Here is a 57,671-nt window from a genome sequence, read left to right on the forward strand (position 1 = left end):
ACGACAGGCCCTAGCTGTCCGCGTGCGGCCGCCCGCCCAGGTGCCGGGCGAGGAAGGCGTCGGCGGCGCGGTACATGTCGATGGTGTTCTCCGGGTTCACGAAGCCGTGTCCTTCGTCGCTCTTGACCATGTACTCGACCGGTACGCCCCGCGCGCGCAGCGCGGCGACGATCTTGTCGGACTCGGCCTGCACGACGCGGACGTCGTTGGCTCCCTGGATCACCATCAGCGGCGTACGGATCTGGTCCACCCGGCTGATCGGCGAGCGCGCCAGCAGCTCGGCCCGCTGCTCCGGGTCGTCCGGATCGCCCGCGTACAGGTGCCAGTTGGTGGCCAGATGGGGCTTCACGAAATCCGGCACGGTGCCGAGGAAGGTCACCAGGTCGGAGATGCCGAAGCAGTCGACGGCCGCGGCGAAGACGTCAGGGGTGAACGTGACGCCGACCAGCGCGGCGTAACCGCCGTACGAGCCGCCGAAGACGGCGACCCGGGACCGGTCCGCGTACCCCTTGTCCACGGCCCAGTCGACCGCGTCGATCAGGTCGTCGTGCATCTTGCCCGCCAACTCCCCGATGCCGGCCTTGAGATGGGCCTTGCCGTAACCGGTCGAGCCGCGGAAGTTGACCTGGAGCACCGCGTAGCCGCGGTTGGCCAGGAGCTGGACCAGGGGGTTGAAGCCCCAGGCGTCGCGGGACCAGGGGCCGCCGTGCACCAGCAGGACCATCGGCGGTGCGGACGACTCCGCGCCGGCCGGCAGGGTCAGGTACGAGGGGAGGTCGAGGCCGTCGCGCGCCGGGATCGTGACCGGCGTCATGGGGGCGAGGGCTTCGTGGTCCAGGTACGGGTACGGCCGGAACAGCAGCCGGCTCTCGCCCGTGTCGTGGTCGTAGTGGTAAGCGACCCCGGGGTCGCGGTCGTTGGTGAAGCTGACGATCCAGTGCCGCCCGCTCCTGTCGGACGAGACACCGGCCAGGTCGCCGTCGGAGAGCTTGCCCAGATGCGCCAGCACCTCGGCGAAGTGCGGGTCGAGGGGGTGGATCACCTGCCGCTCGCCGAGGTAGCGGGCGCCGAGCAGTTCGCCGGTGCGCCGGTCGCGGATCAGCGGCGAGGGGAGGCCGGGGAAGACGGCGGAGCGGGTGTCGAGGTCGAAGTCGGGGTGGCTGTCGACCTCGGTCTCCTCGCCGGTGGCCAGCTCGACCCGGACCAGCCTGGTCCTGTCGGTGCCCCGGCAGGAGCCGATCCACACGCCGGTGCCGTCCGGGGTGAGCTGGATCGGGTGGATGCCGAGCGGGTAGTCGGAGCCGTCGTACTCCAGGACGGGGGACAGGCTGCCGGTCTCGGCGTCCCAGCGGGAGAACTCGATATTGCCCTCGTCGGTGGTGGCATGGGCGAACAGCTCGCCGCCGGGCGCGCACAGCCAGCCGGCGACCATGCCGGGGTTCTGCACGAGCATCGTCAACTCGCCGGTGGCGATGTCGAGTTCGTACAGGTCGAACTCGGCGGGATTGCGGCGGTTCAGATTCAGGATCGCCTTGCCGGGACGCGAGAGCGGCAGTTCGAGCCCGGTGACCTTGCTCCCGGGAAAGGGGGTGAGGTCGACCGCTTCGGCTCCGGGGCTCTCCAGGTCGACCCGGAACAGGTGCCAGTTCTCGTCGCCGTCGCCGTCCTGCTCGTACAGCAGCCAGCGCGGATCGTCCGTCCAGTGGTACGACGACACGCTGCGGTGGTCGTCGGCGGTGACGCAGCGCGCCTCGCCGTCCGGCTCGACGCTCCGCACCCAGACGTTCAGCCGCTCCCGCCACGGCGCCAGGTAGGCGATCCGGGTGCCGTCGGGCGAGATCGAGGCGCCGGCGCGCTCGGGTGAGTCGAAGAGTTCCTCGACGGTGAGGTGCGGGGTGGTGTGCGATGTCGTGGACATAGAAATCTCCTGTCCGCTATCTCGGGCACCAAACGTCAGGATGTCACTAAGTGACAGACGGGCATCTCTGGAAGGGAAACAGAAGGCGTATGACCACTCCCGCGCAGTCGGCCACCCCCGCGCCGCAGCACACTCCCGGGCCGCAGCCCACCCTCGCGCCGCGGCACACCCCCGAGCGGACAGCCCGCCGCACGGCGGATCTCACCGGCGGGCTCAAGGCCGCCGACCTGGCGGACTTCTACCGCGACCTGCACCGGAACCCGGAGCTGTCCGGGCAGGAGTTCCGCACCGCGGGCAAGCTCGCAGCCGCCCTGCGCACCGCCGGGTACGAGGTGACCGAGGGCGTGGGCGGCACCGGCGTGGTGGGGGTGCTGCGGCGCGGCGAAGGGCCGGTCGTCTGGCTGCGCGCTGACATGGATGCGCTGCCCGTCGGCGAGGAGACCGGTCTCGACTACGCCTCGCGGGTGCCCGGAGTCATGCACGCGTGCGGCCACGATCTGCATGTGACCTGGCTGATGGGCGCGGCGCTGGCACTGGCCGCCGGGCGGGACGTCTGGGCGGGCACGGTCGTGGTCGTCGGCCAGCCGGCCGAGGAGGGCGGCGCGGGTGCGGCGGCGATGGTGGCGGACGGGGTGCACAGCCGCTTCCCGCGCCCGGACGTTCTGCTCGGCCAGCACGCGGCGCCGGGGCCCGTCGGCCTCTACTCCCACACGCCGGGACTGACGATGTCGGCGGCCGACGACCTCGACCTGGTCGTGTACGGCGTCGGCGGCCACGGCTCACGCCCCGAGGCCGCCGTGGATCCCGTCGTCACGGCCGCGCATGTGGTCACCCGGCTCCAGACGGTGATCTCCCGGGAAATCGCGGCCCGGCACTCGGCCGTTCTCACCGTCGGCCAGTTCCACGCGGGTGAGCGGTCCAACATCATCCCCGGGGAGGCCAGGCTCGGCCTCAACCTGCGCAGCCAGGACCCGGCCGTGCGCGAGCAGATGCTCGCCGCCATCAGCCGTATCGCCGAGGGCGAGTGCGCCGCGGCGGGCTGCCCGAAGGCGCCCGAGATCACGGTCGTCTCCAGCTACCCCACGACGGTCAACGACGCCGCCCTCGACACCGAGATCGCCGCCGTGCACCGCGCGGTGTTCGGTGACGGCACCGTGCTCGACGCGGGGCCCGCCATGGGCAGCGAGGACTTCTCCCTGCTCGCCCCGGCGGGAGTCCCGTACGACTACTGGTACGTCACCTCGACGCCCCTGCCCGCGTGGGACAGCGCGCCGGGCACGGACCTCATGGAGAAGTTCGCCAACGTCCCGGCCAACCACAGCCCGCTGTTCGCCCCCGACCTGTCCGTGCTCGTCCCGGGCGTTCAGACGCTGGTGTCGGCCGCCTTGGCCAAGCTGGCCTGAGCGCCGTCCGCCCCGGCGTCTGCCGTGCCGTCCGTCTCCGCCGCACCCGAGGGGCCCGAGGTGGCGATGGCGAGCGTCACCTCCGTGCCCTTCTCGATCGTGCGGCTGACGGTGCACTCCTTGGCGACCGCACCGCGTATCGCCGCGGCCACCCGCTCGCGCGCGGCCTCGTCCAGCGACGAGAGGTCGACGTCCAGGGCGACATGCAGGGTGTCGTACTCATGGCTGCCGGGGCGCCGGTCGCTGTCCGCCGTCGCCGTGAAGGGCGCGTCCTCGCCCGAGCGCCGCACCACCAGCTCCTCGACCGTCACCGCCGCGCACGCTGCGGCCGACAACTGGAGCAGCTCGCCCGGGGTGAAGGAGCCCTCCCCGCCGACGCGGCCGACCCGCACCTCGGCGCCGCGTTCGTTCCGCCCGACGAACTGGTGGGTACCGGTCCGCTCGATCCTCAGCTCTGCCATCGCTCATCCCTGCTGTCGTCGTTCGTCACGGGGAGTAACGTGTGGCGGCAGCCTCTTGTTCCCGCTTCCCGTCGCGGGCCGCGCCCCGGACGAGGTTTCGCACGACTGCCATACGCCCGTAACGCCCCTCCGTTGACCGTCCCCACCCGCGCTGCGAGCATCGGTCGGCATGACCACTGCCACGGGACCCACTGCCACGGGACTACGGATCAGCAAGGCCGCCGGGCACATCGGCGCCGAGATAGCCGGCGTCGATCTGGCCGATGACCTGTCACCCACCGTCATCGCGGAGATCCGCGCCGCCGTACTGGCGCACAAGGTCGTCTTCTTCCGCGACCAGCGGCTGGACGCCGCGTCGCAGGAGGCGTTCGCCCGCAGATTCGGCTCACCGACAGCGGCGCACCCGACCGTACCGGCCCTCGACGGCAGCCCCGCCGTGCTCGATCTGGACTACGGGCGCACCACGGGCCGCGCCAACCAGTGGCACACCGACGTCACCTTCGTCAGGTCCCCGCCGCTCGGCTCGATCCTGCGGGCCGTCACCATCCCGCCCTACGGCGGCGACACGGTATGGGCCAACACCGTACGGGCCTACGCGACGCTCCCCGCCGAACTGCGGGCGCTCGCCGACCGGTTGTGGGCCGTGCACTCCAACGCGTACGACTACGTCTCCGAGGCGCGCGAGGGCGACGACTCGGCGTCGGAGCGCGAGTACCGCGAGGTGTTCACCTCCACCGAGTACGTCACCGAGCACCCGGTGGTGCGGGTCCACCCGGAGACGGGTGAACGGGCCCTGGTGCTGGGCGGGTTCGTCCGCCGCTTCGTCGGCTGGACGGGCGAGGACTCCCGCGACCTGCTGCGGGTCCTGCAGAACCATGTCACCGAGCTGGAGAACACCGTGCGCTGGCGCTGGGCCCCCGGCGACGTGATCTTCTGGGACAACCGCGCGACCCAGCACTACGCGATAGCCGACTACGGCGACCAGCCGCGCCGGGTGCAGCGGATCACCCTGGTCGGCGATGTGCCGGTGTCGGTGTCGGGGGAGCGCAGCCGCTCGGTGACCGGGGACGACAGCGCGTACAACTCGGCGCTCGGCCGCCCCACCGACGCGGCGGGCGCGGGCGCCACCTGATCAGGGGACCGCCCGGTGGGCCGTACGCCCCTACGGCTCACCGGGCGGTCACCCGACGCGTCACGGCTTGCGCGCGACCCCCGCGTAACCGGAGACCATCGCGTCCAGCTCGTCGGCGGAGAAGCCGGCGAACGGGTCGGCGGGCGGCGCCGGCACCTCGTCGTCAGGGCCTTCCGCCGCGCCCCGTTCGGAGGACTGCTCGGAGGACTGCCCGGCCGGCTGCTCGGCGGGCGCCGGGTCGGGCCGCCAGCGGTGCACGACCTGCAGCCCCGGCTCCAGCATCTCCAGACCGTCGAAGAACCGCAGAATCTCCGCGCGGTCGCGGATCTGCCCCGATATCCCCGACGCCTTGTACGTCGCGAGCACCCGCGCCCACTCCTCCGGCGCGAACGCGTTCGTCGCGTGGGAGAGCACCAGATGGCTGCCGGACGGCATCGCGTCCATGAGCGTCCGCACGATCTCGTACGCGCCCTCGCCGTCCTCGACGAAGTGCAGCACGGCGAGCAGCATGACGGCGACCGGCCGGTCGAAGTCGATGACCTCGGCCAGCGCGGCGGATTCCAGGATCGTCTCGGGCTTCTTGACGTTGCCCTCGATATAGGTGGTCCTGCCCTGCGGGGTGCTGACCAGCAGCGCCTGCGCGTGCGCGAGGACGATCGGGTCGTTGTCCGCGTACGCCACCCGGGCCGCCGGGTTGATCCCCTGCGCCACCTGGTGGGTGTTGGGGGACGTCGGTATGCCCGTGCCGATGTCGAGGAACTGGTCGACGCCCGCGTGCACCAGGTCCCGTACGGCGCGGGTCAGGAACCGCCGGTTGGCCAGCGCGCCGTAGCGCAGGTTCGGGAAGGCGGCCAGGACCTGCTCGGCGGCGGCCCGGTCGACCGGGTAGTTGTCCTTGCCGCCGAGGTAGTAGTCGTACATGCGCGCCGACTGCGGCTTGCTGGTGTCGACCTGCGGCTTGGGGGGACGTCTGCGGACGCCCGCCGGCCCGGCGGCCTCGGGCTCGTGGTCAGTCATTGTGGCGGTTCCTTCGGTGGGACCGGCGGGGCCGGCGGTCCGGGCAACATGGCTGTCGGCGGTGCGACGCGAAGCGGTGGAGCGGCCAGGACCGCTCGGCGAGCAAATCACTTCATGCGCAGCCTAGTTGCTGTCCCCGCCGGCGCCGCCCCGGCGCTGCCCCCCCGGCACCCGCGCCTTCCGCTTCGGCGGCCGGCCCGTCGATCACCCGCACGCCGCTCTGCCGCCACATGGCCGCCGCCCTGCCGCGCACCCGGTTGGTCGGGCCGGGTGCGCGGCGGTCACGGATCGCCGGTCGGGCGCGGGTCGGTCACCGGCGGTTCCCCCCCGTCCGCCGGGCAACTGCCCCCCGCGCAGTTGCCCGACTCCGCCGCACACCCCCGTTCGGTCCCCCGAAGGTGCGGCGACGACTCACGCCACACTGCCAGGCTCGGGACCGGACGTCGTTGACCAGGAGTCCACTCCTTCTTGATGCTCAGGCCACACGCCGCGACGTGCCGCTTGACCTGGGCGGCAGTGCGGCCCAATGTCGGGGCCATGACCTTTTCCGAGGAGCAGCAGCCCTGGCAGTGGGACGAGGCGACCTGGCGCGGCCATGTCGGGGCCGTAAGGGCCGGGCGCTCCCTGCTGCCCGCCGCGTGGCCCGGCGGGGCGCGGGCGGCCGTCGCGCTCTCCTTCGACTCCGACCACGAGACGATTCCGCTGCGCGACGGCGAGACCCGGCCGGGCAAGCTCTCCCAGGGGGAGTACGGCTCCCGGGTGGCAACCCCGCGCATCCTGCGGCTGCTGGCGGCGCGCGGTCTGCCCGCGACGTTCTTCATGCCGGCCGTGTCCGCGCTGCTGCACCCCGAGGAGGTACGGGCGTACGTGGACGCCGGGCACGAGGTGGCGCTGCACGGCTGGATCCACGAACGCAACATGACCCTCGCGCCCGCCGACGAGCGCGAACTTGCGCTGCGCGCGGCCGACACCCTGGAGGCGCTGAGCGGCACCCGGCCGGTCGGACTGCGCACGCCGTCCTGGGACTTCTCCGACCACACCCTCGCCATCTCCCGCGAGCTGGGTCTGCTGTACGACTCCTCGCTGATGGCCGACGACGACCCGTACGAGATCCTCGCGGCCGGCGAGCCCACCGGCATGGTGGAGATCCCGGTGGAGTGGATCAGGGACGACGCGCCGTACTTCACCATGGACCGGCACACCTCGTCCCGGCCGTACACACCGCCGCGCGGCGTACTGACCATCTGGCGGGACGAATTCGATCAGGCGATCGAGGAGGGTGGCGTTTTCCAGCTCACCCTGCACCCGCATGTCATCGGCCACCGCTCCCGGATCACCATCCTGCGTGAACTCCTCGACCACATCGCCGAGTTCGACGTCTGGTACGCCACGCACGCCGAGTTGGCGCAGTACGTCAGCAAGGACGGGCAAAACGGACGCAAAGGATAATGCGTGGCGTCTTGACCCAAGTCCTCCACGAGACCAGGATGATGTTCCGCCAACCCGGTGTAATGGGCATGCACTACACGGGTGCGCGCCCTGTCCGCCGGGGACATCGCGGAGAGGATCCACTGTGGCAACTGCCGAATCGAACGCCGCCGTACCAGCCGCCCCCCAGCCTGCCGCATCCGCCGCCTCCGGTATCGCCGATCCGGGCGCTCTCGGTCTCGCCGCCTTTGCGATGACCACGTTCGTGCTCAGCTTCTTCAACGCGGGGCTGATCAACGCGTCCGTGGAGAACGTCGTCCTGCCGCTCGCGTTCTTCTACGGCGGCATCATCCAACTCCTGGCCGGCATGTGGGAGTTCCGGCGCGGCAACACCTTCGCCGCCACGGCCTTCGCTTCCTTCGGCGGCTTCTGGCTGGCGTTCGCCGGATACAGCTCGCAGGTGGCGCCGCGCCTCGACCCGGCCCACGCCTACCAGGCCACCGGGCTCTTCCTGCTGGCCTGGGCGATCTTCACCGGCTACATGTGCCTCGCCGCGCTGCGTACCAGCGTCGCCGTGCTCGCCGTGTTCGTCACCCTGACCGTCACCTTCGTGCTGCTGTGCATCGGCGCCTTCGACCAGTCGACCACGGTCACCAAGGCGGGCGGCTGGGTCGGCCTGGTGACCGCGGTGGTCGCCTGGTACGCCTCGGCGGCGACGGTCACCAACAACACCTGGAAGCGCGAGCTGCTGCCGACCGGGCCGCTGGCCAGGTGACCCGCCCGGCGCCGGTCACCTGACCGGCCGATCGTCCCGTACGGCCCGTCCCTCACGGGGGCGGGCCGTCGGCGGTTCGCCTCCCGGTTCCCGCGCGGGGCGGGGCGTAGCCTTCTCGGCGCTGTGACCGAACGAATCGTCAACGGGAGTGCGCGATGACGGAGTACCGCCCCTTCGGCCGAACCGGCGTCAAGGTCAGCCCGCTGTGTCTGGGCACCATGATGTTCGGCGGCCGGGGCAATCCGGACCACGACGACAGCGTCCGCATCATCCACCGCGCACTCGACGCGGGCATCAACTTCGTCGACACCGCCGACGTCTACTCGGCAGGCGAGTCGGAGACCATCCTGGGCAAGGCCCTCGCCGGCGGGCGCAGGGACGATGTCGTCCTGGCGACCAAGTTCCACGGCGGCATGGGGGACGACCCCAACCACCAGGGCAACTCCCGGCGTTGGATCGTCCGCGAGGTCGAGAACAGCCTGCGCAGGCTCGGCACCGACTGGATCGACCTCTACCAGGTGCACCGGCCGAGCGAGGACACCGACTTCGACGAGACGCTCGGCGCGCTCTCCGACCTGGTGCACCAGGGCAAGATCCGCTACATCGGCACCTCGACCTACCCGCCGTCGCAGATCGTCGAGGGCCAGTGGATCGCCGAGCGGCGCGGGTACGAGCGCGTGGTCAGCGAGCAGCCGCCGTACTCCGTCCTGGCCCGCGGCATCGAGCGCGAGATGCTGCCGGTGGCACGGAAGTACGGTCTCGCGGTGATCCCGTGGAGCCCGCTGGCCGGCGGCTGGCTCTCCGGCCGCTACCGCAAGGGCGCCGAGCAGCCCGCGTCGAGCCGCGCCGGCCAGGGCGTGCGGTTCGAGATCAACGCGCCGCAGAACGCGGCGAAGCTCGAAGCGGCCGACGCGCTCGCCCGGTTGGCGGAGGAGGCGGGCATCACGCTCGTCCAACTCGCCCTCGCCTTCGTGCTGGAGCACCCGGCGATCACCTCCGCCATCATCGGCCCGCGCACCATGGAGCAGTTGGAGACCCAACTCGGCGCCGACGACGTCAAGCTGAGCCAGGACGTGCTCGACCGGATCGACGAGATCGCCCCGCCCGGCACCAACTTCACGGACAGGGACGCCGGTTACACCCCGCCGTCGCTGAGCGACCCGGCGCTGCGGCGCAGGAGCGCCGTCCGGTAACGCGAGCGGTAGATGTAATGGGCAGGGAAAGGTGTGGTCCGGAGCGTTGACATCGCGTCACGCCGAGGGCCACGCTCTCCATCGGTACGGATTGGCAACGTTGTCATCCTGGTATATCCCGGCTGCACAACGTTGTATTCCGCTGATCAGTGACGTCTTGACTCGCTGCTCGCTGTGGAGGCAACCGATGGCAGAACCCCGCACCGGACGCGCACCCGCGCCCCGAATCCCCGGCCGCAGCCGTGGCGACAGCCGCAGACAGGGCCGATTCCGCAGACATCTGGCCGCGGTCGCGGTGCTCGGCCTGGCGCTCGTGCCGCTCCAGGCCGTCGGCCAGGCGTCGGCGGCGACCGGACCCGCGCTGGTCGACGACCCCGCCTCGCTGGTCAACCCGCTCATCGGCACCTCCGGCGCCGTGGACACCTTCCCCGGCCCCGACATGCCGGCCGGGATGATGCAGTGGGGCCCCGACACCACACCGGACCGCCCGTCCGGCGGCGGTTACGAGTACGACGACAGCAAGATCAGCGGCTACAGCCTGACCCATGTGTCGGGACCCGGCTGCGGGGTCGCGGGCGACCTGCCGATCCTGCCGGTCACCGGGGCGCTGTCCGGCAACCTCGGCAATAAGTCTGCCCAGTTCAGCCATGACGACGAGCAGACGGCGATCGGCTACTACGGCGTCAAGGACGCGGCCGGCATCACCACCGAGCTGACCGACACCACCCGCGCGGGGCTCGGCAAGTTCACCTTCCCCGGCAGCGCCGACTCCAGCCTGCTGCTGAAGCTGAGCAACGGCGCTACGCAGGTCGACGGCACCCGGGTGAGCGTGGTCGGCAAGCGCGAGGTGACCGGGTCGATCGACAGCGGCCACTTCTGCGGCGCCGCCAACCGCTACACACTGCACTTCGACATCAAGTTCGACCACCCCTTCACCACCAGCGGTACGTGGGTGGGCAGCACGATCAACCCGAACGCCACGGCGCTCCAGCGGGGCGCGGTCAAGCAGACCCCGGCCACCACACCCAAGGGCCCGAAGAAGGAGAAGCACTTCACCGTGCCCTCCGCACCGGCCCCGACCGTGCACGGCAAGAACCCCAAGGGCACCCCGGCCCCCGCCCCGAGCACGTCCCCGAGCGCCGCCCCCAGCAGCGCGGCCAAGGCGGCGGCTCCGCCCACCACCGGCGCCAACGGGATGTATCTGACCTTCGACACCACGGCCGCCAAGACCGTGACGGCCGCCGTCGGCATCTCGTACACCAGCGACGCCAACGCCACGTCGAACCTGGCCAAAGAGGTCAAGGGCTGGAACTTCGACGCGATGCGCCAGGCCAACCACGACGCCTGGAACAAGGTGCTGGACAAGGTCGGGATCGGCGGCGGCACCACCGACCAGCAGATCCAGTTCTACACCGCGCTCTACCACTCGCTGCTGCACCCGAACGTGTACTCCGACGACAACGGCCAGTACATGGGCATGGACAACCAGGTGCACAAACTGACACAAGGTCAGAAAGCCCAGTACGCCAACTACTCGGGCTGGGACACCTACCGCTCGCAGACCCAGCTCATGGCGGTGGTCGAGCCGCAGCTCACCGGCGACGTGGTGACGTCGATGCTCAACGGCTACGACCAGACGGGCCTGCTGCCCAAGTGGGCGTCGAACAACGGCGAGAGCTATGTGATGGTCGGTGACCCGGCCGCGGCGATCATCGCCGACGCGTACGCCTTCGGGGTCCGCAACTTCGACACGGCGCACGCGCTCGACGCGCTCCAGCACGAGGCGACGGCGCCGAACCAGGACCGCCCCGCCGAGCCGGTGCGCGACAGCAAGGGCTACATCCCGCTCGACACCACCAACCCCGGCTGCTGCAACTTCTACGGGCCCGTCTCGACCCAACTGGAGTACGACAGCGCCGACTACGCGCTCGCCTCGTTCGCCAAGTCGCTGGGCAAGAACGCCGTGTACAAGAAGTTCGCCACCCGCGCCCAGGACTGGCAGAACGTCTTCAACCCGGAATCCGGATACCTGCAGGGCAAGAACGCCGACGGCCAGTTCGCGCCCGGCTTCACCCCCGGCACCTCCAACGGCTTCGTCGAGGGCAGCTCGGCCCAGTACACCCCGATGGTGCCGTTCAACATCCAGCAGCTCGCCGCCGCCGGCGGCGGCACCAAGGCGTACTCCGCGTTCCTCGACGGACTCCTCGACAACATCACCGAGCCGACGAGCGTCAACGCCAACCTCAGCAACGAGCCCAGCCTGGAGATCCCCTGGGAGTACGACTACCTGGCGCAGCCCTGGAAGACCCAGGCGGCCGTCCGGCAGGCGCAGCAGAAGCTCTACTTCAACGCCCCCGTCGGCTCGTTCGGCAACGACGACCTCGGCGCGATGAGTTCCTGGTACGTCTGGTCCGAGCTGGGGATGTATCCGCAGACCCCCGGCACCGACACCCTGGCGCTCGGCAGCCCGGCCTTCCCGGTCGCCCAACTCACCGTTGGCGGGCACAAGTTGAAGATCAACGCCCCGCAGGCGGCGCCGGACGCGCCGTACGTGCAGGCGCTCAGCGTCAACCAGAAGGCGCTGGACAAGTCCTGGCTGACCTACGGGCAGATCGCGGACGCCAACAGCCTCAACTGGACCCTCGGCACCTCGCCCAACACCTCCTGGGCGTCGGAGCCCGGCTCGGTCCCGCCGTCCGACACCACCGGCAGCCAGGGCATCCTCGCCGCGACCGGGCCCACCGACGGTCTGGTGACCGCCCCCGGCACCACCGCCCCCGGCACGCTCGACCTGACCAACATCAGCACCAAGCCGGTGACGGTCGACTGGAAGGCCACCGTGCCGTCAGGAGTCAGCCTGGACACCGCGTCGGGCTCGCTGACGGTCCCCGCCTCCGGCAGCGTGAAGCAGAAGCTCTCCGTCACCGCCGGCGGCGCCGAAGGCACCTACGCGGTCTCCTTCGCCCTGTCCGAGAACGGCGCCCCCGCGGGCAGCACCGCACTGCGGGTCGCCGTGGCGAAACCGGGCGAGCTGTGGCCGTACGAGACGAACGAGGGCGTCTATCCGGACGGCGCGAGCTTCACCGGCGGCTTCGACGACGGCGGCTGGGCGTACTCCCAGAACGCCCTGTCCGCCGCCGGGGTCAGCAACGGCTCGAAGATCACCGCGGACGGGCTGACCTACACCTGGCCGGACGTGGCAGCGGGCAAGCCCGACAACCTGGAGATGACCGGCCAGACCATCCCGGTCCCGGCCGGCACCGCCGGCGCCTCACTCGGCGTACTCGGCGCGGCCACCAACGCGCCGACCGACGGCAGCGGCGTCTCGGGCAAGCTGACCGTCACCTACACCGACGGCAGCACGGCGCAGGGCACGGTCGCCTTCTCCGACTGGACGCTCAACGCCAACTCCGCCCAGCCGCTGCCCGGTGACACGGCGGCGATCACCACCGCCTACCGGGCCACCGGCAGCGGTGGCAAGGACACGGTGAAGGCGTACGTCTTCGCCACGAAGGTGCCCGTGGACCCGGCGAAGACAGTGGCGTCGATCACGCTGCCGCAGACCGGCTCCGACGGCACACTCCACCTGTTCGCGCTCGCCTTCGGCGACTGACCGGGCGAAACACCCGCGGCCGGACCACCGGAGAGCGAGCGGTGGCCCGGCCGCGGTGCGCCGTCCGGCCCCTCCGGGCGCGCCCCCGAGCGCCTCCCGGGTGATGATTCGAAGATCGCGGGGTAAGTGAGCGCGGGGGATTGAGGCACCCGGGAACACGTGAGGGAAGAGGCGGTCCGTGGCTCGACGGTTGTACGCACTGGGTCGGTGGGCGGCCCGCCATCGCGGCCGCGTCGTGAGCGCCTGGCTGCTGCTCCTCGTGGTCGTCGCCGGGCTCGGGACCACCCTGAACGGCAAGCTGACCACCGAGTTCTCCGTACCGGGCATCGAGTCCCAGCAGGCGCAGGACCTGCTGAAGGAGAAGTTCCCCGAAGCGGCAGGCGGCACGGCCCGCGTCGTGTTCGTGGCCCACGGGGGCACCAAGCTCAGCGCGCCCGCCGAGAAGCAGGCCGTGGCGGCGAGCCTCAAGAAGGCCGCCACCGTGCCCGGCGTGGTCACGGTCTCCGACCCGGCCAAGACCGGCACGTACTCCAAGGACAGGACCATCGGCTACGCCGACGTGCTGTTCCGCCAAGCCGCCTCCGATGTGCCCGACTCGGCGAAGGACGCACTCTCCCGGGCGATGGCACCGGCCCGTGACGCCGGGCTGCAGGTCGAGTTCGGCGGCTCGGCCGAGACGGCGAAGACCGAGGTCGGCGGGCCCGCCGAGATCATCGGCGTGGTCATCGCCTTCTTCGTCCTCGCCATCGCGCTCAGCTCCCTGCTGGCGGCCGGGCTGCCCCTGGTCACGGCGCTCATCGGGGTCGGCATCGGGGTGACGGCCGTGATGTTCGTCTCCCGCTTCGTCCAGATGACCAACACGGCGACCGTGCTCGCCCTGATGGTCGGCCTCGCCGTGGGCATCGACTACGCCCTGTTCATCGTCTCCCGCCACCGCGAACAGCTCGTGGACCCCGACACCGATGTCCACGACTCGATCGGCCGGGCCGTCGCCACCGCGGGCAGCGCCGTGACCTTCGCCGGCGTCACCGTTGTCGTCGCCCTCGCCGCACTGTCGGCGACCGGGATCCCGTTCCTCACGATCATGGGTCTCGCGGCGGCGGGCACCGTGCTGATCGCGGTGTTCGTCGCCCTCACCCTCGTCCCCGCCGTCCTCGCCTTCGGCGGCGAGCGACTGCGGCCCAAGCCCGGCGGCGGCCGGTTCCGGCGCCGCCGCGACACCCCCGAACTGCCCGGCGCCTGGGGCCTCGCCTGGGCCCGTACGGTGATGCGCGCCCCGGTCCTCGTCCTGGTCGTCGGGGTCGTCGGACTGCTCGTCGTCGCGGTGCCCGCGCTGAGTCTGCGGCTCGGCCTGCCCAGCAACGAGACCCAACCGACCGACACCACCCAGCACCGCAGCTACGAACTGCTCTCCAAGGGCTTCGGCCCCGGCTTCAACGCCACCCTCATCGTCGTCGTGGACGGCACCGGCATCGCCCCCGCCGACCGGACCCCCGTGGTCCGGCAGGTACGCGCCAAGATCGCCGCCGATCCCGAGGTGGTCGCCGTCGCCCCGCCCAACGCGTCCAAGGACGGCGACGTCACGGTCATCGGCGTCGTGCCCAAGGCAGGCCCCGACGCGCCCGCGACGACCGACCTGGTCAACCGGCTGCGCGACGACGTAGGACCGCCCGTCTCGCGGGCCCACGGCCAGGTGTACGTGGCAGGCGCGACCGCCGCCGCCATCGACGTGTCGGCGAAGCTCTCCTCGGCGCTGCCGCTGTTCATCGGCATCATCGTCGTCCTGGCGCTGATCCTGCTGACCATCGCCTTCCGGTCGCTGCTCGTGCCGATCAAGGCCGTCCTCGGCTTCCTGCTGTCGATCGCGGCGGGGCTCGGCGCGGTCGTCTGGGTGTTCCAGTACGGCCACCTGGACAGCACGTTCCAGGTGGCGGCGGCAGCCCCGGTCACCAGCTTCCTGCCGGTGCTGCTGATCGGCGTGCTGTTCGGGCTCGCCATGGACTACGAGGTGTTCCTGGTCAGCCGGATGCGCGAGCACTACCAGCACCACGGCGACGCCAAGGAGGCCATCGCCCAGGGCCTGGCGCGCAGCGGACGAGTGGTGAGCGCCGCGGCGCTGATCATGGCGGCCGTCTTCGGCGGCTTCATCTTCAACGGCGACCCCATCATCAAGTCCATCGGCTTCGCACTGACCTTCGGTGTGCTGATCGACGCCTTCGTCGTCCGGATGACCCTCGTCCCCGCCGTGATGGCCCTGCTCGGACGGCGCGCCTGGAGCCTGCCGCACGCCCTCGACCGCATCGTCCCGAACGTCGACATGGAGGGCGCCTCCCTGCCGCCGCATCCGCCCCGGGACGCGCGCGGAAGTCACTAAAACCCGGACGCGGCGCCGCCGTCCGACCTACTCTCGAATGGTGGCGGGCGAGTCCGGCCGGGTGCTCGTTGTCGATGACAACCGAGTCATCAGGCAACTGATCAGGGTCAATCTCGAACTGGAGGGCTTCGAGGTCGTGACCGCGGCCGACGGTGCCGAATGCCTGGACGTGGTCCACCACGTCCAGCCCGACGTGATCACCCTCGACGTGGTGATGCCGCGCCTGGACGGCCTCAGCACGGCGGCCCGCCTACGCGCCGACCCCCGCACCAGCCAGGTACCGATCGCCGTCATCAGCGCGTGCACGCAGTACGAGGTCGACGCGGGCGTGGCGGCGGGCGTGGACGCGTTCCTCGGCAAACCCTTCGAACCGGCGGACCTGATCAGAATCGTCCGCCGCCTGGCGCGGGGCGACGACCCGTGGTCAACGGTGGACTGCCACGGAGCGGGCCGGGTGTAGCCGTCCGGCGGGGTTCACGTGTCTTGGTTGCGGTGTCGCCGTCCGGCGCGGTGTCGCCGTCCGGCGGGGTTCACGTGTCTGGGTTGCGGTTGTCGCCGGGGGCCGTTCCGGGATGGTGTCCTGCGCTGCACGATTTACGGCGCGTGCTCGTCCCACACGCGGTGCAACCGGATATGCGCCGCAAATCACGCTTTACGCTCCGGACACCACCCCTGCACGACCCCCTTCAGCCCCGCCCCACGGATCGGCTACGCCACGACCACCGGCCGCAAGGGGCCGGGCGTCCACGACAGGGACGCGGCCCCGGGCCCGCACGGACCCCGCAAGTCGCGCCCACGCGGACGTCGGACTGGCCCCACCGGGGGGAGGGGGCCGGGGTCGCAGGAGGGGGGTGTCCGGACGTAAAGCGTAGGAGTTCTAGCGATCGAGCAGTCCGGACACCCCCCTCCGGAGGCCCCGGAACCCGGCACCAGCCGGACGCACCGCAACCCAGACACCTGAACCCCGCCGGACGGCGAACCCGCTCAGGTGACCGCATAGCGAAACGCAGCGCGAGACCCCCCGGGGTCTCCCATACGCTTGTGCCGTGACCCCCGCCCAGCTCGCCCGCACCGTGCGGCACGCCGTGTGCCGTGCCGTCGCGGACGGCGCGCTGCTGGTCGACGTGCCCGAGCGGGTACGGGTCGAGCGGCCACGGCCCGGCGGCAGCGGCGACTGGGCCACCAACGCCGCCCTCACGCTGGCGGGACCCGCCGGACGCGCGCCGCGCGAGGTCGCCGAGATCCTGCGCAGCCGGATCGAGACCCCCGGGATCACCCGCGTCGAGATCACCGGGCCCGGCTTCCTGAACTTCACCCTGAGCGCAGACGGCGGCGCCGACCTCGTCCGTACGGTCCTCGCCGCAGGGACCCGCTACGGCCACGGCGACACCCACGCCGGTACGACGAAGACCTTCGCGCCCGGCGAAGGCGTCCGCGCCAGGGTCTGGACCGGCGCCGTCGTCGGCCTGCTCCGCGCCCAGGGCGCCACCGCAGACGTCCGGCCCGGCGGCGAGGCCCTGGCCGTCGTGCCCGTACCGGCAGGGGACGACGTCGTCGCCCGGCTCGGCCCCGACGCGGCCCGCTGGGGGCTGCTGCGGGCCGCCGCCCACGACCGCCCGCTCACCGGCCAAGGGCTGCTCGTCCAGCGCGAGACCAACCCGCTGTTCCTGGTGCGGTACGCCCACGCCCGCACCCGCGCGCTCAGCCGCGCCGCCGCAGAACTGGGCGTCCCGGAAGGCGGCCCGCAGGAGCAGGAGGAAGCAGGCGCCGACCTGCTCGCCGCCGTCGGCGACCACCCCGCCGTCCTGGAGAGCGCCGCCCGACGACACGCGCCCGACCGGCTCGCCCGTCATCTCGAACTGACCGCCGACGCCGTCCTGCGGTTCCAGGAAACCGGCCGCCCGCTGCCCGTCGGCGACGAGAAACCCTCGGCCGCCCACCGCTCCCGCGTCGCGCTCGCCGAAGCCGCCGGGGCCGTGCTCGCAGGCGGCCTGTCCCTGCTCGGCATCACCGCACCCGAACACCTCTGAAAGAGCGAAGAGATGAGCCGTTCCGCGCACCCCGCAGGCCCCCGCCACGGAGACGTGATCCCCGACGGGCACTACTCCGCACCGGCGGCAGACCTCAACGTCCTCGACGAGAAGGTCTGGTCCCGCACCGTCGCCCGCGACGAGAACGGTGTCGCCACCGTCGCCGGCATCGAAGTGACCCGGCTCGCCGAGGAGTTCGGCACCCCCGCCTACTTCCTCGACGAGGCCGACTTCCGGGCCCGCTGCCGCGCCTGGTCCGACGCCTTCGGCCCCGACGCCGACGTGTTCTACGCGGGCAAGGCGTTCCTGTCCCGCGCCGTCGTCCGCTGGCTCACCGAGGAGGGCCTCAACCTCGACGTCTGCTCGGGCGGCGAGCTGGCCACCGCGCTGGCCGGCGGCATGCCCGCCGAGCGCATCGCCTTCCACGGCAACAACAAGACGACCGAGGAGATCGAGCGGGCCGTCGAGGCCGGCGTGGGCCGAATCGTCCTCGACTCGTTCCAGGAGATCGTCCGCGTCGCGCACATCGCGCAGAGCCAGGGCAAGCGCCAGCGCGTCCAGATCCGGGTCACCGTCGGCGTCGAGGCGCACACCCACGAATTCATCGCGACGGCGCACGAGGACCAGAAGTTCGGCATCCAGCTCGCCGACGGGCAGGCCGCCGAGGCCGTCCGGCGCGCGCTCAAGCTCGACGGCCTCGAACTCATCGGCATCCACTCGCACATCGGCTCGCAGATCTTCGACATGGCGGGCTTCGAGGTCTCCGCGCGCCGCGTCGTCGAACTGCTCGCCCAGATCCGCGACGAACACGGCGTCGAACTGCCCGAGATCGACCTCGGCGGCGGCCTCGGCATCGCGTACACCTCCGACGACGACCCGAGCGAGCCGCACCACATCGCCAAGGCGCTGCTCTCCATCGTCACCCGCGAGTGCGAGTCGGCGCGGCTGAGCACGCCGCGTATCTCCGTCGAGCCCGGCCGGGCGATCGTCGGACCGACGGCCTTCACGCTGTACGAGGTCGGCACGATCAAGCCGCTCGAAGGGCTGCGCACCTACGTCAGCGTGGACGGCGGCATGTCCGACAACATCCGCACCGCGCTGTACGACGCCGAGTACAGCGTCGCGCTCGTCTCCCGCAGGTCCGACGCAGAGCCGATGCTCTCCCGCGTCGTCGGCAAGCACTGCGAGAGCGGCGACATCGTCGTACGGGACGCCTTCCTCCCCGCCGACCTGGCCCCCGGCGACCTGATCGCCGTCCCCGCGACGGGTGCGTACTGCCGCTCCATGGCGAGCAACTACAACCACGCGCTGCGCCCGCCGGTGGTCGCCGTCAAGGACGGCGGGGCGCGGGTCATCGTGCGGCGGGAGACCGAGGAGGACCTGCTCCGGCTGGACGTCGGATAATGCCGAAGGTAGCGAGATGGTCTCGGGATCTGGACGGACGGCGGAAACTTCCGTCCAGTGAGTGAGACTGGACCGGATTCGTGCTGTATGGGCACTGGGCTTGAAACGAAAGGCGTAGGTCGGATGATGCGTTCGCGTCCGCTGAAGGTGGCGCTGCTGGGCTGTGGTGTGGTCGGCTCAGAGGTGGCGCGCATCATGACGACGCACGCCGAGGACCTGGCCGCCCGGATCGGCGCCCCCCTGGAACTGGCCGGGGTCGCCGTACGGCGGCCGGGCAAGGCCCGCGCGGGCATCGACCCGTCGCTGATCACGACGGACGCGACGGCCCTGGTCAAACGCGGCGACGTCGACGTGGTCGTGGAGGTCATCGGCGGTATCGAGCCCGCCCGTACGCTCATCACCACCGCCTTCGAGCACGGCGCGTCGGTCGTCTCGGCCAACAAGGCGCTGCTCGCCGAGGACGGCGCGACGCTGTACGACGCGGCGGCCAAACACGGCAAGGACCTCTACTTCGAGGCCGCCGTGGCCGGCGCCATCCCGCTGATCAGGCCGCTGCGCGAATCCCTCGCGGGCGACACCGTCAACCGGGTGCTCGGCATCGTCAACGGCACCACCAACTTCATCCTCGACCGGATGGACAGCGCCGGGTCCGGCTACTCCGAAGCGCTGGACGAGGCCACCGCGCTCGGTTACGCCGAGGCCGATCCGACCGCCGACGTCGAGGGCTTCGACGCGGCGGCCAAGGCCGCGATCCTCGCCGGTATCGCCTTCCACACCCGGGTACGCCTCGACGACGTGCACCGCGAGGGCATCACCGAAGTCACCTCCGCCGATCTGGCCTCGGCCCGGCGGATGGGCTGCACCGTCAAACTCCTCGCCATCTGCGAGCGCGCCGCCGACGGCAAGTCCGTCACCGCGCGCGTCCACCCGGCGATGATCCCGCTCAGCCACCCGCTCGCCTCCGTGCGCGAGGCGTACAACGCGGTCTTCGTGGAGGCCGAGGCGGCGGGGCAGCTCATGTTCTACGGGCCGGGCGCCGGCGGTTCGCCGACCGCGTCCGCCGTCCTCGGCGATCTCGTCGCCGTGTGCCGGAACAAGCTGAACGAGGCGACAGGACCAGGGGAGTCGGCGTACACCCGGCTGCCCGTCAGCCCCATGGGCGACGTCGTCACGCGCTACCACATCAGTCTCGACGTGGCCGACAAACCGGGTGTGCTCGCCCAGGTCGCGACGGTATTCGCCGAGCACGGCGTGTCCATCGACACCGTCCGCCAGAAGGGAAAGGACGGCGAGGCCTCCCTCGTCGTCGTCACCCACCGCGCGCAAGACGCCGCCCTGTCGGCGACCGTCGAAGCGCTGCGCAAGCTCGACACCGTGCGCGGTGTCGCCAGCATCATGCGTGTTGAAGGGGAGTAAGGGACCCATGACGAGCAATGGCACCCACCAGTGGCGCGGCATCATCGAGGAGTACCGGGACCGCCTCCCGGTCACTGCGGAGACGGACATCGTCACGCTCCGCGAGGGCGGTACGCCGCTCGTCCCCGCACAACTCCTCTCCGAGCTGACGGGCTGCGAGGTGCACCTCAAGGTCGAGGGCGCCAACCCGACCGGCTCGTTCAAGGACCGCGGTATGACGATGGCCATCACCGAGGCCAAGGCCGCCGGCGCCAAGGCCGTCATCTGCGCCTCCACCGGCAACACGTCGGCCTCGGCGTCCGCCTACGCGGTACGGGCCGGCATGGTCTGCGCCGTGCTGGTCCCGCAGGGCAAGATCGCGCTGGGCAAGATGGGCCAGGCGCTGGTGCACGGCGCGCAGATCCTCCAGGTCGACGGCAATTTCGACGACTGCCTGACGCTGGCCCGCTCGCTGTCCGACAACTACCCGGTGGCGCTGGTCAATTCGGTCAACCCGGCCAGGATCGAGGGCCAGAAGACCGGCGCCTTCGAGATCGTGGACGCGCTCGGCGACGCCCCCGACATCCATGTGCTGCCCGTCGGCAACGCCGGCAACATCACGGCGTACTGGAAGGGTTACACCGAGTACGCCGCCGACGGGCCCGCCACCGGCACGCCGCGGATGTGGGGCTTCCAGGCGTCCGGCTCGGCGCCCATCGTGCGCGGCGAGGTCGTCAAGGACCCGCACACCGTCGCCACCGCGATCCGGATCGGCAACCCCGCCTCGTGGAAGTACGCGCTGGCCGCGCGCGACGAGTCCGGCGGCTTCATCGACGAGGTCACGGACCGTCAAATCCTGCGCGCCTACCGGCTGTTGGCCGCCCGGGAGGGCGTGTTCGTGGAGCCGGCGTCGGCCGCTTCCGTCGCCGGTCTGCTCAAGGCGGCCGAAGAGGGCAAGGTCGACCGCGGCCAGCGCATCGTCTGCACCGTGACGGGCAACGGCCTCAAGGACCCCGACTGGGCCGTCCAGGGCGCGCCCCGGCCGATCGTGGTCCCCGTCGACGCGGTCGCGGCGGCGGAGCGGCTCGGACTCGCCTGACGGCGATGGCGCACAGGAGGACGGGCGACACGCATCGTGCGCCTCCTGTGCGCCCTATGTCGGATGAGAACCTTCCTTCGATAGGCTGTACCCAACCCGCCCCGCCGCATATGCCGCGGTGTTGCCGCCTTCGTGCGCCCCGGGTCTCGAAAACCGCCGTCACCACGGAATTCGCAGTCACAAGGAGAGTCGTCAGAGCGATGGCCGGTCCAGCGTTCCGCGCCGCCGCCGTACGGGTGCGCGTCCCCGCCACCAGCGCCAACATCGGTCCGGGCTTCGACGCCCTGGGCCTGTCGCTGGGGCTCTACGACGACGTCGTCGTCCGCGTGGCCGACTCCGGGCTGCACATCGACATCGCGGGCGAGGGCGCCGACACGCTGCCCCGCGACGAGGACCATCTGCTGGTACGGGCCCTGCGTACCGCCTTCGACCTGCTCGGCGGGCAGCCGCGCGGCCTTGAGGTCGTCTGCGCCAACCGGATCCCGCACGGCCGGGGTCTCGGCTCGTCATCCGCCGCCATCTGCGCGGGAATTGTCGCCGCGCGCGCCGTGACCACGGGCGGCGACGCGCGCCTCGACGACGTCGCCATGCTGGAGCTGGCCACCGAGATCGAAGGACACCCCGACAATGTCGCCGCGTGCCTGCTCGGCGGCTTCACGCTCGCCTGGACGGACGGCGGAGCGGCGCGGGCGATCAGGATGGAGCCCCTCGCGTCCATCGTTCCGGTGGTCTTCGTCCCCGGCGACCCCGTACTCACCCGGACGGCGCGCGGACTGCTGCCGCGTACCGTCCCCCATGTGGACGCCGCGGCCAACGCGGGCCGTGCGGCCCTGCTCGTCGAGGCGCTGACCAGGCGTCCCGAGCTGCTGCTGCCCGCGACGGAGGACCGGCTCCACCAGGAGTACCGGGCCCCCGCGATGCCGCAGAGCGTCGCCCTGGTCAACCGACTGCGCGCGGACGGCGTCCCCGCGGTCATCTCCGGCGCGGGCCCCACGGTGCTCGCGCTGGCCGAGGACGGTGCGGCCGACAAGGTCGCACGGCTGGCGGGGGAGGGATGGGCCGCCAACCGGCTCTCCTTCGACGGCGCGGGAGCGAGCGTCCTGCCGCTCGGCTCTCAGTGACGGGGGATTGCCGGTGAGTGAGAGGGGGAATGTTTGTTGGAGCCGGTAGTGTTAGCCTTGAGCCAGCAGCGGTTGTCTTTGCGGCGCCGTGTATTGCTGATTTACGTCCCCATTTCGGGACCACCATTCTTCCGGGAGCCTCCCCAACTGCCTGAGCAGCCTGCCTGAGCAGTTTTGAGCACGCCTCGGAACCGGCACGACACCCCCTCGCTTTTCCCAGCGAGTGGGCCGAGCAGGGGGACCTCGGGCCGGACCCATTGCACGTAACGCATGTTTCTCCGCCATACCCGGCGGGACCACCGCCCCGGCATCGGTCCTCGATCCGAAAGATCACAGGCCGCAGCCGGACAGCACAACCGGTCGCCGAGCCAGAAGGCCGACGTCCGCTCCAGGGAAGGACCCTTCGTGAGCGACACCACCGATCTGATGGGCGTGACTGCCGACAACAGTGTCGACAACACCGCGCCCGCCGCAGGTGCTGCCACTGGCACCACCGCACGGCGCCGCCGCTCCGGCACCGGCCTTGAGGGCATGGTCCTGGCCGAGCTGCAGCAGGTCGCGTCCGGCCTCGGCATCAGGGGCACGGCGCGGATGCGCAAGAGCCAGTTGATCGAGGTCATCAAGGAGACGCAGGGCGGTTCGTCGCCCGCGGCCAAGAGCGCCGACGACGCCGATGCCGAGGCCAAGCCGAAGCGCAGGGCCACCTCCAAGGCCCGTACGGGTGAGACTGCCGCAGCCGCCGCCGAGAAGGCGGACAAGGCCGAAAAGGCCACCGCACAGCAGCAGATCGACATCCCCGGCCAGCCGGCGAGCGACGACCAGCCGGTCACCGAGCGCCGCAGGCGCCGAGCCACCTCACCGGCAGGAAACTCCGAGATCAGCGTCGCCGAGCCCAAGAACGAAGCGCAGGCAGCGGCCCCCCAGGCGGAGGACCGGCCGGACGCCAAGGCCGAGGCCGCCGTGGGCGCTTCGGCGCAGAGCGTCGACACCGACGGCAGGCGCGGCGAGCGCCAGGACCGCGGCCAGCAGCGCGGCGACCGGCCTGACCGCGGCGACCGCGGTGACCGGCGCGACCGGCAGCGCGACCGCAGGGGCAAGGGCGGCGACGACCAGCAGGGCGGCCAGCAGGGCCAGGGCGGCCAGAACCAGCAGGGCGGCGGCGGTCAGCGCCAGCAGCGGGACAACCGCGGCGGCCAGAACCAGAACCAGAACAACGGCCCCCAGGACGACTTCGACGACGAGGCGGGCGGCAGGCGCGGCAGGCGCGGCCGCTACCGCGACCGCCGGGGCCGGCGCGGCCGCGAGGAGTTCGGTGGCGGCGGCGAGCCGCAGGTCGCCGACGACGACGTGCTGATCCCCGTCGCGGGCATCCTCGACATCCTCGACAACTACGCGTTCATCAGGACCTCCGGCTACCTGCCGGGCCCGAACGACGTGTACGTCTCGCTCGCCCAGGTCCGCAAGAACGGCCTGCGCAAGGGCGACCATGTCACCGGCGCCGTGCGCCAGCCCAAGGACGGCGAGCGCCGCGAGAAGTTCAACGCGCTGGTCCGCCTCGACACGGCGAACGGCATGGCGGCCGACTCCGGCCGCGGCCGGCCCGAGTTCCAGAAGCTGACGCCGCTCTACCCGCAGGACCGGCTCCGCCTGGAGACCGACCCGGGTGTGCTGACGACCCGGATCATCGACCTGGTCGCGCCCATCGGCAAGGGCCAGCGCGGACTGATCGTGGCCCCGCCGAAGACCGGCAAGACCATGATCCTGCAGGCCATCGCCAACGCGATCACGGTCAACAGCCCCGAGTGCCATCTGATGGTCGTCCTCGTCGACGAGCGGCCCGAAGAGGTCACCGACATGCAGCGGTCCGTCAAGGGCGAGGTCATCTCCTCGACCTTCGACCGCCCCGCCGAGGACCACACCACCGTCGCCGAGCTGGCCATCGAGCGCGCCAAGCGCCTCGTGGAGCTGGGTCACGACGTGGTGGTGCTGCTCGACTCCATCACTCGTCTCGGCCGCGCGTACAACCTCGCGGCGCCCGCCTCCGGACGCATCCTGTCCGGTGGTGTCGACTCGACCGCGCTCTACCCGCCGAAGCGCTTCTTCGGTGCGGCGCGCAACATCGAGGACGGCGGCTCGCTGACGATCCTGGCCACCGCGCTCGTCGAGACCGGCTCGCGCATGGACGAGGTCATCTTCGAGGAGTTCAAGGGCACCGGCAACATGGAGCTGCGGCTCGACCGGAAGCTCTCGGACAAGCGGATCTTCCCGGCGGTGGACGTGGACGCGTCCAGCACTCGCAAGGAAGAGATCCTGATGGGCCACGACGAGCTGGGCGTCGTCTGGAAGCTGCGCCGGGTGCTGCACGCGCTCGACCAGCAGCAGGCGATCGAGCTGCTGCTCGACAAGATGAAGCAGACGAAGTCGAACGCGGAGTTCCTGCTGCAGATCCAGAAGACGACACCGATGCCGGGCAACGGCAACGACTGACGTCCTCTGCCCAGTGGTACCGGGGCCGCCCCCGTCATTTCGATGACGGGGGCGGCCCCTTTCCCGTCCCCGGAAGTTGTGGAACCCCGCCGGGTGCGTCACTGTCTGTACAAGGGGGACATATCGCCTGAATCGTTGAGGAGGAGGTAGCCGGACCGACGAGCGGCCACCGAGGGAGACCATGACCGACGACCGGAACAGCCGAATACGTGGCAGCCGCGCCCGCCGTGAACCGCGCGGCAAGCGCCGTCGCGCGATCCTCGTCGCCGTCTGGTGCGTAGTGGGGCTGGTCGTGATCGCCGCGGGTGGCCTCGGGTTCGTCTACTTCAAGCTGAACGGCAACATCAAGGGCGTCAACATCGACGCGCAGCTCGGCTCGCACCGCCCGCAGAACGTCGACAACGGCTCGCAGGACATCCTCGTCCTCGGCTCGGACTCCCGGTCCGGCGCCAACGCCGAGTACGGCAAGAACGCCGGCGCGCGCTCCGACACGGCGATGGTCATCCACGTCTACAAGGGCCACAAGAAGGCCGCAGTGGTCTCCATACCGCGCGACACCCTGATCGACCGGCCCGCGTGCCCGGACGGCAAGGGCAAGACCGCTCCCGCCGAGCGCGGCGCCATGTTCAACTCGGCGTACGAGGCCGGCGGCCCCGCCTGCGCCGTCAAGACCGTGGAGCAGATGTCCGGCATCCGGATGGACCACTACGTCGAGGTCGACTTCACCGGCTTCAAGAAGCTCATCGACCAGCTCGGCGGCGTCAAGCTCACCACGACGCAGGCCATCAACGACCCCAAGAGCCATCTCAAGCTGGCGGCGGGCACCCACACGCTCCACGGAGAGCAGGCGCTGGGGCTCGTCAGGACCCGCAAGAGCGTCGGCGACGGCAGCGACCTGGGCCGTATCCAGCTCCAGCAGGCGTTCATCAAGGCGCTGATCGGGCAGATCAAGCACATCGGCGTGTTCAGCAACCCCAAGAAGCTCTACGACCTCGCCGACACCGCCACCAGCGCGATCACGCCCGACTCGAAACTCGACTCGATCAACGGACTGATCGGGTTCGCCGGCGGCCTCAAGAACATCTCCACCAAGAACGTGACGATGATCACACTCCCGGTGCGCTACGACCCCGCCGACCCGAACCGGGTGCTGCCGCTGGCCAAGGGCTCCCGGCAGGTCTGGACGGCCCTCGCGCACGACCGGCCGATCCCCGCCTCCGCGACGAAGGACTCCGCGGGCGACCGGGGCGACGCGCACGGGGTCGTCAAGGGCGGCTGAGCGCGGCACCCCGGCCGGGACAGCGCGGCAGCCCGGCGCGAAAAGCGCGGCAGCCCGGCGGGGTACACAGCCGGGCCGCGGAATAGCCGGGCCCTTCCCCCGGTTTTGGGAGATACGCCCAGTGCTGGCAGACTGGTCCGCTGGCCCCGGTTCACGTACGAGCAGTCCGCGCGTGCGACCCGGAGCCCTCCCCGTGATCCGCGGGGACCTTCCCAAGGAGTCACCTTGAAGCGCGATATCCACCCCGCGTACGTCGAGACCCAGGTGAGCTGCACCTGCGGTGCGTCGTTCACCACCCGCAGCACCATCGAGTCCGGCGCCATCCGTGCCGACCTGTGCTCCGAGTGCCACCCGTTCTACACGGGCAAGCAGAAGATCCTCGACACCGGTGGCCGTGTGGCCCGCTTCGAGGCCCGCTTCGGCAAGGCCGCTGCCGCCAAGAAGTAGCGAGCCATCTGCGCCGGTTCTCGGTGCCCCTTCCCCGGGGCGCCGAGACCGGCGCTTTGGCGTCCCGCACCACCTTCGCGGCCCTGCCGCGGCATTCGCAGCACCTTCGCATCAACCCAGGAGCCCCCGATGTTCGAGGCGGTCGAGGAACTGATCGACGAGCACACTCAACTTGAGTCGCAGCTCGCCGACCCGTCGGTCCACGCGGACCAGGCGAACGCCCGCAAGCTCAACAAGCGCTACGCCGAGCTGACCCCGATCGTCGGGACCTACTGCTCCTGGAAGCAGACAGGTGAGGACGTCGAGACGGCCCGCGGCTTCATCGCCGACGACCCCGACTTCGCCGCCGAGGTCAAGGACCTGGAGCGGCAGCGCGAGGAACTCACCGAGAAGCTGCGGCTGCTGCTCGTACCCCGCGACCCCAGCGACGACAAGGACGTCATCCTGGAGGTCAAGGCCGGCGCCGGCGGCGACGAGTCGGCGCTGTTCGCAGGCGACCTGCTGCGGATGTATCTGCGGTACGCGGAGCGCGTCGGCTGGAAGACCGAGATCATCGACGCCACCGAGTCCGAACTGGGCGGCTACAAGGACGTCCAGGTCGCGGTGAAGACCAAGGGCGGCAACGGCGCGACCGAGCCCGGCCAGGGCGTCTGGGCGCGGCTGAAGTACGAGGGCGGCGTGCACCGCGTGCAGCGGGTGCCCGCCACCGAGTCGCAGGGCCGTATCCACACCTCGGCCGCCGGTGTCCTCGTGACACCCGAGGCCGAGGAGATCGACGTCGAGATCAACCAGAACGACCTGCGCATCGACGTCTACCGCTCCTCCGGCCCCGGCGGGCAGTCCGTGAACACCACCGACTCGGCCGTGCGCATCACGCACGTACCGACCGGTGTCGTGGCCTCCTGCCAGAACGAGAAGAGCCAGCTCCAGAACAAGGAGCAGGCCATGCGTATCCTGCGCTCGCGGCTGCTCGCCGCCGCCCAGGAGGAGGCCGAGAAGAACGCGGCCGACGCCCGGCGCAGCCAGGTGCGCACCGTCGACCGCTCGGAGAAGATCCGCACGTACAACTTCCCGGAAAACCGGATCTCGGACCACCGGGTCGGCTTCAAGGCGTACAACTTGGACCAGGTGCTCGACGGTGAACTGGACGCCGTCATCCAGGCATGTGTCGACGCGGACTCCGCAGCGAAGCTCGCCGTCGCCCGCTGACGTCCCGCCCAGTCCCTCACCCACTCTCGCAGTCCGGAGGAACCAGCGTGCAGCCACATCCTGGGGGGCCCAGCGACCCTCAGCGGCTCCGCCGCGGGCCCGTCCCCCGCAGCCTGCTGCTCGCCGAGGTGGCCCGGGCCACCCAGCGGCTGGCGGACGGGGGCGTGCCCTCACCGCGCTTCGACGCGGAGGAGCTCGCCGCTTACGTGCACGGCGTGAAGCGAGGAGAGCTGCACACCGTCAAGGACACCGACTTCGACGCCCGGTACTGGGAGGCCGTCGCGCGCCGTGAGGCCCGCGAGCCGCTCCAGCACATCACCGGGCGGGCGTTCTTCCGCTACCTGGAGCTCCAGGTGGGCCCCGGCGTCTTCGTACCGCGCCCGGAGACCGAGTCGGTCGTCGGCTGGGCCATAGACGCCGTACGGGCGATGGACGTCGTCGAGCCGATCGTCGTCGACCTGTGCGCCGGCTCCGGCGCCATCGCGCTCGCGATGGCGCAGGAGGTCCCGCGCTCGCGCGTGCACGCCGTCGAGCTGTCCGAGGACGCCCTGACCTGGACCAGGAAGAACGCCGACGGGTCCCGGGTCACCGTCCACCAGGGAGACGCCCTCAGCGCCCTTCCCGAGCTGGACGGCCAGGTCGACCTGGTCATCTCCAACCCGCCGTACATCCCGCTCACCGAGTGGGAGTACGTCGCGCCCGAGGCCCGTGACCACGACCCGCAGATGGCGTTGTTCTCCGGCGAGGACGGCCTCGACACCATCCGCGGCATCGAGCGCACCGCGCACCGGCTGCTGCGGCCCGGCGGCCTCGTCGTGGTCGAGCACGCGGACACCCAGGGCGGCCAGGTCCCGTGGATCTTCAGCGAGGAGTCCGGCTGGGCGGACGCGGCCGACCACCCCGATCTGAACAAGCGCCCCCGCTTCGCCACGGCCCGCAAGGCGATGCCGTGAACCGTTCGACCCGTTCCGACCATCAGACCGTGTATGTGCACGAGGAGGCCTCTCAATGGCTCGGCGATACGACTGCAACGACGCGACCGACCGTACGACCGGTCTGCGCGAGGCCGCGTCGGCAGTACGCCGCGGTGAGCTGGTCGTGCTGCCCACCGACACCGTGTACGGCATCGGCGCCGACGCCTTCAGCGCCGCGGCGGTGGCCGACCTGCTCGACGCCAAGGGCCGCGGCCGCAACATGCCCACGCCCGTGCTGATCGGCTCGCCGAACACCCTGCACGGGCTGGTCACCGACTTCTCCGAGCAGGCGTGGGAGCTGGTCGACGCGTTCTGGCCCGGCGCGCTCACCCTCGTCGCCCGGCACCAGCCGTCCCTCCAGTGGGACCTCGGCGACACCCAGGGCACGGTCGCCGTACGGATGCCGCTGCACCCCGTCGCCATCGAACTGCTCACCGAGTTCGGCCCGATGGCCGTCTCCAGCGCCAACCTCACGGGACACCCGGCACCCGAGGACTGCGACGCCGCCCAGGGCATGCTCGGGGACTCCGTCTCCGTCTACCTCGACGGCGGCCCGACGCCCGGCAACGTCCCGTCCTCGATCGTCGACGTCACAGGGAAGACCCCGGTGCTGCTGCGGGCCGGCGCCCTCGACGCCGAGGAGCTCCGCAAGGTGGTACCCGATCTAGAGGTGGCCAATTGACCACCCCGCAGGGGCGTGGCATAGCGGACACCGCACAGCACGGCAGTACGTTCCGCATCCTCCACGTCAGTACCGGCAACGTCTGCCGCTCGCCCATCACCGAGCGGCTGAACCGCCACGCCCTGACGGTCCGGCTCGGTGAGCGGCTGACCGGCGGACTGATCGTGGAGAGTGCCGGCACCTGGGGCCACGAAGGCGCCCCGATGGAGGCCAACGCCGAGGCGGTCCTGGCCGACTTCGGCGCCGACGCGACCGGCTTCGTCGGCCGCGAACTGCTCGACGAGCACGTGATCAGAGCCGACCTGGTCCTCACTGCGACCCGCGACCACCGGGCCCAGGTGATCTCCATGGGCCACTCGGCGGGCCTGCGCACCTTCACCCTCAAGGAGTTCACCCGGCTGGTACGGGCGATAGACCCGGCCACCCTGCCCGACCCCCTCGACGAGGGGGTCGTCGAACGCGCCCGCGCCCTGGTCCGCGCGGCGGCGGCACTACGCGGCTGGCTGCTGGCCCCGAACGCGGAGGCGGACGAGGTCTACGACCCGTACGGCGCGCCGATCACGTTCTTCCGCTCGATCGGCGACGAGATCAACCAGGCTCTGGACCCCGTGATCACCGCCCTCACCGGCGTAGCGGCGTCTATTTAAGGGGCTCGGTTCGCCTCCGGGGCGCCTCCGCAGCGCCCATGGGTTCACTGTTCGTCCCGGCCCGCCCCGATCACGTGGCGAGTGAGCCGAAGGGGCGCGCCGCTGTCGAAAGGGAGAGCGCGCGCAGGCCCGTGAGGAACGAGCGGGCCGAGCACGGTCGACCGTCGACAGGGGCTTAAAGCGCCCCGGAGGCGAACCGAGCCCTAAAAAAGCGCGTGCGCGGGGAGGCCGCGAAAACCCGTAGTATCCGCGAAGAAGCAAAAGGGAATTGGCTAGGGCGCTTTCCGTCCGGTCTGTCCGATTCCCGAACGGAATGGACGACGGCGGGAAGTCGTGCAACCAGCGCTCCCGTCCCGGGTGTCCTCATGTGGGGGACGACGCGGTATCCATGGGCTGCTGCGACCAAGGCTAAGGTGTGGGGCTGAGATGGCCAGCGATTCCTGTGGGGCAGCCCGTGCGTGATTACCTGCTGACGCTCTGTGTGACGGCCGCGGTGACTTATCTGCTGACCGGCCCGGTGCGGAAGTTCGCGATCGCGGTCGGCGCGATGACCGCGATCCGCGCCCGTGACGTACACCGCGAGGTGACACCACGGCTCGGCGGTATCGCCATGTTCTTCGGTCTGTGCGCCGGACTGCTCGTCGCCGACAACTTGCAGAACCTCAACGGGGTCTTCGACCTGTCCAACGAGCCGCGCGCCCTGCTCTCCGGTGCCGCGCTGATCTGGCTGGTCGGTGTCCTGGACGACAAGTTCGAGCTGGACGCCCTGCTCAAGCTCGGTGCGCAGATGATCGCCGCCGGTGTGATGGTGATGCAGGGTCTGACGATCCTGTGGATCCCCGTACCCGGTGTGGGCACGGTCTCGTTGACGTCCTGGCAGGGCACACTGCTCACCGTCGCGCTGGTCGTCATCACGATCAACGCGGTCAACTTCGTCGACGGACTCGACGGACTCGCGGCCGGCATGGTGTGCATCGCCGCGGCGGCGTTCTTCCTGTACGCCTACCGGATCTGGTACGGCTACGGCATCGAGGCCGCGGCCCCCGCCACCCTGTTCGCCGCGATCCTGATGGGCATGTGCGTGGGCTTCCTGCCGCACAACATGGCACCGGCCAGGATCTTCATGGGCGACTCGGGGTCGATGCTGCTCGGTCTCGTCCTGGCGTCGGGAGCGATCTCGGTCACAGGCCAGGTCGACCCGGACACACTGAACCTCTTCGAGGGCGGTACCCGCGAGGGCACCCACGCGGCGCTGCCGGTGTTCATCCCGCTGGTGCTGCCGCTGACGATCATCGCGATCCCGTTCGCGGACCTGGTGCTCGCGATCGGCCGCCGTACCTGGAACGGCCAGTCGCCGTTCGCCGCCGACCGCGGTCACTTGCACCACCGGATGCTGGAGATCGGCCACTCGAAGACCAGAGCGGTGCTGATCATGTACTTCTGGTCGGCGCTGATCGCGTTCGGTGTGCTCCTCTACTCCGTGCACTCGGCGTCGATGTGGATCCTGGTGCTCGTGGTCGGACTGAGCGCGGTCGGTCTCGTACTCCTGCTGCTGCCGCGCTTCAACCCCCATGTCCCGCGCTGGGCCGAGTCGGTGGTGCCGCCCCGCTACCGGCGCCGCCGCCGGCGGGCCGCCGCCGAGCAGTTGGCGCGGCGGGAGGGCGCGGAGGCCGGACTGGCCCCCGGAGCACCGGAGATGACCGAAGGACAACCGGCCGTCGCGACAGGCGTCAACGGGGCGACGGCTATTGGCGCTCGTTCGCGCAATAGCTCGCACGTGTGATGGTGAGCACACTTACATGGTAAAGACTGCATCAAATAGTTTGTGATATCGTTCACGAGACCCGGCGACAGAGCCGAAGAACCGTAGTGCGACGGTTCGTTGGCCCGAGAATTCATGACTCGGACCGGGCCTACGCTCGTCCATGACGACACGATCTGCCCCACGCCCCATGCCCGACCCCCCAGTCAGCGGAGCTGCCGCCATGCTGTCCAACGACGTCCGAAACCTTCTCCACACCGCCGTACCCACCGCTGCCGCCGGCGTTGTCGCCGCTGTGGTCAGTGGCGTGGTCGCGGGCGGGAAGGGAGCAGTGGGAGGCGTCGCGGGCGCGTTGGTGGTGGTCCTCTTCATGGGGGTCGGCCTGGTGGTCCTGCAGCGGACGGCGAAGTCGATGCCGCACCTGTTCCAGATGATGGGGCTGCTGCTTTACACAACACAGCTACTGGTACTTGTGATCTTGTTGGCGGTCTTCAAGAACACCTCTCTGTTCAACCCGAGGGCGTTCGCACTCACCGTGGTCGCGACGACCATCGTGTGGGTCGCCTGCCAGGCGCGTGCTTTCATGACGGCCAAGACCCTCTACGTCGAGCCTGAATCGACGAAGAGCGCCGACGCCGAGAAGACGGGCCTGGCGAAGTGAGGGGTAGGGCCGGGATAAGTGCCTGTTCCCGATACTGCTATCGTCCAGTTCCAACTGCGGCATTGCGGGCGCGGGCATCCGAGCTGACGCCTGTTCTCATGACGCGAGGCTCGAAGCCCGGCCGCCGTTCCCACATCCGTCACACCAGTCCAGTGCCGAACCGCGGCTGCGCGCCGCGCCGACACAACGAGGTTGCCGTACCTATGCGCCATGTTGAAGGAGCCCGTGGTGAGTGCTGACCCGACACAGGTGCTCGCCTTCGAGACCGACTGCCACATTTTCGAGGGGTGCGGATTCCCGACTCCCGGCCTGCACTCCTTCCTGTTCGATCCGATTTTCACGGTCGGCAGCTTCGAGTTCAACAAGCCGATTCTGCTGGCGCTGCTCAGCACGATCGTTGTGGTCGGGTTCTTCTGGGCGGCTTTCAACAAGCCGAAGCTGATCCCCGGCAAGCTGCAGATGCTCGGAGAGATGGGATACGACTTCGTCCGCCGCGGCGTCGTCTACGAGACGATCGGCAAGCGCGAGGGCGAGAAGTACGTCCCCCTCATGGTCTCGCTGTTCTTCTTCATCTGGATCATGAACTTGTGGGCGATCATCCCACTCGCCCAGTTCACCGCGACATCGATCATCGCCTTCCCGGCGATCCTCGCACTGATCGTGTACGTGCTCTGGGTCAGCATCACGTTCAAGAGGCACGGCTTCGTCGGCGGATGGAAGAACATCACCGGCTACGACCGTTCGCTCGGCCCGGTGTTCCCGATGGTCATGTTCTTCGAGTTCCTGTCGAACCTGCTCATCCGCCCGTTCACGCACGCCGTACGACTCTTCGCGAACATGTTCGCCGGTCACGTGCTGATTCTGATCTTCACCATCGCGAGCTGGTATCTGCTCAACGGCATCGGGATCGCCTACGCAGGCGTCTCGTTCGTGATGGTCCTCGTGATGACGGTCTTCGAACTGTTCATCCAGGCACTCCAGGCGTACGTATTCGTCCTGTTGGCGTGCAGCTACATTCAGGGCGCTCTCGCCGAGCAGCACTGACACAGCCCAGTCCCCCAGACATCCGGTGGCCAACCCCCACCGGCCCGTGAAGAAGAAGGAAGAAACGGCATGTCTGCTCTTGAGACCCTCGCCGCGGTCAGCGTCAAAGGCAACCTGGCCTCGATCGGTTACGGCCTCGCCGCCATCGGCCCCGGTGTCGGCGTCGGCATCATTTTCGGTAACGGAACCCAGGCCCTGGCCCGGCAGCCCGAAGCGGCCGGCCTGATCCGGCAGAACCAGATCCTCGGCTTCGTCCTCTGTGAGGCACTGGCCCTGATCGGCCTCGTCATGGGCTTCGTCTACCCCTCCACCTGATGACGAGAACAATCTTCGACGGAAGGCACTGATGTGATCGCCCTGGTACAGCTGGCGGCCGAAGAGGCCGAGAATCCTCTGATCCCGGAGATCCCCGAGCTCATCGTCGGTCTGCTCGCCTTTGCCATCGTCTTCGGCATCCTCGCGAAGAAGCTCCTCCCGAACATCAACAAGGTTCTTGAGGAGCGCCGCGAGGCGATCGAGGGTGGCATCGACAAGGCCGACGCCGCCAAGGCCGAGGCCGAGAGCGTCCTTGAGCAGTACAAGGCGCAGCTCGCCGAGGCCCGGCACGAGGCCGCCCGGATGCGCCAGGAGGCGACCGAACAGGGCGCCGCGATCATCCAGGAGATGCGGGCGGAAGGCCAGCGGCAGCGTGAGGAGATCATCGCCGCCGGCCACACCCAGATCGAGGCCGACCGCAAGTCCGCGGCTCACGCGCTGCGCCAGGACGTCGGCAAGCTCGCCACCGAACTGGCCGGCAAGCTGGTCGGCGAGTCCCTTGAGGACCACGCCCGGCAGAGCCGTACCGTCGACCGCTTCCTCGACGACCTTGAGGACGGCGCATCGAAGGCCGAGGCCAGGCGATGAACGGCGCGAGCCGTATCGCCCTGGCGGAGGCACGCGAGCGCCTCGACGCGCTGACCGACTCCACGTCGGCCGACGCGGCGAAGCTCGCCGACGAGCTGGCGGGCGTCACGGCGCTGCTCCAGCGCGAGGTGTCGCTGCGCCGGGTCCTCACCGACCCGGCGCAGGACGGCGAGGCCAAGGCCGCCCTCGCGGGCCGACTGCTCGCGGGACAGGTCAGCGGCACCGTCGCCGACCTGGTCTCGGGCATGGTCCGCGCCCGCTGGTCGCAGCCCCGCGACCTGGTCGACTCGATCGAGGAGCTGGCGGCGACCGCCGACCTCACGGCGGCGCAGCGCGCCGGCGCGCTGGACGACGTCGAGGACGAACTGTTCAGGTTCGGCCGCATCGTCCAGTCCAGCACCGGACTGCGGGCGGCGCTGACCGACAGGTCGGCGACGGTCGCCGCCAAGGGCGAGCTGCTGCGCACGCTGCTCGGCGGCCGGGCCAACCCCGTCACGGAGCGGCTGGTCGTACGTCTCGTCACCGCGCCGCGTGGACGTAGCCTGGAAGCAGGTCTTGAGACGCTGTCCAGGCTCGCGGCCGAGCGCCGGGAGCGCCTGGTGGCGGTCGTCACCTCGGCGGTGCCGCTCACCGACGGCCAGAAGCAGCGCCTCGGCGCGGCCCTGGCCTCGCTGTACGGCCACCCGATGCATCTCAACCTGGACGTGGACCCCGAGGTCATCGGCGGTGTCTCGGTCCGGGTCGGTGACGAGGTCATCGACGGCACGGTCGCTGAGCGGCTCAGCGAGGCGGCGCGGCGGCTCGGCCGCTGACGCGGTCACCAACAGAACAGAGCAGGACCGGCGGCCCGGTTGGGCCGTGCAGAAATTGCGGAAGATTCCTGGGGGTCGCCCCCAGACCCAAGCAGACCCCCAAGAAGACTTCGGGCCCAACAAGGAGAGCAGGGAATCCAGATGGCGGAGCTCACGATCCGGCCGGAGGAGATCCGGGATGCGCTGGAGAATTTCGTCCAGTCGTACAAGCCGGACGCGGCCTCGCGCGAGGAGGTCGGAACGGTCAGTGTGGCCGGTGACGGTATCGCCAAGGTCGAGGGACTGCCCTCGGCCATGGCGAACGAGCTGCTGAAGTTCGAGGACGGCACCCTCGGTCTCGCCCTCAACCTTGAGGAGCGCGAGATCGGTGCGATCGTCCTCGGCGAGTTCAGCGGCGTGGAAGAGGGACAGTCGGTCACCCGTACCGGCGAGGTCCTGTCCGTCGCCGTCGGCGAGGGCTACCTGGGTCGCGTCGTCGACCCGCTCGGCACCCCGATCGACGGCCTCGGCGAGATCGAGACCGAGGGCCGCCGCGCCCTCGAACTGCAGGCCCCCGGCGTCATGATCCGCAAGTCGGTGCACGAGCCGATGCAGACCGGCTACAAGGCCGTCGACTCGATGGTCCCGATCGGCCGCGGCCAGCGCCAGCTCATCATCGGCGACCGGCAGACCGGCAAGACCGCCCTCGCCGTCGACACGATCATCAACCAGCGTGACAACTGGCGCAGCGGCGACGTGAACAAGCAGGTCCGCTGCATCTACGTCGCCATCGGCCAGAAGGGCTCCACCATCGCGTCCGTGCGCGGCGCCCTGGAGGAGGCCGGCGCGCTCGAATACACCACGATCGTCGCCGCCCCCGCTTCCGACCCGGCCGGCTTCAAGTACCTGGCGCCGTACACCGGCTCCGCCATCGGCCAGCACTGGATGTACCAGGGCAAGCACGTCCTGATCGTCTTCGACGACCTGTCGAAGCAGGCCGACGCCTACCGTGCCGTGTCGCTGCTGCTGCGCCGTCCGCCGGGGCGCGAGGCGTACCCCGGTGACGTCTTCTACCTGCACTCGCGTCTGCTGGAGCGCTGCGCCAAGCTCTCCGACGACCTGGGCGCCGGGTCGATGACGGGCCTGCCGATCGTCGAGACCAAGGCGAACGACGTGTCGGCGTTCATCCCGACCAACGTCATCTCCATCACCGACGGCCAGTGCTTCCTGGAGTCCGACCTCTTCAACGCCGACCAGCGCCCCGCGCTGAACGTCGGTATCTCGGTCTCCCGCGTCGGCGGCTCCGCCCAGCACAAGGCCATGCGCCAGGTGTCGGGCCGGCTCCGCGGCGACCTCGCCCAGTACCGCGAGCTGGAGGCGTTCGCGTCCTTCGGCTCCGACCTGGACGCGACGTCCAAGGCGGCCCTGGAGCGCGGCCAGCGCATGGTCGAGCTGCTGAAGCAGCCCCAGTACTCGCCGATGCCGGTCGAGGAGCAGGTCGTCTCCGTCTGGGCCGGTACCACCGGCAAGATGGACGACGTACCGGTCTCCGACATCCGCCGCTTCGAGGGCGAGCTGCTGGAGTACCTGCGCCGCGAGCGCAAGGAGCTGCTGACCAGCATCGCCGAGGGCGGCAAGATGTCGGACGACACGACGCAGTCCATCGGTGACGCCATCACCGCCTTCAAGCAGCAGTTCGAGACCTCGGACGGCAAGCTTCTCGGCGACGACGCGCCGGCCGACGCCAAGTGACGACGGAAGGGACCTGACTCATGGGAGCGCAGCTCCGGGTCTACAAGCGTCGCATCAAATCCGTCACCGCGACCAAGAAGATCACCAAGGCGATGGAGATGATCGCCGCCTCGCGCATCGTCAAGGCGCAGCGCCAGGTGCGGGCCTCCTCGCCGTACGCGGAGGAGCTCACCCGGGCGGTCACAGCGGTGGCGACCGGTTCGACGACCAAGCACCCCCTGACCACCGAGACGGAGTCTCCGACCCGGGCCGCGCTGCTGCTCATCACGAGCGACCGCGGTCTGGCCGGCGGCTACTCCTCGAACGCCATCAAGGCGGCGGACCGGCTCACCGAGCAGCTCCGGAGCGAGGGCAAGGAGGTCGACACGTACATCGTCGGCCGCAAGGGCGTCTCCTACTACGGGTTCCGTGAGCGCAAGGTCACGGACTCGTGGACCGGCTTCACCGACGGCCCGACGTACGCGGACGCCAAGAAGGTCTCGGCGCCGCTGATCGAGGCGGTCAGGACGGAGACGTCCGAAGGCGGCGTGGACGAGCTGCACATCGTCTTCACCGAGTTCGTCTCGATGATGACGCAGACGCCCGTCCAGAACCGGCTGCTGCCCCTCAAGCTCGACGAAGCGGCCAAGGAGGCGGACACGAAGGGCGAGATCCTTCCGCTGTTCGACTTCGAGCCGTCGGCGGAGGACGTCCTCGACGCCCTGCTGCCGCGCTACGTGGAGAGCCGTGTCTACAACGCGCTGCTGCAGGCGGCCGCTTCCAAGCACGCCGCCACCCGCCGCGCGATGAAGTCGGCGACCGACAACGCCGGGGACCTCATCAAGAGCCTCACCCGGTCTGCCAACGCGGCCCGCCAGGCCGAAATCACCCAGGAAATCAGCGAGATCGTCGGTGGCGCGAGCGCCCTGGCCGACGCATCTGCGGGGAGTGAAAATTAATGACGACCACTGTTGAGGCGGCCAACCCGGGAAGCACGGTCACGGGCCGCGTCGCCCGGGTCATCGGCCCGGTCGTCGACGTGGAGTTCCCCGTCGACGCGATGCCGGAGATCTACAACGCGCTGCACGTCGAGATCGCCGACCCGGCCAACGCCGGTGAGAAGAAGACGCTGACCCTCGAAGTCGCCCAGCACCTGGGCGAGGGTCTGGTCCGCGCGATCTCGATGGAGCCCACCGACGGTCTGGTACGCCAGTCCGCGGTGACCGACACGGGCGCCGGCATCCTGGTGCCCGTCGGTGACGTGACCAAGGGCAAGGTGTTCAACACCCTCGGCCGCATCCTGAACGAGCCCGAGGCCGAGTCGCAGATCACCGAGCGCTGGCCGATCCACCGCAAGGCTCCGGCCTTCGACCAGCTCGAGTCGAAGACGGAGATGCTGGAGACCGGCCTGAAGGTCGTCGACCTGCTGACCCCGTACGTCAAGGGCGGCAAGATCGGTCTGTTCGGGGGTGCGGGCGTCGGCAAGACGGTCCTCATCCAGGAAATGATCATGCGAGTCGCCAACCTGCACGACGGTGTCTCGGTCTTCGCCGGCGTCGGTGAGCGCACCCGTGAGGGCAACGACCTCATCGGTGAGATGACCGAGACGGGCGTGCTGGAGAAGACCGCGCTGGTCTTCGGGCAGATGGACGAGCCGCCGGGCACCCGGCTGCGGGTGGCGCTCTCCGCGCTGACCATGGCGGAGTACTTCCGCGATGTGCAGAAGCAGGACGTGCTGCTCTTCATCGACAACATCTTCCGCTTCACCCAGGCCGGTTCCGAGGTCTCCACGCTGCTCGGCCGTATGCCGTCAGCGGTGGGTTACCAGCCGACCCTGGCGGACGAGATGGGTGTGCTCCAGGAGCGCATCACCTCGACGCGTGGCCACTCGATCACCTCGATGCAGGCGATCTACGTGCCCGCCGACGACCTGACCGACCCGGCGCCTGCCACGACCTTCGCGCACCTCGACGCGACGACCGTGCTCTCGCGTCCGATCTCGGAGAAGGGCATCTACCCGGCGGTCGACCCGCTGGACTCGACGTCCCGGATCCTGGACCCGCGGTACATCTCGCAGGACCACTACGACGCGGCCTCCCGGGTGAAGGGGATCCTGCAGAAGTACAAGGACCTGCAGGACATCATCTCCATCCTCGGTATCGACGAGCTGGGTGAGGAAGACAAGCTCACCGTCTTCCGCGCCCGTCGTGTGGAGCGCTTCCTGTCGCAGAACACCCACGCGGCGAAGCAGTTCACCGGTGTGGACGGCTCCGACGTACCGCTGGACGAGACGATCACCGCGTTCAACGCGATCTGCGACGGGGAGTACGACCACTTCCCCGAGCAGGCGTTCTTCCTGTGCGGTGGTATCGAGGACCTGAAGGCGAACGCGAAGCAGCTCGGCGTCTCCTGAGCCGCCGGTCATCAGGGGCGGGCGGCCGTGACTGCCGCCCGCCTCTGACGCTCTCCACGACAACCCATAGAATTAAGACCAACACCCGGCCGAACAGTCGGGTGGTGACCCGAGGAGCCCCTCATGGCTGCTGAGCTGCATGTCGAGCTGGTCGCCGCTGACCGCAGTGTCTGGTCCGGCGAGGCCACCCTGGTCGTCGCGCGCACCACTTCCGGCGACATCGGCGTCATGCCTGGTCACCAGCCGCTGCTGGGTGTGCTGGAATCGGGCCCTGTGACCATTCGTACGAGTGAGGGTGGAACGGTCGTCGCCGCTGTGCACGGCGGTTTCATCTCGTTCGCCGACAACAAGCTGTCGCTGCTCGCCGAGGTCGCCGAGCTGGCGGACGAGATCGACGCCCAGCGTGCCGAGCGCGCGCTGGAACGTGCGAAGTCGGACGACGACGCGAACGCCGAGCGGCGCGCCGACGTCCGAATGCGCGCGGTGGCGGTGAAGTAGGCGCTGCCACAACGGTTTCAACCCTCAGCCGCGGCCTGTTCCGGACCACTCCGGACCGGGTCGCGGCTGAGGCGATGCGGGTGCGGTTCTTGTTCCGTTACTGGATGAGCGAGGAGGTCGGTGTAGATGATCCTCGCTCTGCTTGTGTGCGGACTGGTCGTCGTCCTGGTCGCGGTGGGCCTGTTCGTCTTCGGTCTGCGCCGGCGGCTGATCCAGCGGTCCGGCGGGACGTTCGACTGCAGTCTGCGCTGGAACGTGCCCGAGAAGTCCGATCTCTCCGGCAAGGGCTGGGTGTACGGGGTGGCCCGCTACAACGGCGACCGGGTGAGCTGGTTCCGGGTCTTCTCGTACGCGCCGCGCCCCCGCCGCAATCTGGAGCGCTCGGCCATCGAGGTGCTGGCGCGGCGGGCTCCCGAGGGCGAGGAGGAGCTGGCGCTGCTCTCCGACTCGGTGGTGCTGACCTGCGCCCATCAGGGTGTCCGGCTGGAGCTGGCGATGAGTGACGACGCGCTCACCGGCTTTCTCGCCTGGCTGGAGGCGGCCCCGCCCGGCCAGCGGGTGAACGTCGCCTGACGGGCGTACGACGGCAGCAGTGAGGGGTGCGGCGCGTTGTGCGCCGCACCCCTCAGTGGTGCTGTGGTGGTGCTTTTACGGTCAGCCGATGCCGTTGGAGAGCGCGGTCACCAGTTCACCGTTCGAGGTGTCTCCGCTGAACTCCCAGAAGAAGGCTCCGCCGAGTCCCTGCTGCTTCGCCCAGCTCATCTTGGAGGTGATGGTGGCCGGGGTGTCGTAGCTCCACCAGTTGGTGCCGCAGTGGGCGTACGCCGTGCCCGCGATGGTGCCGGTGGCCGGGCAACTGTTCTTGAGGACGTGGTAGTCCTCGATGCCCGGCTCGTAGGTGCCGGTGGCCGGTCCTGTCGCGGTGCCGCCCGGGGCGTCCTGGGTCACGCCGGTCCAGCCGCGCCCGTAGAAGCCGATACCGAGGAGCAGCTTGTTCGCCGGTACGCCCTTCGCCTTGAACTTGGCTATCGCGTCGGCCGAGTTGAAGCCCTGCTGCGGGATGCCGGCGTACGAGGTGAGCGGGGAGTGCGGGGCGGTCGGGCCCTGCGCGTTGAAGGCCCCGAAGAAGTCGTACGTCATCACGTTGTACCAGTTGAGGTACTGCGCGGCGCCCGAGTAGTCGGCGGCGTCGATCTTGCCGCCGGTCGAGGCGTCGGCCGTGACGGCCGCCGTGACCAGGTTGTTGGTGCCGAACTTGGTGCGCAGCGCCTGGGCCACGTTCTTGAGGGCCGCGGTGCCGCTGGTGTCACAGGACAGACCGCAGGCGTTGGGGTACTCCCAGTCGATGTCGATGCCGTCGAAGACATCGGCCCACCGGGGGTCCTCCACCAGGTCGTAGCAGGACTGGGCGAAGGCGGTCGGGTTCTGGGCCGCCTGGCCGAAGCCGCCGGACCAGGACCAGCCGCCGAAGGACCAGATCACCTTGATGTTCGGGTACTTGGCCTTCAGCTTGCGGAGCTGGTTGAAGTTGCCGCGCAGCGGCTGGTCCCAGGTGTCGGCGACGCCGTCGACACTCTCGGCTGCCGTGAACGCCTTGTCGTAGTCCGCGTAGCTGTCACCGATCGTGCACTTGCCGCCGGTCACGTTGCCGAAGGCGTAGTTGATGTGCGTGATCTTGGCGGCGGAGCCGGAGCTGACCAGATTCTTGACCTGGTAGTTCCTGGCGTAGATGCCCCAGTCGGTGAAGTAGCCGAGCTTGACCTTGCCGCTGCCGCCCGGGTTCCCGGGGTTGCCCGGGTCGGTGGTGCCGGTGGTGTGGACCGCGCGTGCGCCGCTGACCGGTCCTGTCTGGTCGGCCGTGTCACGGGCCTGCACGGTGTACGAGTAGTCGGTGCCGGCGGTGAGGCCGGTGTTGGTGTACGTCGTGCCGGTGACGGTGGCGATCTTCGCGCCGTCCCGCAGCACGTCGTAGTTCTTGATGCCCTTGTCGTCCGTCGCGGCGCTCCACGACAGGACGACCGAGGTGTTGGTGATGCTGCTCGCCGACGGGGTGCCGGGCGCCGACGGCGGGTTGTCGCCGGGGACGACGACTCCGCCGTCGCACGAGGCGCCGTTGAGCTTGCAGCCCGAGGGGGAGCCGGATCCGGTGCCGTTGAAGCCGAAGCTGATGGAGGCGCCGGGGGCGAGTGTGCCGTTGTAGCTCTTGTTCTTGCCGGTCCAGTGGTTGCCGGAGCTGGTGACGTCCGCGTCCCACGCGGAGGTGACCGCCGTACCGGAGGGGAAGTCCCACTCCACTGTCCAGGAACTGAGGCTGGTGGTACCGGTGTTCTTCACCGTCCACTTGCCTTCGAAACCGGTTCCCCAGTCGGAGGCCTTGGTGAAGGTGGCGGTGGCCGAGGTGGCGGCCTCCGCGGGGGAGGCGAGGCCGACCAGGGCGGCCAGCGGGAGGAGCAGCGCGGTGAGGCCCGCGACGGTTCGGGACGTGGATCTGCGTCTGGATCTGGGTCTGTGAAGTGCCGAAAGAAGCTTCAAGGGTGCTCCAGGAGTGAGTACCGGACAATTCGGGGTTGGTCCGTGCACTGCACACGCCGCGACGGCTCACCGCGGTGTGTGCGGTGAGAGTAGGAAGGTCTGGACCAATCGTCAAGAGGTCTGGACCAAAGTCGCCCGCGCTGGTCAGCCACCCAACTCCTGCGCGAGAACGGCCGCTTGCACCCGGCTGCGCAGATCGAGCTTGGCGAGCAGCCTGCTCACATGGGTCTTGACCGTGGCCTCCGCCATCGACAGGCGCCTGGCGATCTCCCCGTTGGACAGCCCCTCGCCCAGGCAGAAGAACACCTCGCGCTCCCGGCGCGTGAGCACGTCCAGCACGCCGCCGTCGGCGGTCCTGCTGCCGCGCCCGGTGGTGGGCGAGGCGAATTCCGCGATCAGCCGGCGGGTCACGGCGGGCGCGATCAGCCCCTCGCCGGCCGCCACCGTCCGTACGGCCGCCAGCAGGTCCCGGGCCTCGGTGTTCTTCAGCAGGAACCCGGCGGCTCCCGCGCGCAGCGCCCCGAAGACGTACTCGTCCAGGTCGAACGTGGTCAGCACGAGCACATCGGCCAACCCCTCGGCGACCACCTGCCGGGTCGCCGAAACCCCGTCCACCCGCGGCATCTGAATGTCCATCAGCACCAGATCGGGCCGCAGCTCACGGGCCATCGCCAGCGCCTGCGCGCCGTCGGCGGCCTCACCGACCACCTCGATGTCGTCGGCGCTGCCCAGGATGAGCACAATGCCCGCGCGCACCGCCGCCTGGTCGTCGGCGACCAGCACCCTGATCGTCATCGTGTTCCGTCCTCTTCCCCGACGGGCAGCACCGCCCGCACCTGCCAGCTCTTGCCGTCACCCGCGGCCACCGGGCCCGCTTCGAACTCCCCTTCCAGCAGGGCGGTACGCTCCCGCATCCCGACGAGTCCCGCGCCCGACCCCGGCGCGCGCGGCCCCGGCCGGTCCCCGTACGGGCTGCTCACCTCCACCGTCAGCGCCCGCCTGGTGCGGACGAGCTCGACGGTGACCTCGCCGCTCGCACCGTGCTTGAGCGCGTTGGTCAGCGACTCCTGGACGATGCGGTACGCGGCCAGCTCGACCGGCGCCGGCAGCTTCGCCGCGCCGTCGCGCCGGTCGTCGAGGGCGAACGTCAGCCCGCTGGGCGCGCCGTTCACCCGGGCCTGCTCCAGCAGCGTGTCGAGGGCGTCCAGGGTCGGCGCGACGGTCGGTTCGCTCTCGCCTCCCGTGGTGCGCAGCAGCCCGATCAGCCGGCGCATCTCCGCCAGCCCTTGGACGCTGTTCTCCCGGATCACACCGAGCGCCTCGCGGCTGGTGCGCTCGTCGTCCAGCGACAGCGCGGCCGTCGAGTGGATCGCGATGGCCGAGAGGTGGTTGGCCACCATGTCGTGCAGCTCCCGCGCCATCCGCGCCCGCTCGGCCGCCACCGCCTGGACCCTGTCGACCTCGGCCAGCAGCGCAGTCTGCTCGGCCCGCAGCCGGGCCGCGTCCGCCGCGTCGCGGTGGTTGCGTACGAGCGCGCCGGTGGCGGCGGGGCCGAAGCCGAGGACCCCGATGACCACCCCGAGCAGCAGCCCCTCCACCGAGTGCAGCCAGACCACGAAGCCGATCGTCACCACGACCGTGAGCAGCGCGGTCAGCCGGGGGAGCCGGCGCGCCGTGGCCGCGGAGCCGTACAGCACGGCCGCGTACACCAGGTCCGTGAACATCACGATCGTCGCGATGCTGCCCTGCGTGAACTGGTCGGCGACCAGCGCGAGCGTGCCGACCACGAGCGCGGGCCCCGGCGCCGTCCTGCGCAGCAGCTCCATCGCGGCCGTGACGACCACGGGCACCAGCACCCACACGCCCGCCAGCGGGCGCCCCGGCTGGTTCTCGACGCCCAGGCCCCACAGCAGCAGACCGCCGAGCAGCCCGGCCGCCGCGATGAGGATGTCGTCGCGGTGCGGACGGAAGGGGCCGAAGCGGCCGAAGCGACCGAAGTGGCCGAATTTCCGGAGGTCGATGCTCACCCCTCCATCAAACAGGGCACGGCGCGCACCGTCCTCCCCTTACCGGGCGAGCCCCGCTACATCGAAGGATGCAGTGTTCGTAGCGCCGCCGCCGACGCGCGCGGGCTCAGCGCTCGCCGCCGGGCACCCAGAGCACGTCCCCCGTCTCCTTGTTCGCGGCGCGGGCGAGGATGAACAGCAGGTCGGAGAGGCGGTTGAGATACGTGGCGGTGAGCGGGTTCATCGTCTCGCCGTGCGTCTCGAACGCCGCCCAGGTCGACCGCTCGGCGCGCCGTACGACCGTGCACGCCTGGTGCAGCAGCGCGGCGCCCGGCGCGCCGCCCGGGAGGATGAAGCTCCGCAGCTTCTCCAGGTCGGCCAGGAACGCGTCGCAGTCCGCCTCCAGCTTGTCGATGTACGACTGCTCGACCCGCAGCGGCGGATATTCGGGGTTCTCCACCACCGGCGTCGCGAGGTCCGCGCCCACGTCGAAGAGATCGTTCTGGACCCGGACCAGCACCTTCACGATCGCGCCGGGCAGCGCGCCAAGAGCGATCGCGGTGCCGATGGCGGCGTTGGCCTCGTTGGCGTCGGCGTACGCCCCGATCCGTACGTCGGTCTTGGCGGTACGGCTCATGTCGCCGAGCGCCGTCGTGCCCTTGTCGCCGGTACGGGTGTAGATACGCGTCAGATTGACCATGCGCCCAAGCCTAGGGTCTGTCGTGCGGAACACCCGGATGCCGACGACGGCGCAAGTACGCCGTGCGCGCGGGCTGATGGACCGTCCCGGTGTGATGTCCGCCATTCGGTACGTGACGCGCATCTCTTCCGCGCCACACTCCGGCCGGTGACCGCTAACCTCCGGCAGAGCGACCGAATGTAAGCACGTGTCAAGGCAGAACAAGAATCGCGAGGTGTGTCGTGGCCAGGAAACTCGCCGTCGTCGGAGCCGGACTCATGGGGTCCGGGATCGCGCAGGTCTCCGCCCAGGCCGGCTGGGACGTCGTACTGCGCGATGTCACCGACGCGGCGCTGGCCAGGGGCACCGACACCATCAGAGCCTCGTACGACCGCTTCGTCGCCAAGGGCAAGCTCGAAGGCGCCGACGCCGACGCCGCGCTCTCCCGGATCACCACCACCACCGACCTGGACGCCGTCGCCGACGCGGACATCGTCGTCGAGGCCGTCTTCGAGCAGCTCGACGTGAAGCACGAGATCTTCCGCGCGCTCGACAAGCTCGTACGGGACGACGCCGTCCTCGCCTCCAACACCTCGGCCATCCCGATCACCAAGATCGCCGCGGTGACCGACCGCCCCGACCGCGTCGTCGGCACCCACTTCTTCTCGCCCGTGCCGATGATGCAGCTCTGCGAACTGGTGCGCGGCTACAAGACCAGCGACGAAACCCTCGCCACCGCAAGGGAGTTCGCCGAGTCCGTGGGCAAGACCTGCATCGTGGTCAACCGCGATGTGGCAGGCTTCGTCACCACACGGCTGATCTCCGCGCTCGTGGTCGAGGCCGCCAAGCTGTACGAGTCGGGTGTCGCGTCCGCCGAGGACATCGACATCGCCTGCAAGCTCGGCTTCGGCCACGCCATGGGACCGCTCGCCACCGCCGACCTGACCGGTGTCGACATCCTGCTCCACGCGACCGGCAACATCTACACCGAGTCGCAGGACGAGAAGTTCGCACCGCCCGAGCTGATGCGCCGGATGGTGGACGCGGGTGACATCGGCCGCAAGAGCGGGCAGGGGTTCTACAAGCACTGAACCGGCTTGACCGAATTGAGCCACCCCACCGGGTGAATTCGGTATCGGTTCGCTTACGGACGGCAACTTCCACTGCTGTCGGACAGTCAGTCAGTTGTCATACGACAGAGCAGACAGACACGGAGCACTGACGCACTCTCGGGGAGCGCATATGCACATCAGGGGCGACCACGCCGAGCTGGTCGTCGGGGGCCGCCTCGACGTACGCAGCGCGGCGGACGCCCGCACGGTCCTGCACTCGGCAGTCGACGACGGCGTCGGCGACCTCGTGCTCGACCTGACCGATCTGGACTCCTGGGACGCCACGGGACTCGGCGTCATCATGGGAGCCCACCGACGCGCGGGGAGGTGCGGCCGTAGGCTTGTGCTGCGCGGGGTGCCGCCCCAGATGCAGCGTCTGCTGGTGGCCACCCGACTGCACCGCATTCTCGCCATCGAGGGCGGAATCGCCGCAGAGTCACTGCCACGGGTCTGAGCACAATCCTCATAAGACCGTGACGTCTTGGACGGGGTGGTACCCCGGGTGTTCCTGGATACAGTGCTGAGGTCTATGGTTCGGCCGTCTGCCGATCTACCGGACCACTGAATCGATCGAACCGCTGACGCAGACACCGCACCGGACCAGAACCGACAGATGGGCGTGTTGTGAGGCCGGGGGAGACCTACACGCCTTGATCTGGGGGATTTGACGATGGACCCGATGAACCGGGGACCCGAAGAGAACCGCGCCGACGACGAGCGGCCCTTCGAACGGCCGGAGGAACGGCTTTTCGAGCGGTCCGACGTACGGTCCGACGCACGGCTCTTCGAGCGGCCGGACAAGCGCCTCGACGACCAGGCGGACGACGGGGCCGACGACTGGCCCGTCGAGCGCCCCGCCGAGGTCGAGCGGCGCCCCGCCGAGCTGGAACTCGCACGCGACGTCGTCGGGCAGCCCCGGCCGACGCGCGACCCGGCGCTCCTGCCCGCCCTGAGCCACCTCAAGGGCGCGGGCCCTGTCGCACCGCACCCCGCCCGCACGGTGCGGCTGGTCTCGGGTGACTTCCTCCTCACCGTCAACCCGGTCGACGGCACCGAGATCGAGCCGTGCCCGCCCGGCAGCAGGCCCGCCGCTCCGGTACGCCGTGACCCGGCCGACCGCGGCGCCCGGCAGCGCGCCGCCCGCCCGCCCGTACCGCCGGGACCCGCCGCCCCGCCGCTCCCGCTCCTTGAGCGGCAGGACGAACACGACCGGCTGATACGGCTGCTGGGCCGCGGCCGGTCCATACGGCTGTCCGGCGCCCCCGGATCAGGACGCACCGCGCTGCTCGACGCCGTAGCGGCCGACTGCGCGGACACGGCGCCCGACGGGGTCATCCGGCTCTCCGGCCACCGCCGCACCTCCGTCGAACTGCTCCACGAACTCCACAACGCCGTCTACGAGTCCGAGCTGGTCAGGCCCGACCGCCCCGAACTGCTCGACCGCGTCCGGGGGATCGGGGCCGTCGTCATCGTGGACGACCTCGAATTCGGCGGCGCCGCACTCGACGAACTGCTCGGCGCCACCCCCGAATGCGCGTACCTGCTCGCTGTGACCCCCGAGGTGAGCGCCCCCTCGGCGGAGACGGCGGTCGAGGAGATCTTCCTCGGCGGCCTCGGCCGCGGCTCGTCGCTGGAACTCCTGGAGCGCGCCGTCGAGCGGCCGCTCACCGACGAGGAGGCCAACTGGGCGGGCGACCTCTGGTTCGAGTCCGAGGGACTGCCGCTGCGCTTCGTGCAGGCCGGCGCGCTGCTGCGGCAGCGCGACCAACTGCGCCGCGATCCGCAGATCTTCGACGAGTTCGAGCCGTTCGCCAAGCCGTCGGGGGACCACGGCCGGGAGACGACGTCCGGCAGCGCCTTCGACCCGGCGTTCGACGCCACGACCGACAGCGCCGAGGGGTACGACATCCCGCTGCCCAGCGTCGGTGAGGGCGCGGCCCCCGCCGATCTGCTCGCCTCCCGGCTCAGCGACTCCGCCCGCGCGACGCTGCGCTTCGCCGTGGCGCTCGGCGGCGAGGTGCCGCACCAGGCACACCTGCCGGCCCTGGTGGGGGACACCCACGCGGACGCTGCACTCGGCGAACTCATGAGCAGCGGACTGCTCTCCCCGGTCGGCTCGCGCTACCGGCTCGCACCCGGCGTCGCCCTCCAGCTCACCGCGAAGGGCTACGCCGACGACGCCGAGGCCCAGGCGCACACCGCGGCCCAGCACTACGCCTGGTGGGTGGGCCACCCCTCCGTCACCCCCGAGCGCGCGGCGGCCGAGGCGGACGCCGTCCTCGCCGCGATGGCCCAACTCGTACCGGAACAGGGGCAGGGCAGGCCGGCGGCGGCCGGACACCCCAGCGCCGCCGTCCTGTTGGCCCGCAGCGCCGCCCCCGCCTTCCTGGCCGGCCTGCACTGGGGCGCCTGGGAACGGGCGCTGCGCACCGGCCAGGAAGCCGCGCGGATCGCCGGCGAGGTCGCCGAAGAGGCGTACTTCCACCATGAGTTGGGCGTGCTCGCGCTCTGCCAGGGCAACCTCGACCGGGCCCGCGCCGAGCTGGAGGCGTCGATCGCGATGCGCGGCGCCGTCGCCGACAAGAGCGGTACGGTCGCCGGGCGCCGCGCGCTGGCCCTGGTCACCGACCGCGAGAACAGCCTGGCGGGGACCACCCCCGCGGCCGGCCCCGCTCCGGCCGGCGCTCCCGCCATCGCCGCGGCGCTGCCGACCCCGGGCCTGCCCGCACTGCCGCCTTCGCGGCTGTCGTCACCCGCACCGGCCACCGCCGGCTACGCCGCGGGCCCGACGCTGATCGGCGGTACGCCCCCGCCGGCCGGCCGCCGCCGGCTGCTCGGCGGCGCGCGCCGCAATCTGGTCGCCGTCGGCACGGGCGCGCTGCTCGCCGCCGTCCTGGGCACGGTGGTGACCCTGGGCGCGACCTCGGGCAACGACACGCAGGGCTCGGACAAGGTCACCACGGAAGAGTCCACGGGCCCGGACGACGACAACGCGGGCCTGCCCGCGGACCCGCCGGCCGACCCCTCGTCGCCGGTCGGCCAGTCGAGCGGCGACGCCCCCGGCACTCCGGGCGACACGGCCACGTCCAGCGCACCGAGCGGCACCGGCGTCCCCACCGACCCGGACACGATCGCCTCGTCGGACCCGGGCAGCCCGTCGTCCCCGTCCGACAGCCACTCCACCCCGGGCGGCCACCACACGTCACCCACGGACCACCCGACGAAGCCCACCCACTCGTCGAAGCCGCCGACCGGTCCCACGGACCCGACGGGCGGTCCGACGGATCCGACCGACCCCACGGACCCGACCGACCCCACGGATCCGACGACGGACCCGACCGACCCGACGGACCCGTCCCTCCCGGACACCTCGGCGAGCGGTACGTCGCCGGTCGTCACCGAGGGAGTGCCGCAGCCCACCGGCACGGTCGCGTAACGCGCCTCAGCGGTGCTGCTGGAGCAGCCGGCTCACCGTGCAGTCGCCGGGGTCGCGCATCGCGACGCCGACGCTGATGTTGTAGAACGCCATGTCGGCGAGCAGCCGGGTCGCCTGCTCGCCGGAGATGCCCAACTGCTCGATGGCTGAGTCCCGCAGCCGGTCGAGCCCCGCCCGCGTCGCCTCGGCGATGTCGGCGTCCGACGCCGAGGCGCTCCAGGCGTGGATCTGGATCGTCAGCAGATCGCGGTCCGTGCTGACGAGTTCGTCGTAGGCGGCGGCGAGTACGGGCAGCCGCCGCTCGCGCGGTGTGCCGGCGACCGCCGCTGTCAGGGTCCCGACGATCCGGTCGCACGCCTTGTGCCAGGCGGCGATGAAGATCGCCTTCTTGGTCGGGAAGAGCTGGAACAGATACGGCTGCGACACCCCGACCCGCGCCGCGATGGCGCTCGTCTTGGTGCCCTCGTACCCGGTGTGCGCGAACAGGGCGATCGCCGCGTCGATCACCTGGGCCCGCCGGTCTACCGCGTTGGATCGAGCCATGCGGCCATCTTAGCGACCGGTCGCTAACCTCTGTTACGGTACTGAACTTAGCGAGCACTCAGTAAGTAGTGTTCACCCGGGACCGAGGAGCGCTTCGTGCAGCCAGAACCGTCCGTCACCGCGCCGCCCAGGACGGGGCTCGTCCTCGCCCTGCTGGGCGTGTTCCTGCTGGTGGTGATGATGGACAACACCATCGTAAACATCGCCCTGCGGGCCATCCAGGAACAGCTCTCCGCGTCCAACTCCCAGCTCCAGTGGGCCGTCGACTCGTACATCCTGATCTACGCCGCGCTGATGTTCCCGGCCGGCATCCTCGCCGACCGGTACGGCCGCAAGCGGGTCCTGCTGATCGGTCTCGCGGTCTTCGCCGTCGCGTCGGCGCTGTCCGCCTTCTCGACGACGCCGGACCAACTGATCCTCTGGCGCGCGGTGATGGGACTGGGCGGGGCGGTCGTACCGCCGGCGACGCTGTCCATCATCCGCGACACGTTCCCGGCCGACCGGCAGGGCAGGGCGATGGGCGTCTGGTCGGCGATCGGCGGCTCGTCGGTCGCGTTCGGACCGCTCATCGGCGGTCTGCTGCTGGAGCGGTTCTGGTGGGGATCGGTGTTCCTGATCAACGTACCGATCGTGCTCGTCGCCGGCGGCCTCGCGATATGGGCGCTACCCGAGTCGAAGGCGGCCGGCAGCCGGCGGCTCGACGTACCCGGCGTCGTCCTGTCGGTGGCGGGCGCCGCGACGCTCGTGTTCGGTGTGATCCGCGGCGGGGAGACCACGTGGTGGGCATGGAACACCACCGGCCTGATCGCCGCCGGCGTGGTGATCTTCGCGGTGTTCGTGGTGGTGGAGCGCCGCCGGGCCGAGCCGACCATCGACGTCTCCCTGTTCCGCAACCGCGCCTTCGCCTCGGGCACGCTGAGCATGGCGCTGGCGTTCTTCACCATCACCGGCGGGACGTATCTGCTCGTCTTCTACAGCCTGCTGATCCGGGGCGACTCCACACTGGCGTTCGGCCTCATCCTGCTGCCGGTCGCCGTCGGCAGCGTCGCCGCCGCCCTCGCGGCGAACGCCCTTACCCGCGCCCGCGGCCCGAAGGCCACCGTGCTGCTCGGACTCGGCTCGCTGACCGTCGCGTTCGTCATCCTGTACTTCCTCGACGCGCACACACCGCTGCTGCTGATCGAGACCGCTCTGCTGCTGGCGGGCCTGGGTATCGGTTCGGTGATGGCCACCACGACCCCGCTGGTCATGGCTGTCGTCGAACCCGGAAAAGCCGCGGCGGGGGCCGCCGCGAACAACGCGATCCGGCAGATCGGCGGCGCCCTGGGCGTCGCGGTCCTCGGCTCGATCTACGCCACCCGCTACCACGCCGGCATCACGGACGCGCTGTCCCCGTGGACACCCCCGCTACCGGAACAGGCGCAGGACTCGCTGGGCGCAACGGCCACGGCCCTCGAATCCGCCGCGCACCACGGCCCCCTGCCCCTCGTGCAGGCCGTCCCCCACCTCCGAGCCGAAGCGACACACGCGTTCACCGACGCCCTCCAGTCCACCTCGGCCGTGGCCGTCGGCCTGCTCCTTGCGGGCATGGTCCTCGGCCTGTTCTGGCTGCCGGCCCGGTCGGACGTCCGCGGGTGACGCTACCGATCCGGGTCAGTGGTTCTGCTGGGCCGCCGCGCGGCGTTGGCGTTTGCCGAGCGGGGCCTGGGAGAGGTCTTCCGCGGTGCTTCTGAGGTTCTTGTAGCCGTAGCCGCGTTCGGCCAGCCACGTCCTCGCCGCCTCTTCGGCGCGTTCGGTGGCCTCCAGGATGTCCTCCTCGGCCTCCCCGGAGTCCTGGAAGCGGAAGGTGAAGGCGGAGCGCGCCGACAGGTCGTAGCTGAGGTGCCCCTCAGCGGTGAAAGCCGCGCGCAGGACGTCGTGCTCCGGCGCGCGGGCCAGGAGTTCGGCTTGCTGGTCGGTGCTGAGTCCGTCGAAGACACCGCGGACGGTGACACGGAACGTACGAGTGCTCATTCCGCGACCCTAGCGAGCACCACCGGCGGGGACCAGCGAGTTCCGGCGTGGGCGACATGCAGCCAATCGGCCCGGCCCGCGGCTTTGCCGCAGGCCGGGCCCAACTCGGTTCAGAACAGGCGGAGTTTGTCGTCCTCGATGCCGCGCATCGCGTTGTAGTCCAGGATCACGCAGCCGATACCGCGGTCCGTCGCCAGCACCCGCGCCTGCGGTTTGATCTCCTGGGCCGCGAACACGCCCTTGACCGGGGCCAGATGGGGATCGCGGTTGAGCAGTTCCAGGTAGCGGGTGAGCTGTTCGACGCCGTCGATGTCGCCGCGCCGCTTCAGCTCGACCGCGACCGTCCCGCCGTCCGCGTCGCGGCACAGGATGTCCACCGGGCCGATGGCGGTGGGGTATTCGCGCCTGATCAGGCTGTAGCCCTGGCCCAGCGTCTCGATGCGGTCGGCGAGCAGCTCCTGGAGATGGGCCTCCACACCGTCCTTGATGAGCCCGGGGTCGACACCCAGCTCATGCGAAGAGTCGTGCAGGACTTCTTCCATCGTGATGATCAGTTTCTCGCCCGCTTTGTTCACGACCGTCCAAGCGTCGTCGCCCTCCTTCAAGGTGCACGGCGGCGACATCCAGTTGAGTGGTTTGTACGCACGGTCGTCGGCGTGGATGGACACACTGCCGTCGGCTTTGACCAGGATCAGACGGGGCGCGGAGGGCAGGTGGGCGGTGAGCCGGCCCGCGTAGTCCACGGAGCAGCGGGCAATGACGAGACGCATGGTGGGCAACGCTACTCGACTGCCGCCACCCGGCGCGATTCGCCCCTCAAGCCCCTTTCGTTTGTGGCCGGTTGTGTTCCCATTCGCCTGGTGCGGTCCGGACAGCGCGCATAACGTGGATGCAGGAGGTCGCCGGTCGTGCACGCTGCGTCGTCGGCGCCTCTTTCCCTGCCCGTAAGGCCCCACTTTGCTGGGGTCGCGAGAGGAGAACCCATGTCGCTCGACGTCTCACCGGCACTGTTGGAGCAGGCCGAGCGAGGCGAGGTCGACGAAGCGGAATTCGTCGACTGCGTCCGGACCTCCCTGCCCTTCGCATGGGAGATGATCAGTTCGCTGGTGGCACAGCTAAAGGTGGACGGCGGCCCCTTCGCCGACAACCAGACGCCGCCGCCGGACGAGCACGCACGTGGTGAGCTGTTGCGCGCACTCGCGAGTGACGCCATTCGTGGCGCACTCCAGCGGCATTTCGGAGTGCGCCTCGCGTTCCAGAACTGCCACCGTGTCGCGGTGTTCCCGCTGGACTCCTCGGTCGATGAGCGGCTTGCCCGCTTCACCTCGGTACGGGCCCAGTTGCTCAACCAGTCCCCGGAATTGCGCGACTGCTGAACCTGCCGCTCGGCGTGCGGCCGGTGGCCGGCCGTACGCCGGCGGTCAGCCGAGCCGGGGCAGCACCTCGGAGCCCAGCCGCCGTACGTTCTCCTCCGTCGCCACCAGATCGCCCGAGCCCTCGACCAGCAGCGCGAAGCGGCTGATGCCGGTACGTTCCGACGTGGCCGCCAGCCGGTCGGCCGCCAACTCCGGTGGCCCCACCGGGTGCAGACCGCACAGCAGTTCCGTGTACGCGACGGGATCGCGCATCGCGCGCTGCCTCCCGTCGACCGTCGTATGCGCGCCGAGCCCCTGGCGCAGCCAGCCCGGCATCGCCTTGAGCAGGGTCTCGGTCGCCTCGGCCGTGTCGTCCGCGATCTGCGCGACTCCCACCGACACATGCCGCACGGCGGCGACGACCTCCTGACTGTGTCCGGCCGCGTGGGCGTGCGCCCGCCACAGCGCGACCATCCCGGCCTTCTCCTCGTCGTCGCAGTGCATGCCCAGCAGCATGGGCAGCCCGTGCAGGGCGGCGAGTTTCACGCTTTTCGGTGAGGTGCACGCGACGATGACCTCCGGCCCTTCCTGGTCGAGGAGTTCGTCCGGCCGGGGCACCACGGGCACCTCGCGGAAGACGAACCGGTCGCCGGTCGCGGCGACGCGCGGCTCCCGCAGCCAGCGCAGCAGCAGCCCGAGCGACTCGGGGAAGTCGTGCTCGTACGCGTCGAGACCCGCGCCGAACACCTCAAGGTCGACCCACGGCCCGCCGCGGCCGACCCCGAGCGAGAACCGCCCGTCGGACAGCAGATGCAGCAGCGCCGCCTGCTCGCCGAGCGCCACCGGATGTGCGTTCGGCAACACGCTGACCGCCGTACCCACCCGGATGTGTCGGGTCCGTCCCAGCAGCAGGCCGGCGAGTGTCACGGCCGACGGGCACACCCCGTACGGCACGAAATGGTGCTCGGCCAGCCAGACGGAGTCGAGTCCCGACTCCTCGGCGGTCTCGGCGGTGCGCACCGCCCGGTGCAGCGCCTCTCCCTGGCCCTGGCCCGGGAACTGCGCGGCCAGTACAAATGCTCCAACCCGCATCGCTTCTGCCTCCTCAAGGCCGACGCGACTCCCCCTACCGGCAATAACGCGTGACACGTGCCAAAGGCACGGCTCGGCGCAAAGTTCGTGCGATTGTCCGGTAAGTACCTCCTGTGCCTCCGCCATTCACGCGCCACAGAAGACACGTGCCCCCTCTCACGGGCCGTAGGCTGGAGCGGAACCGTGCTTCCTGCCCCGTGAGGTGTCCTGTGTCCCCGCGCCGCAACCGCCCCCGAGGCGGCGAGAAACCGACCGAGAGCGCCGGTGAGTCCGGTGGCAGGTACGGCGGTTTCCAGCGGACGGAGTCCTGGCAGGGCGAGGAGTGGTGCGTCCGCCATGTCGCGGGCGCGAGCGCTGCGGGCAAGCGGTACCGCTGCCCCGGCTGCGACCAGGAGATCCCGTCAGGGCTCGCCCATGTGGTGGCCTGGCCGGAGTACGGCGGCGTCGAAGACCGGCGGCACTGGCACCAGGCGTGCTGGAACGCGAAGGACCGCCGCACCACGCGAGTGCAGCGGTCCCGTAACGCGCCCAGGTACTGAACCGGCTGCTCGGCCAGGTGCGGAGCCGGGTGCTCGGCCAGGTACCGAGCCAGGAGATCCGGCGGTCCGGTCCGGCGTCAGACGTCCCTGCGGTCCAGCGCGAAGAACGCCCCGACCAGCGCGGCCAGCGTCACCACCAGCATGATCCACAGCGGGTCCCAGCCGGTGGGCCCGGTGCCCGGTGGCCCCACCGAGTTGTCGTAGAAGACCGCGAGCTGGCTCGGCACCGAGTACTCGAACAGCGCGTCACGCAGGTTAGAGAGCCCGTCCGAGATCATGAACAGCGCCATCACCAGCGGCAGCAGGACGATCCCGATCATGATCGTGATCGCGCCTGCCGAATGCCGGATCAGCACCCCGACGGCCAGCGACAGCAGCCCGAGCAGCGCCAGATAGAGGCCGACCCCGACCGTCGCGCGGAACCACCGCTCACCCTCGGCCGACGGTACGTCCATGATCGTCGTCTGTAGCGCGCCCACGATCCCCGTGGTCAGCGTCGTGATCGCGAAGACCAGCAGGAAGAAGACCAGCGACTTCGCCGCCAGCACCCGCGCCCGGCTGGGGCAGGCCGTCAGGGTCGTGCGGATCATGCCCGTGCCGTACTCGGCGGTCATCGTCAGCACGCCCAGGGTCATCACGCAGATGGAGCCGAGCAGCACTCCGAAGAAGCCGAGGCTCAGGGCGTCCTCGTCGGTCGACGAGGTGGCGTTGCTGGCCACGGCGGCCAGCAGTCCGACGGCCACGATCAGGAAGATCAGCACGCCGAGCGTCCACATCGTGGAGCGCAGCGACCGCAGCTTGGTCCACTCGGAGGCGACCGCGTCGCTCAGGGTGGCCCGGCGCACCGGGATCGGCGAGACATAGCCCTGCGGCTGCCGCTGCTGCTGGTACGGGGTCGTCATCGGGCGTCCTCGGTCTCGTCGCGCTTCGTCGGGGCGCTCTCGGCGGCCGCCGCGGGGACAGCCGCGTCCGGTGCCGCCGCCGGCGTCGCGTACGGATTCCCGCCGGGCGGCGGCGGTACGTACCAGCCCTGCTGCGGTACGTCGGAGACGGCGGGCGGGCCCGGCAGCACGGCGCCGTGCGGCCCGTAGCCGGGCAGCGGCTGCTGGAAACCGGCGAGCGCGTCGGCCGTCGAGCGGTAGTCGACCGTGTGCTGCGTCATCCGCATGTACGCCTCCTCGAGCGAGGCCTGGTGCGGCGACAGCTCCCACAGCCGTACGTCGGCGTCGTGGGCCACGTCGCTGATCCGGGGGAGCGGCAGCCCGGTGATCCGCAGCGCGCCGTCCGGCTCGGGCATCACCTGGCCGCCCGCCTCGATGAGCGCCGCCGTCAGCTTCTCCCGGCGCTCAGGATCGACGTCCGCCGTGCGCACCCGCGCGAAGTCGGCCGAGTTGTGCGAGATGAAGTCGCGGACGCTCATGTCGGCGAGCAACTGCCCCCGGCCGATCACGATCAGATGCTCGGCGGTGACGGCCATCTCGCTCATCAGGTGCGAGGAGACGAAGACGGTACGGCCCTCGCTCGCGAGCTGCTTCATCAGATTGCGGACCCACAGGATGCCCTCGGGGTCGAGACCGTTGACCGGCTCGTCGAACAGCAGCACCTGCGGATCGCCGAGCAGCGCCGCGGCGATGCCGAGCCGCTGCCCCATGCCCAGCGAGAACCCGTTCGACCGCTTGCGGGCCACATCTTGCAGGCCCACCACGCCCAGCACCTCGTCCACCCGGGTCGCCGGGATCCCGGAGAGCTGGGCCAGCGACAGCAGGTGGTTGCGCGCGGTGCGGCCGCCGTGCACGGCCTTCGCGTCGAGCAGCGCGCCGACCTGGCGCGGCGCGTTCGGGAGCTGCCGGAAGGGGTGCCCGCCCACCGTGACATGACCGGCGCTGGGCTGATCGAGCCCCAGGATCATCCGCATCGTCGTGGACTTGCCGGAACCGTTGGGGCCCAGAAAACCGGTGACGGTGCCTGGGCGTACCTGGAAAGAAAGGTTGTACACGGCCGTCTTGGCGCCGTAGCGCTTCGTCAGGCCGACTGCCTCGATCATTCTCCAGCCCCATCGACAGGTCAGGTGGTCGGGGCAGTGGCCGTCCCCCCGACCGAAGGCCCCCGTAAGAGTTAGGAGGATATCCGGGCGTTGACGGTTCCGGCCAAATGCTTCCGCGCGTTACGCGTTACGCGTCGCGCTTCTTCAGCACCGCGTATCCGCCGATCAGCGCCGCCACCACCCACAGCGCGAGAATGCCGAATCCCTCCCACGGCCCGTACGGCGCCCGGTCCGAACCCGTCGCGTCGGGGACCACCTGAAGGATCTTGGACCCCGCCTGGTCGGGGAAGTACAGGGCGACCTTCTTGGCGCCGGGTACGGCCGAGAGGATCTGCGAGACGAGGAAGAAGAACGGCATCAGGATGCCGAGCGCCAGCATCGAGCTGCGCAGCATCGCCGTGACGCCCATCGAGAAGATGGCGATCATGC

At 70.3% G+C, this 57,671-nt stretch carries 51 protein-coding genes (1 of these 51 running past the window's edge); 37 read left to right on the forward strand and 14 right to left on the reverse strand.

Annotation, left to right across the window (positions count from 1 at the left end; genetic code table 11):
• Positions 1-10 precede the first annotated feature (10 nt).
• Positions 11-1,918 (reverse strand): alpha/beta fold hydrolase, encoded by a 1,908-nt coding sequence (locus ACZ63I_RS24050; RefSeq protein WP_469341048.1) that lies wholly within the window; start codon positions 1,916-1,918, stop codon positions 11-13.
• 89 nt (positions 1,919-2,007) lie between these two features.
• On the opposite strand from ACZ63I_RS24050, the gene ACZ63I_RS24055 reads away from it, so the two are divergent.
• Positions 2,008-3,321, forward strand: coding sequence for an amidohydrolase (locus ACZ63I_RS24055; protein WP_469341049.1), 1,314 nt, complete (start codon positions 2,008-2,010; stop codon positions 3,319-3,321).
• Here ACZ63I_RS24055 and ACZ63I_RS24060 read toward each other — a convergent pair.
• On the reverse strand, positions 3,282-3,782 hold the full coding sequence (locus tag ACZ63I_RS24060) for an OsmC family protein (protein WP_469341050.1): 501 nt from the start codon (positions 3,780-3,782) through the stop codon (positions 3,282-3,284). The two genes, ACZ63I_RS24055 and ACZ63I_RS24060, sit on opposite strands and share 40 nt — an antisense overlap.
• Before the next feature lie 169 nt (positions 3,783-3,951).
• Here ACZ63I_RS24060 and ACZ63I_RS24065 point away from each other — a divergent pair, with 169 nt between their 5' ends.
• Positions 3,952-4,914 (forward strand): TauD/TfdA dioxygenase family protein, encoded by a 963-nt coding sequence (locus tag ACZ63I_RS24065; protein ID WP_469341051.1) that lies wholly within the window; start codon positions 3,952-3,954, stop codon positions 4,912-4,914.
• Positions 4,915-4,974: 60 nt separating this feature from the next.
• Here ACZ63I_RS24065 and ACZ63I_RS24070 read toward each other — a convergent pair whose 3' ends face one another.
• Positions 4,975-5,931: an SAM-dependent methyltransferase gene (locus ACZ63I_RS24070; protein ID WP_469341052.1), complete on the reverse strand. Its 957-nt coding sequence runs from the start codon at positions 5,929-5,931 to the stop codon at positions 4,975-4,977.
• Positions 5,932-6,468: 537 nt separating this feature from the next.
• On the opposite strand from ACZ63I_RS24070, the gene ACZ63I_RS24075 reads away from it, so the two are divergent.
• From ACZ63I_RS24075 to ACZ63I_RS24215, 29 genes are all read left to right on the forward strand, one after another.
• Positions 6,469-7,380: a polysaccharide deacetylase family protein gene (locus ACZ63I_RS24075; protein WP_469341053.1), complete on the forward strand. Its 912-nt coding sequence runs from the start codon at positions 6,469-6,471 to the stop codon at positions 7,378-7,380.
• Between the two features lie 124 nt (positions 7,381-7,504).
• On the forward strand, positions 7,505-8,134 hold the full coding sequence (locus tag ACZ63I_RS24080) for an acetate uptake transporter (protein ID WP_469341054.1): 630 nt from the start codon (positions 7,505-7,507) through the stop codon (positions 8,132-8,134).
• 155 nt (positions 8,135-8,289) lie between these two features.
• The gene (locus ACZ63I_RS24085; RefSeq protein WP_469341055.1) at positions 8,290-9,327 is read left to right on the forward strand and encodes an aldo/keto reductase; all 1,038 of its coding nucleotides are present in this window, start codon (positions 8,290-8,292) and stop codon (positions 9,325-9,327) included.
• A 187-nt stretch (positions 9,328-9,514) separates the two neighbouring features.
• On the forward strand, positions 9,515-12,940 hold the full coding sequence (locus tag ACZ63I_RS24090) for a GH92 family glycosyl hydrolase (protein ID WP_469341056.1): 3,426 nt from the start codon (positions 9,515-9,517) through the stop codon (positions 12,938-12,940).
• 178 nt (positions 12,941-13,118) lie between these two features.
• A complete protein-coding gene (locus tag ACZ63I_RS24095) occupies positions 13,119-15,314 on the forward strand; it encodes an MMPL family transporter (RefSeq protein ID WP_469341057.1) in 2,196 nt (731 codons plus the stop codon).
• A 37-nt stretch (positions 15,315-15,351) separates the two neighbouring features.
• Entirely contained in the window at positions 15,352-15,774 is a 423-nt protein-coding gene (locus tag ACZ63I_RS24100) for a response regulator (protein WP_469341058.1), read from the forward strand.
• A gap of 586 nt (positions 15,775-16,360) precedes the next feature.
• The gene (gene nrtL / locus ACZ63I_RS24105; RefSeq protein ID WP_469341059.1) at positions 16,361-17,344 is read left to right on the forward strand and encodes an ArgS-related anticodon-binding protein NrtL; all 984 of its coding nucleotides are present in this window, start codon (positions 16,361-16,363) and stop codon (positions 17,342-17,344) included.
• A gap of 12 nt (positions 17,345-17,356) precedes the next feature.
• Positions 17,357-18,748, forward strand: a complete 1,392-nt coding sequence (gene lysA, locus ACZ63I_RS24110; RefSeq protein ID WP_469341060.1) for a diaminopimelate decarboxylase — start codon at positions 17,357-17,359, stop codon at positions 18,746-18,748.
• 123 nt (positions 18,749-18,871) lie between these two features.
• Positions 18,872-20,164: a homoserine dehydrogenase gene (locus ACZ63I_RS24115; protein ID WP_469341061.1), complete on the forward strand. Its 1,293-nt coding sequence runs from the start codon at positions 18,872-18,874 to the stop codon at positions 20,162-20,164.
• Positions 20,165-20,171: 7 nt separating this feature from the next.
• A complete protein-coding gene (gene thrC, locus ACZ63I_RS24120; protein ID WP_469341062.1) occupies positions 20,172-21,242 on the forward strand; it encodes a threonine synthase in 1,071 nt (356 codons plus the stop codon).
• A gap of 200 nt (positions 21,243-21,442) precedes the next feature.
• Positions 21,443-22,363 carry a homoserine kinase gene (gene thrB, locus ACZ63I_RS24125; protein WP_469341063.1) on the forward strand — a complete coding sequence of 307 codons (921 nt, stop codon included), beginning with the start codon at positions 21,443-21,445 and terminating at the stop codon, positions 22,361-22,363.
• A gap of 405 nt (positions 22,364-22,768) precedes the next feature.
• Positions 22,769-24,850, forward strand: coding sequence for a transcription termination factor Rho (rho, locus tag ACZ63I_RS24130; protein WP_469341064.1), 2,082 nt, complete (start codon positions 22,769-22,771; stop codon positions 24,848-24,850).
• 181 nt (positions 24,851-25,031) lie between these two features.
• Positions 25,032-26,129 carry an LCP family protein gene (locus tag ACZ63I_RS24135; RefSeq protein WP_469341065.1) on the forward strand — a complete coding sequence of 366 codons (1,098 nt, stop codon included), beginning with the start codon at positions 25,032-25,034 and terminating at the stop codon, positions 26,127-26,129.
• A gap of 225 nt (positions 26,130-26,354) precedes the next feature.
• Positions 26,355-26,576 carry a 50S ribosomal protein L31 gene (gene rpmE, locus ACZ63I_RS24140; RefSeq protein ID WP_041984350.1) on the forward strand — a complete coding sequence of 74 codons (222 nt, stop codon included), beginning with the start codon at positions 26,355-26,357 and terminating at the stop codon, positions 26,574-26,576.
• Between the two features lie 129 nt (positions 26,577-26,705).
• Positions 26,706-27,785: a peptide chain release factor 1 gene (prfA, locus tag ACZ63I_RS24145; RefSeq protein WP_469341066.1), complete on the forward strand. Its 1,080-nt coding sequence runs from the start codon at positions 26,706-26,708 to the stop codon at positions 27,783-27,785.
• Between the two features lie 113 nt (positions 27,786-27,898).
• Positions 27,899-28,738 carry a peptide chain release factor N(5)-glutamine methyltransferase gene (prmC, locus tag ACZ63I_RS24150; RefSeq protein ID WP_469341129.1) on the forward strand — a complete coding sequence of 280 codons (840 nt, stop codon included), beginning with the start codon at positions 27,899-27,901 and terminating at the stop codon, positions 28,736-28,738.
• A gap of 55 nt (positions 28,739-28,793) precedes the next feature.
• On the forward strand, positions 28,794-29,441 hold the full coding sequence (locus ACZ63I_RS24155) for an L-threonylcarbamoyladenylate synthase (protein ID WP_469341067.1): 648 nt from the start codon (positions 28,794-28,796) through the stop codon (positions 29,439-29,441).
• A complete protein-coding gene (locus ACZ63I_RS24160) occupies positions 29,438-30,088 on the forward strand; it encodes an arsenate reductase/protein-tyrosine-phosphatase family protein (protein ID WP_469341068.1) in 651 nt (216 codons plus the stop codon). The genes ACZ63I_RS24155 and ACZ63I_RS24160 overlap by 4 nt, the downstream gene beginning before the upstream one ends.
• Before the next feature lie 454 nt (positions 30,089-30,542).
• Complete coding sequence (locus ACZ63I_RS24165) at positions 30,543-31,871, forward strand: MraY family glycosyltransferase (RefSeq protein ID WP_469341069.1); 1,329 nt, start codon at positions 30,543-30,545, stop codon at positions 31,869-31,871.
• A 202-nt stretch (positions 31,872-32,073) separates the two neighbouring features.
• A complete protein-coding gene (locus tag ACZ63I_RS24170; protein WP_469341070.1) occupies positions 32,074-32,511 on the forward strand; it encodes a hypothetical protein in 438 nt (145 codons plus the stop codon).
• 228 nt (positions 32,512-32,739) lie between these two features.
• Complete coding sequence (gene atpB / locus ACZ63I_RS24175; protein ID WP_469341071.1) at positions 32,740-33,555, forward strand: F0F1 ATP synthase subunit A; 816 nt, start codon at positions 32,740-32,742, stop codon at positions 33,553-33,555.
• Positions 33,556-33,624: 69 nt separating this feature from the next.
• The gene (locus ACZ63I_RS24180) at positions 33,625-33,870 is read left to right on the forward strand and encodes an ATP synthase subunit c family protein (RefSeq protein WP_469341072.1); all 246 of its coding nucleotides are present in this window, start codon (positions 33,625-33,627) and stop codon (positions 33,868-33,870) included.
• A gap of 33 nt (positions 33,871-33,903) precedes the next feature.
• Positions 33,904-34,458 carry a F0F1 ATP synthase subunit B gene (locus ACZ63I_RS24185; protein ID WP_469341073.1) on the forward strand — a complete coding sequence of 185 codons (555 nt, stop codon included), beginning with the start codon at positions 33,904-33,906 and terminating at the stop codon, positions 34,456-34,458.
• A complete protein-coding gene (locus ACZ63I_RS24190) occupies positions 34,455-35,270 on the forward strand; it encodes a F0F1 ATP synthase subunit delta (RefSeq protein WP_469341074.1) in 816 nt (271 codons plus the stop codon). Before ACZ63I_RS24185 ends, ACZ63I_RS24190 begins: the two co-directional genes overlap by 4 nt.
• A 141-nt stretch (positions 35,271-35,411) precedes the next feature.
• Positions 35,412-37,001, forward strand: coding sequence for a F0F1 ATP synthase subunit alpha (gene atpA, locus ACZ63I_RS24195; protein ID WP_041984325.1), 1,590 nt, complete (start codon positions 35,412-35,414; stop codon positions 36,999-37,001).
• Between the two features lie 20 nt (positions 37,002-37,021).
• The gene (locus ACZ63I_RS24200) at positions 37,022-37,939 is read left to right on the forward strand and encodes a F0F1 ATP synthase subunit gamma (RefSeq protein ID WP_041984322.1); all 918 of its coding nucleotides are present in this window, start codon (positions 37,022-37,024) and stop codon (positions 37,937-37,939) included.
• Positions 37,939-39,393 carry a F0F1 ATP synthase subunit beta gene (gene atpD / locus ACZ63I_RS24205; protein WP_469341075.1) on the forward strand — a complete coding sequence of 485 codons (1,455 nt, stop codon included), beginning with the start codon at positions 37,939-37,941 and terminating at the stop codon, positions 39,391-39,393. The genes ACZ63I_RS24200 and atpD overlap by 1 nt, the downstream gene beginning before the upstream one ends.
• Before the next feature lie 123 nt (positions 39,394-39,516).
• A complete protein-coding gene (locus ACZ63I_RS24210) occupies positions 39,517-39,891 on the forward strand; it encodes a F0F1 ATP synthase subunit epsilon (RefSeq protein ID WP_469341076.1) in 375 nt (124 codons plus the stop codon).
• A 126-nt stretch (positions 39,892-40,017) separates the two neighbouring features.
• Positions 40,018-40,464 carry a DUF2550 domain-containing protein gene (locus ACZ63I_RS24215; protein ID WP_041984313.1) on the forward strand — a complete coding sequence of 149 codons (447 nt, stop codon included), beginning with the start codon at positions 40,018-40,020 and terminating at the stop codon, positions 40,462-40,464.
• An 81-nt stretch (positions 40,465-40,545) separates the two neighbouring features.
• Here the strand turns inward: ACZ63I_RS24215 and ACZ63I_RS24220 are convergent, their stop codons facing one another.
• The 4 genes from ACZ63I_RS24220 to ACZ63I_RS24235 all read right to left on the reverse strand — a co-directional run bounded on the left by ACZ63I_RS24220 (position 40,546) and on the right by ACZ63I_RS24235 (position 45,129).
• Complete coding sequence (locus tag ACZ63I_RS24220) at positions 40,546-42,423, reverse strand: glycosyl hydrolase family 18 protein (RefSeq protein WP_469341077.1); 1,878 nt, start codon at positions 42,421-42,423, stop codon at positions 40,546-40,548.
• 144 nt (positions 42,424-42,567) lie between these two features.
• Positions 42,568-43,218: a response regulator gene (locus ACZ63I_RS24225; protein WP_469341078.1), complete on the reverse strand. Its 651-nt coding sequence runs from the start codon at positions 43,216-43,218 to the stop codon at positions 42,568-42,570.
• Positions 43,215-44,450, reverse strand: a complete 1,236-nt coding sequence (locus tag ACZ63I_RS24230) for a sensor histidine kinase (RefSeq protein WP_469341079.1) — start codon at positions 44,448-44,450, stop codon at positions 43,215-43,217. The genes ACZ63I_RS24225 and ACZ63I_RS24230 overlap by 4 nt, the downstream gene beginning before the upstream one ends.
• Positions 44,451-44,556: 106 nt before the next feature.
• A complete protein-coding gene (locus ACZ63I_RS24235; protein WP_469341080.1) occupies positions 44,557-45,129 on the reverse strand; it encodes a cob(I)yrinic acid a,c-diamide adenosyltransferase in 573 nt (190 codons plus the stop codon).
• 221 nt (positions 45,130-45,350) lie between these two features.
• Here ACZ63I_RS24235 and ACZ63I_RS24240 point away from each other — a divergent pair, with 221 nt between their 5' ends.
• From ACZ63I_RS24240 to ACZ63I_RS24250, 3 genes are all read left to right on the forward strand, one after another.
• Complete coding sequence (locus ACZ63I_RS24240; protein ID WP_469341081.1) at positions 45,351-46,199, forward strand: 3-hydroxyacyl-CoA dehydrogenase family protein; 849 nt, start codon at positions 45,351-45,353, stop codon at positions 46,197-46,199.
• 151 nt (positions 46,200-46,350) lie between these two features.
• On the forward strand, positions 46,351-46,674 hold the full coding sequence (locus ACZ63I_RS24245) for an STAS domain-containing protein (protein WP_041984301.1): 324 nt from the start codon (positions 46,351-46,353) through the stop codon (positions 46,672-46,674).
• A gap of 225 nt (positions 46,675-46,899) precedes the next feature.
• Complete coding sequence (locus ACZ63I_RS24250) at positions 46,900-49,656, forward strand: tetratricopeptide repeat protein (protein ID WP_469341082.1); 2,757 nt, start codon at positions 46,900-46,902, stop codon at positions 49,654-49,656.
• Between the two features lie 6 nt (positions 49,657-49,662).
• On the opposite strand, the gene ACZ63I_RS24255 is transcribed toward ACZ63I_RS24250, so the two are convergent.
• Positions 49,663-50,199 (reverse strand): TetR/AcrR family transcriptional regulator, encoded by a 537-nt coding sequence (locus tag ACZ63I_RS24255; RefSeq protein ID WP_469341083.1) that lies wholly within the window; start codon positions 50,197-50,199, stop codon positions 49,663-49,665.
• 96 nt (positions 50,200-50,295) lie between these two features.
• On the opposite strand from ACZ63I_RS24255, the gene ACZ63I_RS24260 reads away from it, so the two are divergent.
• The gene (locus ACZ63I_RS24260) at positions 50,296-51,837 is read left to right on the forward strand and encodes an MFS transporter (RefSeq protein WP_469341084.1); all 1,542 of its coding nucleotides are present in this window, start codon (positions 50,296-50,298) and stop codon (positions 51,835-51,837) included.
• 15 nt (positions 51,838-51,852) lie between these two features.
• Here the strand turns inward: ACZ63I_RS24260 and ACZ63I_RS24265 are convergent, their stop codons facing one another.
• Positions 51,853-52,212, reverse strand: a complete 360-nt coding sequence (locus ACZ63I_RS24265; RefSeq protein WP_469341085.1) for a DUF6204 family protein — start codon at positions 52,210-52,212, stop codon at positions 51,853-51,855.
• Positions 52,213-52,322: 110 nt separating this feature from the next.
• Positions 52,323-52,982 (reverse strand): endonuclease NucS, encoded by a 660-nt coding sequence (nucS, locus tag ACZ63I_RS24270; RefSeq protein ID WP_469341086.1) that lies wholly within the window; start codon positions 52,980-52,982, stop codon positions 52,323-52,325.
• Between the two features lie 213 nt (positions 52,983-53,195).
• Between nucS and ACZ63I_RS24275 the strand changes: the two genes are divergently transcribed.
• A complete protein-coding gene (locus ACZ63I_RS24275; protein ID WP_469341087.1) occupies positions 53,196-53,588 on the forward strand; it encodes an SCO5389 family protein in 393 nt (130 codons plus the stop codon).
• A gap of 45 nt (positions 53,589-53,633) precedes the next feature.
• Here ACZ63I_RS24275 and ACZ63I_RS24280 read toward each other — a convergent pair whose 3' ends face one another.
• On the reverse strand, positions 53,634-54,659 hold the full coding sequence (locus ACZ63I_RS24280; RefSeq protein ID WP_469341088.1) for an LLM class flavin-dependent oxidoreductase: 1,026 nt from the start codon (positions 54,657-54,659) through the stop codon (positions 53,634-53,636).
• A gap of 209 nt (positions 54,660-54,868) precedes the next feature.
• On the opposite strand from ACZ63I_RS24280, the gene ACZ63I_RS24285 reads away from it, so the two are divergent.
• Positions 54,869-55,198, forward strand: coding sequence for an ATP/GTP-binding protein (locus tag ACZ63I_RS24285; RefSeq protein WP_469341089.1), 330 nt, complete (start codon positions 54,869-54,871; stop codon positions 55,196-55,198).
• Positions 55,199-55,275: 77 nt separating this feature from the next.
• Here ACZ63I_RS24285 and ACZ63I_RS24290 read toward each other — a convergent pair whose 3' ends face one another.
• From ACZ63I_RS24290 to ACZ63I_RS24300, 3 genes are all read right to left on the reverse strand, one after another.
• Positions 55,276-56,100, reverse strand: coding sequence for an ABC transporter permease (locus ACZ63I_RS24290; protein ID WP_469341090.1), 825 nt, complete (start codon positions 56,098-56,100; stop codon positions 55,276-55,278).
• Entirely contained in the window at positions 56,097-57,242 is a 1,146-nt protein-coding gene (locus ACZ63I_RS24295; protein WP_469341091.1) for an ABC transporter ATP-binding protein, read from the reverse strand. The genes ACZ63I_RS24290 and ACZ63I_RS24295 overlap by 4 nt, the downstream gene beginning before the upstream one ends.
• A gap of 127 nt (positions 57,243-57,369) precedes the next feature.
• Positions 57,370-57,671: the final stretch of an ABC transporter permease gene (locus ACZ63I_RS24300; RefSeq protein WP_469341092.1), read on the reverse strand. 478 nt of this gene lie beyond the right edge of the window; 302 of the gene's 780 nt are visible here — the last part of the coding sequence; the start codon falls outside the window, past its right edge; the stop codon is at positions 57,370-57,372.

The organism is Streptomyces sp. NPDC087906, from assembly GCF_055584925.1.

Excerpts from the sequence above, each read along its gene's own strand:
- ACZ63I_RS24190 (WP_469341074.1), top strand. The coding sequence starts at position 34,455 with ATGAACGGCGCGAGCCGTATCGCCCTGGCGGAGGCACGCGAGCGCCTC.
- ACZ63I_RS24115 (WP_469341061.1), top strand. The coding sequence starts at position 18,872 with ATGATGCGTTCGCGTCCGCTGAAGGTGGCGCTGCTGGGCTGTGGTGTG.
- thrC (WP_469341062.1), top strand. The coding sequence starts at position 20,172 with ATGACGAGCAATGGCACCCACCAGTGGCGCGGCATCATCGAGGAGTAC.
- ACZ63I_RS24090 (WP_469341056.1), top strand. The coding sequence starts at position 9,515 with ATGGCAGAACCCCGCACCGGACGCGCACCCGCGCCCCGAATCCCCGGC.
- ACZ63I_RS24250 (WP_469341082.1), top strand. The coding sequence starts at position 46,900 with ATGAACCGGGGACCCGAAGAGAACCGCGCCGACGACGAGCGGCCCTTC.
- ACZ63I_RS24200 (WP_041984322.1), top strand. The coding sequence starts at position 37,022 with ATGGGAGCGCAGCTCCGGGTCTACAAGCGTCGCATCAAATCCGTCACC.
- ACZ63I_RS24280 (WP_469341088.1), bottom strand. The coding sequence starts at position 54,659 with ATGCGGGTTGGAGCATTTGTACTGGCCGCGCAGTTCCCGGGCCAGGGC.
- ACZ63I_RS24075 (WP_469341053.1), top strand. The coding sequence starts at position 6,469 with ATGACCTTTTCCGAGGAGCAGCAGCCCTGGCAGTGGGACGAGGCGACC.
- atpD (WP_469341075.1), top strand. The coding sequence starts at position 37,939 with ATGACGACCACTGTTGAGGCGGCCAACCCGGGAAGCACGGTCACGGGC.
- prfA (WP_469341066.1), top strand. The coding sequence starts at position 26,706 with ATGTTCGAGGCGGTCGAGGAACTGATCGACGAGCACACTCAACTTGAG.
- ACZ63I_RS24155 (WP_469341067.1), top strand. The coding sequence starts at position 28,794 with ATGGCTCGGCGATACGACTGCAACGACGCGACCGACCGTACGACCGGT.
- ACZ63I_RS24275 (WP_469341087.1), top strand. The coding sequence starts at position 53,196 with ATGTCGCTCGACGTCTCACCGGCACTGTTGGAGCAGGCCGAGCGAGGC.
- ACZ63I_RS24180 (WP_469341072.1), top strand. The coding sequence starts at position 33,625 with ATGTCTGCTCTTGAGACCCTCGCCGCGGTCAGCGTCAAAGGCAACCTG.
- ACZ63I_RS24100 (WP_469341058.1), top strand. The coding sequence starts at position 15,352 with ATGGTGGCGGGCGAGTCCGGCCGGGTGCTCGTTGTCGATGACAACCGA.
- ACZ63I_RS24055 (WP_469341049.1), top strand. The coding sequence starts at position 2,008 with ATGACCACTCCCGCGCAGTCGGCCACCCCCGCGCCGCAGCACACTCCC.
- ACZ63I_RS24290 (WP_469341090.1), bottom strand. The coding sequence starts at position 56,100 with ATGACGACCCCGTACCAGCAGCAGCGGCAGCCGCAGGGCTATGTCTCG.
- ACZ63I_RS24255 (WP_469341083.1), bottom strand. The coding sequence starts at position 50,199 with ATGGCTCGATCCAACGCGGTAGACCGGCGGGCCCAGGTGATCGACGCG.
- atpA (WP_041984325.1), top strand. The coding sequence starts at position 35,412 with ATGGCGGAGCTCACGATCCGGCCGGAGGAGATCCGGGATGCGCTGGAG.
- nucS (WP_469341086.1), bottom strand. The coding sequence starts at position 52,982 with ATGCGTCTCGTCATTGCCCGCTGCTCCGTGGACTACGCGGGCCGGCTC.
- ACZ63I_RS24050 (WP_469341048.1), bottom strand. The coding sequence starts at position 1,918 with ATGTCCACGACATCGCACACCACCCCGCACCTCACCGTCGAGGAACTC.
- ACZ63I_RS24295 (WP_469341091.1), bottom strand. The coding sequence starts at position 57,242 with ATGATCGAGGCAGTCGGCCTGACGAAGCGCTACGGCGCCAAGACGGCC.
- thrB (WP_469341063.1), top strand. The coding sequence starts at position 21,443 with ATGGCCGGTCCAGCGTTCCGCGCCGCCGCCGTACGGGTGCGCGTCCCC.
- ACZ63I_RS24085 (WP_469341055.1), top strand. The coding sequence starts at position 8,290 with ATGACGGAGTACCGCCCCTTCGGCCGAACCGGCGTCAAGGTCAGCCCG.
- ACZ63I_RS24245 (WP_041984301.1), top strand. The coding sequence starts at position 46,351 with ATGCACATCAGGGGCGACCACGCCGAGCTGGTCGTCGGGGGCCGCCTC.
- lysA (WP_469341060.1), top strand. The coding sequence starts at position 17,357 with ATGAGCCGTTCCGCGCACCCCGCAGGCCCCCGCCACGGAGACGTGATC.
- ACZ63I_RS24060 (WP_469341050.1), bottom strand. The coding sequence starts at position 3,782 with ATGGCAGAGCTGAGGATCGAGCGGACCGGTACCCACCAGTTCGTCGGG.
- ACZ63I_RS24065 (WP_469341051.1), top strand. The coding sequence starts at position 3,952 with ATGACCACTGCCACGGGACCCACTGCCACGGGACTACGGATCAGCAAG.
- ACZ63I_RS24215 (WP_041984313.1), top strand. The coding sequence starts at position 40,018 with ATGATCCTCGCTCTGCTTGTGTGCGGACTGGTCGTCGTCCTGGTCGCG.
- ACZ63I_RS24170 (WP_469341070.1), top strand. The coding sequence starts at position 32,074 with ATGCTGTCCAACGACGTCCGAAACCTTCTCCACACCGCCGTACCCACC.
- ACZ63I_RS24235 (WP_469341080.1), bottom strand. The coding sequence starts at position 45,129 with ATGGTCAATCTGACGCGTATCTACACCCGTACCGGCGACAAGGGCACG.
- ACZ63I_RS24265 (WP_469341085.1), bottom strand. The coding sequence starts at position 52,212 with ATGAGCACTCGTACGTTCCGTGTCACCGTCCGCGGTGTCTTCGACGGA.
- ACZ63I_RS24225 (WP_469341078.1), bottom strand. The coding sequence starts at position 43,218 with ATGACGATCAGGGTGCTGGTCGCCGACGACCAGGCGGCGGTGCGCGCG.
- ACZ63I_RS24070 (WP_469341052.1), bottom strand. The coding sequence starts at position 5,931 with ATGACTGACCACGAGCCCGAGGCCGCCGGGCCGGCGGGCGTCCGCAGA.
- ACZ63I_RS24210 (WP_469341076.1), top strand. The coding sequence starts at position 39,517 with ATGGCTGCTGAGCTGCATGTCGAGCTGGTCGCCGCTGACCGCAGTGTC.
- ACZ63I_RS24135 (WP_469341065.1), top strand. The coding sequence starts at position 25,032 with ATGACCGACGACCGGAACAGCCGAATACGTGGCAGCCGCGCCCGCCGT.